This window comes from Flavobacterium sp. (assembly GCF_025352425.1).
Lineage (GTDB): Bacteria > Bacteroidota > Bacteroidia > Flavobacteriales > Flavobacteriaceae > Flavobacterium.
Genome location: NZ_JANXTI010000039.1, coordinates 57672 through 103609 on the forward strand (window position 1 = coordinate 57672; position 45938 = coordinate 103609).

Genomic DNA, 45938 nt, shown 5'->3' on the forward strand with positions numbered 1-45938 from the left:
CCGACATCAAAATCAACTCGCAACACCCCAAAACAAATCTGCATTCCGGTAGCAGCCGGAACAATCAACGGTAACAAATCATTTGTGATGGTAGCAGAAAAAGTAGGTTCAGAAACCTTGCTTTCCCACTAAAATATATTTTCACAAGAAACTCGGGAGTTACAGCCCATTATGATAATGATATGGGTATCGGGTTTGGTGTAAATCTGAATTATTAAAGAATACGTGAGAATTATGTAACCATTAGTAAGAATAACGTAATAGTGTATGGAACTAGTTAAGTCACCTTTATCACGAAATAATTTATAAAATAATTTGGGTAACAGCAATCTGAAGAGCGAGAAACAGCGCAACTGAATAAAATTAAATCTAATATTATGAAAAATACAAAAATGATTGCGAGAATGTTTTCTGTAATGCTACTCATAGCACTATCACTTACAGCAAGTAACACTAACGCACAAACTAAAACAAAAAAAGCAATGATGAAAGATTGTTGCATGATGAAAGACGGTAAAATGATGTGCATGAAAGATGGTAAAACGATGCCTATGACCAAAGACATGAAAATGAAAAACGGTACTACCTGCATGACTAATGGAGAATGCGTAATGAAAGACGGTAAAAAAATGACAATGAAAGAAGGACATTGCATAGACATGAATGGTAAAATGGATAAATGCTCAATGATGATGAAAACCAAAAAAATGAAAACCAAAAAACACACTATGGCTATGACTTACACGTGCCCGATGCACCCCGAAGTAACTAGTGACAAACTTGGAAAATGCCCCAAATGTGGAATGGATTTAGTGGTCAAAAAATAAAACTTTTAAGGTTGATTTTGAGAATGCTTGTTGTAAAAGACAAGCATTCTCATTTTAATCGTATGATGAATATTCCAACACTTCTGCGCGAATCCTTCGTATGGCAAAAGTATGCTATTTCTCTGCCACCTGAAGCTTAATACTAAATTTTCCTTTATAGGGCTGCTCTGCCATTAAGGAATGACTAATTATCAAAGTGTGTTTGCCTGTTTGTTTAAGTTCCAGCGTTATATCTCTCCCAAATGGACCATCAGAAGTTTTATCGGGAAATAGGATTTGATCAAAACGGATGTTTCCTTCACCCCCGAGTGGCGTGATTACAGCATACAAATTTCCGGTAAACTCATTTTTAAACCTCACATAGATTCGGGGGTGTGTCGAGTCAATTATTCCTATAGCACTGTAGGTTCCTTTTTCATCTTGCTCCAACATCTTAATAGTGTCTCGCAGTTGGGTATTGATATTCTTATCCTCCACTATAGGTTTTGCCCTTTCAATAATGTCAATACTATTACCAGAAGCCATTTTGAAGTTCTCTCTTGGACTACAGGAGGATGCGACAATCATAAATAATATGGGGGTTAAAGTTCTCATTTTCCCGAAGATGGCATTTTTATAGTAGGCTGAATGATGCTCACCTTATTTCCTTCGGTGTCATAAAACGATAAATGCAATCCGTGACCTTTAATTTCTGCCGGTTCGCCAAGCAGGGTGCCTCCTGCGGCCATGATGTTGTCCATCGCCTCACGAATATTCTCAACACCAATTACCAATGAAGGGTATTGATCAGGCGTTTCCTCATTCTTTGGAAAGAAGCCACCATTGATGCTACCGGGATTTTTAATCATTCCATCATCGTCTGTTTCTGTAGTGGTCACTACTACATAATTGCCCATATCTTCCCCAAGCATCTGCGTTTTCCAGCCAAATGCATTGGCATAGAAAACTGACATTCGGTTTCTGTCTAATGCTGGCATTTCAAAATGCACTACGGGATTTATCTTTTCCATAGCTTTATTTTTTAGGGTTTTATGACGTCAGGGTTTCCGCTATAGGCTTGCACTAACTTCGCAATGTCGAGCTTCTTCATTTTCATCATCGCCTGCATTACGTTGTTAACCTTTTTGGTATCGTTGTCGGCTACCATGTCTCCCCATGTCGCAGGAACTACCTGCCATGATAGACCAAACTTATCTTTAAGCCAGCCACAAACGCTTGCTTCACCGCCATCTTCTGTCAGTTTGTTCCAATAGTAATCAATCTCGTCCTGGGTATCGCAGTTTATCATAAACGAAACAGCTTCGTTGAATTTAAATTGAGGCCCCGCGTTGAGCGCGAGAAACTCCTGTCCTTCAATCTGAAACTGAATTGTCAATACACTGCCCTGAGGCATGGGCATATCTGGTCCGTAATAGGAGATTTTTCCTTTCTCAACATTATTGAAAATAGTAGTGTAGAAGGTTACTGCTTCCCAAGCATTTGAATCAAACCAAAGGCAGGGGGTTAATTTTTGGTGGATGTTGACTATTGGCATAATGAAAGAATTAAAAGGGGTCTTACTCCAAATTTAATTCAACCAAAGAAAAATGTGTTATATAATAGGGTGCTCGTTATTATATAATTAAAGGTTTTTAGACTTGATATGTTAAAACTGTCAAGGGTAAAATAGTAAAATATAAGCACTTGTAGTGTATGAAAGTTTAAGAAACTAGAATGGAATCTACCTTAGTTCATCGAGTCCCAACAATAGCAATTGCGCAGTCGCTTCATTGGTAGCCAAAGGCACATTGTGAACATCACAAATCCGAATCAGCATATTAATGTCGGGTTCGTGGGCGTGGCTGGAATTTGGGTCTTTAAAGAAGAGTACCATTTTGGTTTTCCCTTCAGCGACACGCGCCGCAATTTGGGCATCACCTCCCTCTGGACCGGAAAGCATTTTCTTTACCTTAATACCGACGGCTTCTACCTTACTTCCGGTAGTTCCGGTAGCAATAAGGTTGATATGCTCTTTTTCTAAAAGATGTTTGTTTTTATTAATGAACTGAACCATGTCAGCTTTTTTCGCATCGTGCGCAATTATGGCAATTTCCATGAGTGATGTTTTTGCAAATGTAAAGTAAAAGCACAAAGTTTGACACTTCGAGGTTAACTCATGATGCATTTCATTGGAACTCTCGCATTTACGTATTTGGGTTCGTCAATGCTGATTTACTTAGTAAGATCTGCAAGAGGAAACTAGAAGTGGCTGCTTAGTAAAACCGTCGTTAGCTTGCTATCGAATTTGTAAGCTCGGCTGCATCCATTATGGCTATAGGCCTGGTGTTTTGAAGCTCATCCTTGATAACCGCGATTACCTGGTTGTATTGATCGCTTAGTGCTACTACAAAATCGCCTTTTTCAGCAATAGAGAGTGCGTATTTTGCCGCTTCAACTTCATCTGGGACCAGGTCGATTTTTGCGTTGGGATTAATTTTTTGAATGCCTTTTACTATAAGTTCATTTATCTCATCGATTGTTCTGCCACGAAGGCTGTGTTCCTGGCGTACAATGATATGGTCAAATATTCCCGCAGCTATTTCGGCAAACTCAATAATGTCTTGATCACGTCGATCACCTACGCCAGCAATAATTCCAATTTTCCGTACCGCCTGAATAGTATCGAGATATCCTTTGAGCGCGGTCAAGCCGTGTGGATTATGGGCATAATCAACGAGTACCCGATAACCATCCATTTCAAAGAGGTTCATTCTTCCGGGTGTCTGCTCATAACTTGGAATAAAAGTCTGCAACGCCTGACGAATACATTCCAATTCAATTCCGCCAGTATATGCTCCTAAAGACGATGCCAATACGTTTTCAACCATAAAAGAACACAGTCCATCAGCCGCCAATGGAATATCCGCGAGGTTTGCCAGAAAGGTTTTTTGGTGGCCTTCGAGAATAAAAATCTCGTTTCCGTCTAGCACTGCTGCTGTTCCTCCTCTATTTATATGTGCCTGAATGGCGTTGGTAGTTTCATCCAATGCAAAAAGCGCCACATTACAACTTAATTCGGCTGCAATATCAAGACAATGCTTATCTGTGCCATTTAATACAGCCCATCCTGAATCTCTTACACTGCGTGCTACTATCGCTTTAACTTTCGCGAGATCTTGGAGGGTATGAATATCATTCAATCCAAGATGATCTTCCCTTATATTTGTGATAATTCCAACGTCACATGTTTCAAACGCAAGTCCGCTGCGGAGTAGACCGCCACGCGCCGTTTCCAGAACCGCACAGTCAACAGTGGGATCCGATAGGATGGTAGCAGCACTCAAAGGCCCCGTAGTATCTCCGTCGCATATTTTATAGTTTCCTATATAGATCCCATCCGTAGTTGTAAAACCTGTAGTAAACCCAGCGTTTTTGGTTATATGTGCGAGTAAGCGCGTGGTTGTCGTTTTGCCGTTTGTACCTGTGATAGCATAGATGGGTATACGGCTTGGTGCACCGTCCGGGTAAAACATATCTACCACCGCTGTGGCTACGTTACGGGATTTTCCCTCCGATGGGGAAAGATGCATCCTGAATCCAGGGGCAGCGTTAACCTCGAGCACCGCCCCTCCCGTTTCACGCAATGGGCGGCAAATAGCAGTTGCCATCACATCCATCCCGCAGATATCTAAGCCAACTAGGGCCGCAACCCTTTCAGCTATAAAACGGTTTTCAGGACATACCTCATCAGTTACATCAATAGCAGTTCCACCGGTACTTAAGTTTGCTGTGGATTTCAGGTAAAAAGTGATGCCTTCTTGCAGTACACTTTCAATTGTATAGCCCGATCTTTCTAATTGCCTAAACGTATCGTTATCGGGTATTATCTTCGTAAGGTCAGATTCATGGGCATCTCCTCTTCGAGGGTCGCTATTTGTAATTTCTATCAATTCCCTTATCGTGGAAATACCGTCGCCTACAACACAAGCCGGAATACGTCTTGAGGCAGCACAAAATTTACCGTCAATAACCAGTAAGCGGTAATCATCGCCTTCTATATATTTTTCAACCACAACATATTTCCCATAGGTTAATGCGTGTTCAAAAGCGGCTATTGCACTTTGGTCACTGTTAATGTTTATTGAAGCTCCCTTACCTTGGTTTCCGTCAAGGGGCTTAATTACAATAGGGTAACCAATATTATCTATTATTTCCATCAGGCCTTCCACACCCGTACAAATATCACCCTCCGGAACAGGGATATGAGCGGCAGAAAGCAGTCGTTTGGTATCGTCTTTGTTGCCAGCAGTATTAATTGCTGATGCTGATGTCTTTGCGGTAATGGTTGCCTGAAAACGAACCTGGTTTTTGCCGTACCCTAACTGAATGCGAGAATTATTACTAAGCCGTTTCCATGGAATACCGCGTTTTTCCGCCTCCATTACAATACTTTTAGTACTTGGGCCTAAACCGTATTTTCTTTTGATTTGCTTCAGTTCTTCAATATCCGCTGTTGGGTCATAAGGGAGGTTTCTGCTTAATGCTTCCACAAGCTTGAAAGATGCTTCTGCGGCGTAAAGTCCTGCCATTTCGATTTCATAGGCGAAAACTATATTGTATACTCCTTTTTCCTGAGCGCCTCTTGTTCTTCCATATCCTACTTCCATTCCAGCCATCGTCTGAAGCTCGAGTGCCACATGTTCGATTACGTGACCCAACCATGTACCTCTTTCCAGACGAATAAAGAAACCACCATGAACACCTTCCGAGCATTCATGTTCTATCAGTCCGGGTAGTAATTCTTTAATTTTTTCGGTAAACTGAGGCATTTTATCCGTAGGATAATCTTCCAGTCCTTCAAGGTCGACTTTTACTTGTATTAAATTCTTTCTGTAGTTGCTCCATACATTCGGTCCTGATAGAACCTGTAGTTTTAGGACTTTCATTTTGTATCTAATTTGTTATGGCAAATTTCAATAAGTAGTAACGGTAAAGATTTACACGATTTTCAATAATTATTACATAACCTCATGTTAAATCGGATTCGGCAGTAAGGTTCTGTCAGATATAAAAAGGTCTGCTATTCAGCAGACCTTTTTATGGATTCCCTCCTCAGCGGAGAATGAAAAATAAAGCTATTTATTTAAAACGTGATAGGCAATCAAACCGTCGATGGGTCTTCGGAGGACGTTGCCTATTTTAATGCCGTATTTGTTTAATACTTCTGTCAGTTCATCTACCAGATAAAATGCGATGGAACCTACAAAATGTACCGGAACTTCTTTATAATTTTCAAATTGCATAATGTAGTTTTCCACAAAATCCTCCAATTCGGAATAGATATATTGCCGGCAAAATTCAGTGTCTTTGTGCTTAATCAAAAACTTTGCAAAAGTTGCCAAATAGGCATTCGGATTCGGCTCCTTGTATAAATTATTCTTAATATAATCCGGATCGAGATTGTATTCTTCCTCAAACTCTTGGGCTAATTCCTTTGGCATTTTGTTAAAGGAATATCCGCGTATCAGATGTCTTCCAAAGCGGTTTCCAGAACAATCATCCATGGCAATGTAACCTAACGATTGCACTTTCTGATGCAATACTTTTCCATCAAAATAACTGCAGTTTGAGCCTGTTCCCAGGATGCAAACTATCGCCTCTTCGCCTTTTGGAGTGGTTGCATACACGGCAGCATAGGTATCTTCAAAAACGGAAACGACCGCTTTCTTGAAATATTCCTGAAACACCTTTGTCAGAAAGTTTTTCATTCGGTCTGTTCCGCAGCCTGCGCCATAAAAGTAAAGATGGGTGGCTTTGTCCCTATTGTGCGAAATATCAAACTTGTCGTCGAGACGATTGATAATTTCTGCTTTCTCCAGCACCTCGGGATTTAAACCCAGTGTCTGCGTAGTGAAAAGTACTTTTCCGTTATTATCAATGGCAATCCAATCGGCTTTGGTGGATCCACTGTCAACTAATAATTTCATAATGTTTAAGGTATTGAAAAGTTAGACGAATAGATGACAGACTCTTCATAGAATCATTTTGTCTCTCATCTCTTCATCTTTTTTCTATTATAAATTCGCGATATGAACAGATAAGTCAATCAGTTTACTTGAATAACCATACTCGTTATCGTACCATGAAACTAACTTGAAGAATGTGGAGTTTAAACCAATTCCGGCTTTGGCATCGATAATCGAAGTTCTTGTGTCAGAAACGAAATCCTGAGAAACTACATCGTCTTCAGTGTAACCAAGAATGCCTTTTAGTTCGTTTTCTGAAGCCTTTTTTAACACTGCCATGATTTCTTCATAGGACGTTTCTTTTGCCACTTTCACAGTCAAGTCTACCACTGAAACATCAACTGTAGGAACACGGAAAGACATCCCTGTCAGTTTTCCGTTCAATTCAGGAATAACTTTCCCTACCGCTTTTGCAGCACCTGTTGATGATGGAATAATGTTTACGCTCGCAGCCCGCCCGCCTCTCCAGTCTTTTTTGGATGGCCCGTCAGCGGTTAGTTGCGTAGCTGTTGTAGCGTGAACAGTTGTCATCAAACCTTCTACAATTCCGAAGTTGTCATTGATTACTTTTGCCAATGGCGCTAAACAGTTTGTGGTGCAGGAAGCATTTGAAACAATGGTGTCCGCTGCTGTTGCTTTTGTATGGTTAACTCCCATTACAAACATTGGTGCATCGGGAGATGGCGCAGAAATAACCACTTTTTTGGCACCACCGGTAATATGCGCCTGAGCTGTTTCCAGCGTGGTAAAAATTCCGGTACATTCGGCAACGACATCTACTCCAACTTCATTCCATTTCAATGCTTTTGGATCTTTTTCAGCGGTAACCCTGATGTGCTTATCGTTTACAAATAACTTTCCGTCTTTCACTTCAACCTTCCCTGCAAAGCGTCCGTGTACTGAATCATATTTTAATAAATAGGCCAAATGATCTACATCCAATAAATCGTTTATGGCTACAACTTCTACATTATCACGGTTGTAGGTTTCCCTGAATACTATTCTTCCAATTCGGCCGAAACCGTTTATTCCTAATTTTACTTTTGACATTCTATTATTGTTTATTTGTTAATGTGGTTATGCGGTTATTTGTGTGTTATCGAATCAACGAATAACCAAATAACCGAATCCCCTTTATGTTGACATAATATCAGAAACCCTCAGCAATTCCCTGTCGATTTCTGAATGGCCTTTGATGGCATTCTCTAATGGTGTTAATGCGACTTTATCATTTAAGATTCCAACCATGAAATTGGATTTTCCTTCCAATAATGACTCAACCGCTTTCACGCCAAGGCGCGATGCCAAAACCCTGTCGTAACAAGACGGCGCCCCACCACGTTGCATATGCCCCAAAACCGAGACACGGATGTCGTATTCGGGCATATTCTCTTCGATATAATCTTTAAGTTCGAATACACTTTTCCCAATTTTATCACCTTCGGCAATAACCACAATACTTGATGATTTTCCAGAAGCTTTGCTTTTGCGTAACGATTCTAAAAGACGTTCCAATCCTAAATCCTGTTCAGGAATCAGGATTTCTTCAGCACCGGCACCGATTCCGGCATTCAGCGCAATGTGACCGGCATCCCTTCCCATAACTTCAACTAAGAACAGACGGTTATGCGAACTGGCAGTATCCCTAATTTTATCGATGCATTCAACAACTGTATTCAGCGCAGTATCAAAACCTAATGTGTGGCTTGTTCCAAAAATATCATTGTCAATTGTACCCGGAATTCCCATCACGGGATAACCAAATTCATTATTAAAGACTTCGGCACCCGTAAAAGAACCATCACCGCCAATAACCACTAAAGCATCGATATTGGAGTTGATTAAATTCTGATGTGCTTTCTGCCTGCCTTCAACGGTCATGAATTCTTTTGACCTTGCAGACTTTAGGATAGTTCCTCCTTTGTTTACAATGTTGTTGACGCTTCGTGGCCCCATTTCCTTAAAATCTCCTTCAATCATTCCCTGATAACCTCTGTATATACCAATACATTCAATGTGATGATAAGCACAGGTTCTAACCACTGAACGGATGGCTGCATTCATTCCGGGAGAGTCTCCTCCTGAAGTCAGCACGCCTATTTTTTTTATGGTTTTTGACATTTTTTTAGTATTAAAATGTAAAATTAGCAAACAAGAACCATTGTTTGACCCATATTATTGTTATATTAATAAATTGGGTGAAATTCAATCGTTTTCGTTGATAAGTTTATTAGTTATGAATGTCCTGAATGAATTTGAACGTTAATCCTCGGTTGGGATTGCGTCTTGATTTGGCTTAGTGTCGTCCTTTTTCTTGTCTTTTTTATCCTTAATTTGTATACCATCCGGTGACAAACTTGAATCGTGTACTTCGTTGACATTTTTGGAATCTACCTTTTCCAGTTTGGCATTTTTAAATATTTTGTTTACCAATTCCTTAAAAGTATCAAAGTCAACTTCATAAGACATACCAATTCCTTGCGTATAGCCAATTCCTTGTCCGATATAAGTGATGTCGTTTTCTTTATTGAATACCCTCAGGTTAAGCGTACCGTCCCTGTTTACACGGTATTGCACTTCAAGATCGCCAACTATGGCTGTTTCTGTAATACCTCCAACAGGAACACCAACTTTTCCGTTAACGGTAATCCGATCGTTTATCCTTGAGGAAACGGTAACTCCAATCCGTCCATCCGTTTGTTGACCGGGTGTTCTATCGGCAACAATATATTCGGGTGCAATAGAAATCTTATCATTATCGCCTGAAAATATATCGCTGAAAAGGCTACTGGCTTTCTCAAATAGATTATTGGATAACTGACTTTGTGTCACTCCTTCCGGGCTCAAAAAACTACCTGTAGAAAGCAGGTATAACGCTTGGGTTTGTCTCGTATCCTTATCATCGAGTTTGTATTGAATCTCTGATTTTAGTGAGCTCCCTATTGTTGGGAAGTTGATATTAAAATCCGGTTCAGGGTTGGTCAAATCTCCCTTAATCCCAATGATAACTTCCACATCTACTTTCTTATTAAACGATGGATTATCAATCAGAACCGCAGGATTTGCCGTGGTTTTATAAACTGCTTCCAGATTTAAAACAGCAGCCATTGGATCTCCTGTCCAGGTTATGGAACCGCCTTTTCTTACGTCAAATTTTTTGTCTATTAATCCTCCATATTTAAAATTATACGAGCCCGATACTACTGAGAAATCACCAAACATTTCGAATTTCCCTAAGGTATTAATCCTAAAGAGCAACGTTCCGTTTCCTTTCCCCTTCATTCCGTGACCATTTTCCCTATTTAGGATTACTTCCACATTGGCAATCTCCGTAATCTCAAAATTAAATTCCAGCTCGAGCCCATTGTAATTTTTGGACTGAGCTACCTGTTCGCCTTTCTTTTTCTTCTTTTCTTCGAGAGTTCTGAAACGTATGTATTTGCTATCTTCCACAGCTTCGGCATCGTTTATCGGAATTTTAATATCAGTTCCCTTAGCAGATTCAGCATCAACCTTTATCATTAAATTGCCCGTTGGTCCTTTTATGCTGGCGGAACCATTCATAAAAGCTTTTCCATAATAAGCCGCATCTTCCTGATCGACGGTATTCAGAGCTAAAAGTCGTTTGGTGTAAATAGACAAATCCAATTGCCAGTCGCCAAATTGTTTGTGCTTAATAAATCCGCTTATACTTCCTTTGGTATTAAATTTTGTATCAGTAATATTGGTTTCCCTGATTATAAATTTGTTTTCGGTAACATCTACAGCCGAATTATTATCAAACACATAATCGGTGTTCAGATACGGAATAGTTAGTCCCGCTTCGTTTATAAACAACCTTCCGTTATAATCAAGATTATTGATATCGCCATCAATTCGGGCACTTCCTGAAGCAAATCCCCGAATGTTCGTAATAACATCGCCGCCTATTTTTCCTAAAACCCCAAGGTTGAATTTGTCGAAATTCAGGTCAATGTCCAATAAGGTTTTATTATCACTAATCTGAATATTTCCGTTGGCGCTAAAAGCTTCCACATTTTGATTTTCCAGATTTGAATTCAAGTGAAATTTACGCAGCGTTTCGTCTCCTTTAATGTCCAGATTCATTTTGCCAAGTGCAATGTCATTGACTTTTAAACTATCAATCTGCAATGTTGAAGTAGGCTGAAAAACGGTATTGTTTTGTTTGAAATTAATAACACCGTTAAGGTTTCCGTCAAATTTAAATTTCTCCACATCGGGCGTGACCTTATTCAGATTTACATTGTCAAAGGTAAGTTGAAAATCCTTCTCCTTTTTACCATTCCAGACGCCAACAAGATTGATGTTTTGATTTCCGTGAGAGATAATCAAATCCTTAAACGAAAAGTTGCTGAGCTTTTTATCGAAGACAATTTTGCTCTTTTCTCCATCTTCTTTTTCGTTTAAAAACCATAGATAATCTTTGAACTGAAGTTCCGATTTATTAAATCCAATTACGTTATTATTCTCTTTATTTATGGTATGGTAAAAATTCAGATTGTAGAAATCATTCCCTCTTTTTCCGCCTTTAAACTCGGTTCTGAAGTGCAATGTATCCTTTGAAAATGTATTAATCATGCTAAAATCGCGGATTTTATAATGCTTTGTTTTTATCGAATCTAATTGAACATAAGCATTATACAACGGGTTTCTGTTGTCAACCTGAACCATTATATTATCAAACGTATTGTCATAGGCTACTACTTGCGGAGAACTAAAATCGAGTTTGAAATTCTTGCTTTCCGAGCTGATGTTCCCTTTTAATTTGGTGTTTTTGGCAAGGGAAATATCGGGATTAAATATCTCTATAATTTTACTGTGCAGATCAAAATCAAATTTCAGATATTGTCCCGGCAGTACTTTATTGGGTTTAAAATTGGAGTAAAAAGTACCCAGAGAATTCTCTACCATTTTCTGCAACTGGTTGAATTTATATTTCCCAACCACCGAACCTTCAATGGCGTCAGGCGAATCAATGGTAATAGCCCTTTCTCCACTGGCATCAAAACTCGAATTTACATTCATGGAATCCACAAAATATAAATCTTTTTTATTTTGGTAAGATGCATTTGTAAGCAACAGGTTTCCTTGCAAGTTATCAATAGAATTTCCGGTTGCTTTTACCAAAACATCTCCTTTAAAAACAGAAATAGAATCTTTGATAAGATGTAGCTTTTCTAAATTGGCATAATCAATTTTAGAGTGAAAATCATAAATATTTTCTTTTTTGGATAAATCGAGAACTCCGCTGAAATCCATAAATAAATTTGGATCGTTTATATAAAAATCTCCTTTAAATATTGGTTGTTTAAAGCTTCCGTCTACAATAATCTTGGTATAGTTATAGCCATTATATTTCACTTGGAAAACATCTCCGGAAAACGATGTATTGATGTATTTTTGTGTAAATCCTTTTCCGTCAACATCAACGTTCATACTTACTTTTCCAATATCTTTATCATTCATGATGGCACCAACATTAAATCCATCTAAAATGATATTTCCGTGGTATTTTGCGTTATCAATATTGTCCAGGTCGGAAATATGCAAATCTGATTCGATAATACCTAACGCTGTATTCATAACAAAGTCAGAGTTGATGTATTGCTGCGTGACTTCAACATCGCCGGTAAAGTTAAATTGTCCAAGTTTTTGTAGCGATGATGGCAATTTTTTACCAAGTATATTTGGTAACAACTTGATTAAATCGACATAATTGGAAGAAATTCTTTTAAAGTTTCCTTTCATGTAAAACTTCCCGGGGCTTCTTGGAAAGAGGTTTTTTAAGTTAACATTGCCCTTAATGGTTGAAAATTTATAATCCTTCAGATCAACATTGGTAGCGTAAAAATTATTAAGTGTTCCTTTTATTTTTGATTTCAGGGAAAATTTTTGATTTTTATCCAATTCCTTATAAAAATAGCGAATGTCATTGGTTGCCAATGTTGCGCTGTCAATAGTTATATCAAATTTTACGCGGTTGTTAAAATCACTGAAATCGTGATTTTCTTTGTTGTATTTGAGAATAACATTCCCTTTCAGAAAGGATTCTTTTGTAGTCACTTCCAATTTGCCAAGCGTAATATTGCTTTTCGTATATTTAAAATCAGACGTTAAATTGGCAACATCAATGCCACGATGGTCGTGAAAACCCATCGTTTGTATCAGAGTCATTACATTTGGTCCCTGAATTTTAAATTCCTTTAAATGTGCATTCAGCTTAGTAAACTCAACATCTTTTGGATTGGGTCTGTTTAAATCAACCATTACAAAACGGCTGTTTTTGAGATAAATGTTTTTGGACGTCATCAAAAACTTTCCGGTACTTTTTTTCCCATCTTCAAAAGCGGCAATGAACTTATCCAGATTGGTGTCTTTGTCGCCTTTATAATTTTTGATCTGAAGGTAAAAATCGTTAAGATACAAGTCGCCAAAAAGCAACTGCCCGTCAACCAGTTGTTTGAAATCCAAAACACTGGTCCTGATTCGGTCCGAAAAAATTAAAGTGTCTTTATGATTGTCTAAAACAAGTACTTTTTTGAGTTTAACACCTCCAAAAAAAGTTATGGCAACTTCATCAATATTTATGTCCGTGCCGTATTTAGTGTTGAGTTTATCTGTAGCGTAATGTGCTATTTTGGTTTGCACAACAGGCAGTGAAAGCGCTATAGTGAGTAGTAACAATAGTAAAATCAGCGCAATAATAGTGCGGAAAAATATCTTTCGAAATTTTTTAAAACCGTTATTTGCTTTAATTTTTTCCAATTATTCTTTTGACTTGGGAAAGAAAATTACCTTTGTAAAATCTTTACAATTGATTTTCTTGAATCGACTGTCAAATATAATTCAAAAATTGCGCGTTTTATGCATCCTGAAGAAGTTTTTATACTGGCTATTGAAAGTTCATGTGACGATACTGCTGCTGCGGTTTTAAGAAATGATGTTGTACTTTCAAATATAGTAGCGAGGCAAAGCATTCATGAGGAATATGGCGGCGTAGTTCCCGAACTGGCTTCAAGAGCGCACCAACAGAATATTGTTCCCGTAATTGACGTAGCACTGAAGAAAGCCAATATCACTAAAAATCAATTGTCCGCTATTGCATTTACGCAAGGCCCGGGATTGATGGGTTCGCTGCTAGTAGGTTCTTCTTTTGCTAAATCGTTGGCAATGGCTTTGGGCATTCCGCTGATTGCAGTGAATCATATGCATGCTCATATTTTGGCACACTTTATTGAGGAAGACGGGTATGATAAACCTCAATTTCCTTTTTTGGCGTTGACCATTTCCGGCGGACATACGCAAATTGTAAAAGTAAATAGCTTCTTCAATATGGAAATCATTGGTGAAACTACTGATGATGCCGTCGGTGAAGCTTTTGACAAAACCGCAAAAATATTAGGCTTTCCCTATCCTGGCGGTCCGTTGATTGACCAATTTGCCAAAGAAGGAAATCCAAAAAAATATTCCTTTACCAAACCCAAAATGCCGGGATTGGACTTTAGTTTCTCTGGGTTGAAAACCCAAATTCTATATTTTATCCAGAAAAATGTATTGGAAAATCCAAACTTCATAGAAGAAAACAAAACTGACATCTGTGCTTCCGTGCAGCACACTATCATTGAAATCCTGATGGATAAATTGAAATTGGCTGTGGCCGAAACGGGCATTAATCAGATTGCGATTGGTGGTGGCGTTTCAGCCAATTCGGGTATTCGGCAAACATTAAAAGATGCCGAAAGTAAATATGGCTGGAAAACATTTGTGCCTAAATTTGAATACACTACTGATAATGCTGCGATGATTGGAATTGTGGGTTATCAAAAATTTTTACACGATAAATTTTCGGATGCCAATGTAATTTCCAAAGCGCGAATAGAATTTTAAAAATATGCAACTATTCTACAATCCAACCATTAATGAAACCCAAACCTCCTTTGTTTTCGATAAGGAAGAAAGCAAACACATCATTAAAGTATTGCGTAAAAAAGAAAGTGATATTTTGCATGTTACAAATGGTTTAGGTTTTTTATTTGAAACTGAAATTACAATCGCTTCAGATAATAAGTGTACGGTAAAAATTATTTCATTTGAACAGCAGGATGCTCCAAATTTCCGTTTGCATTTAGCTGTTGCTCCTACCAAAATGAACGAGCGTTACGAATGGTTTTTAGAAAAAGCAACCGAAATAGGCATACAGGAAATAACTCCAGTCATTTGTGAACACTCAGAAAGAAAAGTTATCAAAATGGATAGATTTCAAAAGATTCTGGAAAGTGCCATGAAACAATCCTTAAATTGTTATTTGCCAAAATTAAACGAACCTGTCAGCTTTAATGAGTTTGTAAAAACATTAAAATCCGGACAATTGTTTATTGCGCATTGCGAAGAATCGAATAAAAAATCATTGAAAAATGAACTTAAAACCGGTGAAGCTATAACGATTTTAATTGGTCCCGAGGGCGATTTTTCTGTTAAAGAAATCCAACAGGCTATTGCTGCTAATTTTATTCCCGTATCTTTGGGAGCAACACGATTACGTACTGAAACTGCAGCTATTATTGCCTGTCACAGCGTAGTTTTTAAGAATGAAGTATAACGATAATGCATTTATGAAAAAACTGTTTTTTCTTTTTTTATTGATTTCTACGGTAAGCTTTTCTCAGGAAATTGCTTTGCTGAAATACAGTGGTGGTGGCGATTGGTATGCGAACCCAACGTCATTACCAAATCTGATAAAATATGCAAATCAAACAATCAACACCTATATCAAATCAAAGCCTGCAACAGTTGAACCCGGAAGTTCTGAGATTTTCTCCTATCCTTTTGTGCATATGACAGGGCATGGTAATGTGGTTTTTAGCGATGCTGAAATAATCAATTTAAGGAACTATTTACTTTCCGGCGGATTTCTTCATGCTGATGATAATTATGGACTGGACCAATACATTCGCAGAGAAATAAAACGTATTTTCCCGAACAATGATTTGGTCGAGATACCCGCGAACCATCCTATTTTTCAGAAACCCAATCTTTTTGCTAATGGATTACCCAAAATCCATGAACATGATGGCAAACGTCCGCAGGCATTTGGGGTTTTTGTGGATAACAGACTTGTATTACTTTACACGTACGAGTGTGATTTGGGTGACGGTTGGGAAGATCCGGAAGTGCATAACGATCCCAAAGAGGTTCGCGAAAAAGCATTAAAAATGGGTGCCAATATTCTGAGCTATATTTTTAATAATTAGAACGTTATAGTTTATTTCTTTCTTTTATACGGCAACTACTAAAGGAATCACAAAATAAGATGTTATTCATCGATTTGTTCACAAGTAAATTTAGTTTTTTAAAAAACATACTAAAATAATTCATAAAATTGTGGTAATTAATAAATAAAATCCAAATAAAGATGAAAAAAATATGTTTATCCTTAGCCATCCTACTGGCTTTGTTTTCTTGTCAAAAAGAAGACGATGTACAAGCCATCCCTAAGGCTTCAAGAAGAATCTGTGCTTCTCAGGAAGTACTTGAAAGACAATTAAAGGAAAATCCTGAATTAGCGGCAAAGATGAGCCAAATCGAAGCGTTTACGGAAAATGCAATGCTTAACCAAAGCGAAAATCGTTTGGTAAATGGAAAAATCCAAATTCCAGTTGTTGTAAATGTATTATACAGAACAGCAGCAGAGAATATTTCTGCAACTCAAATTCAATCTCAGATTGATGTTTTAAACAAGGATTTTAATGCCCAAAATTCTGATTACAATCAAGTGCCTGCATTGTTTGCCGGTGTCAAAGCTAATGTTGGAATTTCCTTTGTTTTAGACCAAGTAATCAGAAAATCGACCACAAAATCATCTTGGGGAACAAGAGATGCTATCAAGAAAACAAAACAAGGTGGATTGGATCCAACCAGCCCAACAACAAAATTAAACCTTTGGGTTGGAACTATTGGTGGCGGAATTTTGGGTTATGCGCAATTTCCAGGCGGTTCTTCTGCTACAGATGGCGTTGTAATTGACCCATTGTATTTTGGAGTTACAAGTGATGCAAGTGTTAGTTATCCATATAATTTAGGAAGAACTGCAACACATGAAGTGGGACATTGGTTAAATCTACGACACATATGGGGTGACGCTAATTGTGGAAATGATTTAGTTTCAGATACACCTCAACATGATTCAGCAAATTTTGGCGTTCCAACTTATCCTCATTACAGTACATGTTCGGGAACCCCTGTTGAAATGACTATGAACTATATGGATTATACTGATGACAGAGGAATGTATATGTTTTCATTAGGTCAAAAATCCCGAATGGATGCTATTTTCCTATCAGGCGGACCAAGAATTTCTTTCGCACAGCCATAATACATAATAATTGTTTATATAATTTGATAAAAACTCGTCATTGCTGGCGAGTTTTTTTTATTTTTAATGAAATTTATTGCGCATGGATATATCCATTTTATCTGAAGAAATTCAAACTTTTATTACAGAAAATATCGATGCAACCGTAACTGTTTTAGCGTTGCAAAAAAATAAATTCCCTGCTACAGATTGGACAACAATCCTTAATCAGATTGCCGCTAAACAGAAAGCCAAAAGCAAAATTCCAACCTGGTTTAACTCTTCAAATATTTACTATCCGGGCAAAATTTCCGTTGAGCAAACTTCCTCTGAAAAAACTGCTCAATACAAATCACAATTGGTTTCTGGTGACAAACTTATTGATTTGACAGGTGGATTTGGAGTGGATGATTTTTATTTTTCCAAAAAAGTAAAGCATCTTATCCATTGTGAAATTAACACGGAATTGTCTGCGATTGTAAAACATAATTTTGAACAACTTAAGTCCATAAATATTGATTGTCTCGCTGGCGATAGTTTTGATATACTAAAAACTTTAAATCAAAAGTTTGACTGGATTTATATTGATCCATCGAGGCGACATGATGCAAAAGGCAAGGTGTTTATGCTCAAGGATTGCTTGCCAAATGTTCCCAAATTGCTTGATTTTTATTTTGGCTTTACCGATAACATTATGATAAAAACGGCACCAATTCTTGATATTTCTGCCGGATTATCTGAATTAAAAAACGTAAAAGAAATTCACATTCTTGCAGTAGAAAATGAAGTTAAGGAATTGCTTTGGATTTTAGAAAAAAATTATTCCAAAACCATTCAGGTTACTACATGTAATTTGACAAAAGCTATAGCAGAAGAATTCATTTTTAAATATGAAAATCAAGCAACCTCACTTTACAGTTTATCACTAAAATATTTGTTTGAACCTAATGCAGCGATTATGAAATCAGGGGGATTTGATGAAGTTGCCACGCAATTTGGCGTAAGAAAATTGCATCAACATTCGCATCTTTACACTTACGATACCTTGATTGATTTTCCGGGTAGGGCTTTTGAAATTGAAAATTATTTTGAATACAATAAGCAAAACATGAAATACTTTTTAGAAAACAAAAAAGCCAATATTACAACGCGAAATTTTCCTGAAACGGTAGAAAACATTCGCAAAAAGTGGAAAATTAAAGATGGTGGAAATCTTTATTGTTTTTTTACAACTGACATAAATAATAATAAAATAGTTTTACTTTGCAGCAAATTAAAATAACTAATGAAATCGAAGATTCACGAATACAAAAATCAATTTTAAAGTCATGAGTAAAAAGATATTTTTAGCGCTGTTCCTTTTTGCTAACTTAACTGCATTTGCTCAAAAACCTTGCGAAATTGACACCAATTTTACCGATAGTTTAGGCACTTATAAATTGACCAAACAATTCATCATTTTTGAGCGAAGTTTTGCGGGAAATTCAACCGACATTTTTTTCGCTTTGTCTAGTAACAATGGTGTTTTAGGTATAGAAATGCAAATTTTAAGAAGAAGTTCCGGCTTTATAAAAGCCAATTGTTTTGACGCTAATTCAAGGATTTATCTGCAATTAAACAATGGTAAAATTGTGACTTTGCTATATGTTGGAAATGAAACCTGTGGCACGTTAATTAGCCATGAGAATAATTCAAACAGTAGGATTATGAGTGGTTCGTTTGTGTTTTCCAAAGATAATTATGAAGAGTTGAAAGTGTCGCCTGTTACTTTTATGAGGGTGAAATTTGCCGGAGAAACGGTAGACTATCCTTTTAAAACGGGATTTACCGCCGAGTTAGACAAAAAGATATACCAACCTGAAAACTACTTTATCAATTATTTAAAGTGTGTTGAAAATTAATCGGCACAATTCCATTTTTGATTAGAAACTTTATCTTTATTGCTTCCGTTTAAGTTATAATGCCACCATTCTGAATCGAACGATTTGAAATTGTGTTGTAGCATAATTTCTTTTAAAAACTTTCTGTTGTCCAAAATTTCCTGTGAAAGATTTTGATAATTATGGCTTGCCTCTTCTCCGAAGAAATCAAATTTGGTTCCCATATTCACTTCCACGCCAAGCGAATCCACTAAAGAAATATCAACTGCGCCACCACGATTGTGAATGGAACCTTTCTTTGGGTTGGCCACAAAATTAGCATCGGGAACGATTTTCCACATTTTCTTCTGAATTGATTTTGGGCGATAACAATCGTAAAGTTTTATTCTGAAACCTTTTGTCAAAAACGATTTGTTGGCTTCCAATAATGCCTTCACGGTTTTTACCCGAAGGAAACATTCGTCGCATGGATATACTTTTTCTTTTAGGAAATTATCAGCTGTGGCGTATTTCATATCATACACAAAATCATTGCTGTAATTTCTAATATTGACAAAAGTATTACTGTCAATTTCCTTTGTTATGTCTAATAAAATGGGTGATTTTTTTGCGCTAAGATGGCTTGATTTGCACGATACGAGCGTAAGGGAACTGGAGAAACATATCAGAAAGCTGAGGAACAATATGTAAATTATTCTTTTCATTTTAAATCTCATCACTAGTAAACGTCGTGAAACTTTTCTTTTTAAATGGTCTGATGATTAATCGACCTTCTCGGTCAAAACGGATGTAATTGTAAACCCAATTTAGGAAAACTACCGCTTTGTTTTTAAAACCAATTAACGAAAACAAATGCACAAACATCCATACAAACCAAGCAAAAATACCACTGAAATGATAGTGCGGTAAATCAACTACCGCCAGGTTTCTCCCAATGGTTGCCATTGAACCTTTGTCGTTGTATTCAAAAGCGGTCATGTCTTTTTTATGCATTAAGTTGATCAAATTTTCGCCTAATAATTTCCCTTGCTGGATTGCCGGCTGCGCCATCATAGGATGACCTTGCGGATATTTCTCTGTTTCCATTGAACAAATATCGCCAATGGCAAATATATTTTCGTAACCCACCACTTGATTAAAACGGTTTACCCGAATCCTATCCGCTTTTTCAATAAAAGATTTAGCGTCTAATCCCACTATTTTAGCACCTTGAACTCCGGCAGTCCAAATCACTGTGGCAGAGTCAAAAGTTAAATCGGTGTTCGTGGTAATCGTTCTTCCATCGTAATTGGTGACGCGAACATTTTTCCAAATTTTTACTCCTAAATCCACCAGAAATTTTTCAGCAGCTTTTGAAGACTTCTCACTCATGGTATTCAGGATTCTATCACCGCTTTGAATAAGGTTTATTTGCATTTTATCAATATCCAAATCAGGATAATCCTTTTGCAGAATTGCCTTTTTCATTTCTGCCAAGGCTCCGGCAAGCTCTACACCAGTTGGTCCGGCACCAACCAAGACAAAATTGATTAAGGTATTTCTATCTGCCTGATCTTTTGTCAAGACAGCTTGTTCAAAATTCTCCAAAATTAAACTACGGATATTCAAGGATTGTGGAATCGTTTTCATTGACATCGAATTCCGCTCAATTTCCTTATTGCCAAAATAATTGGTTTTGGAACCCATGGCAATAACCAAATAGTCATAATGTAACTCCCCTATTTCGGTGATTATCTTTTGATATTTGGTATCAATCTCTTTAACGGAGGTCAATCGGAAATAGAAATCATTATACTCCTGAATAACTTTCCTGATTGGGTAGGCAATTGAACCGGCTTCTAATCCGCCAGTAGCCACTTGATATAATAAAGGCTGAAAAGTGTGGTAATTGTGTTTGTCAATCAGGACTACCTGAACATCCTTATTTCTGAGTTTCTTGGATAGTGCAATTCCGCCAAAACCACCACCAACAATTACAACACGAGGATTTTTTGAAATTGGAATGTTCATTTGTCTCTATTAATTTTCCTCGCGAAAAGCGACATTACCTTTCCATTTAGTAAAACCGCCTTCAAGATTGTATGTTGTTTTAAAACCCATTTGATCCATAATGGCACAGGCTTGGGCACTTCTTCCTCCGGATTTACAATAAACATAATAATTCTTGGACTTGTCCAATTCATCTAATTTAGATAGAAATCCCTGCCCTTTATAAATATCATTCAAAACAGCATTAGGAATAATCCCTTCATTCCATTCATCTTCTGTTCTAACATCCAGGATTATGGCATCCGCATCGTTTTCTAATTTTGTTTTCCAGTCTTCTTGTGGTAAATTCATTGTTCATTATTTGAATAACAAATATACTTCATTGCAGACTCAAATCCCATTGATAAAAAGGTAAACTTCTGAGAGATTAAAAAATTAACAAAAAAATAACATGACATTTGTATATACAACTAATTAACTATTTATATTTGTACCTACAAATGTTGTACTAGTAATATGAAAATCGAAGAAGTAATAAAATCCACAGTAATTATGGATGATGCCAAAAAAGTCATCTTGAATATTATGTTTACCCAAAACGTCATCAATGATAAGTTTGCTGAAATAATGAAGCCTTATGATTTGTCCGGAGAACAATATAATGTTCTCAGAATACTTCGTGGTCAAAAAGGTTCTCCTGCTAATATGTGTATCATTCAGGAACGGATGTTGGCTAAAAACAGTAACACTACCCGACTTATTGACAAACTACTTCTTAAAGACTTTGTTACCAGAGAAGTTTGCCCGGACAATCGCAGAAAAATCGAAGTCTTGATTACCCAAAAAGGATTAAATGTTTTAAATGAATTAGATCCTTTTGTACTGGAACACGAAAAACTTTTTGCGAAAAACCTAACTCTAGCTGAGTTGGAACAATTGAATACCTTATTGGAAAAATACAGAACTATTAATTAATAATTAACTATGAGTAATTTTATCACAAACGCAAATTGGCGTTACGCAACAAAGAAATTTGATACTACCAAAAAAGTATCCAAAGAAGATTTAGAAACTTTAAAAGAAGCTATTCGTTTAAGTGCGTCTTCTTATGGCCTACAACCATACAAAGTTTTTATCATTGAAAATACGGAATTAAGAACTCAATTGCAACCTGCAGCATGGGGACAATCTCAAATTGTAGATGCTTCCCAACTAATTGTTTTTGCTAATATTACCAACTTTGGTGAGGCAGAAATTGATGCTTATTTTCAAAATTTAATAGAAACCAGAAAAATTCCAATGGAAGCAGTTCAAGGTTATGCTGATTTTATGAAATCAAAAATAACAACCTTGCCTGAAGGTGTTAGAAACACTTGGACCGCTAAACAAACTTATATTGCTTTAAGCAATTTATTAAATGCTGCCGCTGGATTACATATTGATGTAACTCCAATGGAAGGCTTTGAACCAGAAAAATTCAATGAAATTCTGGGTTTTGACAAACTAGGTTTAAACGCTTCAGTAATTGCAACAATTGGATATCGTCATGAAGAAGATACAACCCAACACTATGTTAAAGTACGCAAATCAAACGAAGAATTATTTATAAATTTATAATCAAATACTTAATATTAAACACAATGAAAAACTTAAAAACAATTGCAATTGCATTATTAGTAGCTTTCGGAACAGTAGCTACAGCTCAGACTAAAAAAGTTAATGTTGAAAAAAGCACAATCACCTGGAATGCAAAAAAAGTAACCGGAGAACATAGCGGAACAGTTAATTTGAAAGAAGGAAATCTGATTTTCAAAAGCGGAAAATTAGCTGGTGGAAATTTCACAGTGGATATGACTTCGTTAGTAACAACCGATTTATCTGGTGATTGGAAAGGAAAATTAGAAGGACATTTGAAATCGGATGATTTCTTCGGAACTGCAAAATTCCCAACATCTACGTTAGTATTCAAAACAATCACTACTAAACCAAACGGTGTTTATACTGTAACTTCCGATTTGACTATCAAAGGAATTACAAATCCGGTAACTTTTGATATTACTGTAAAAGGCGATACTGCAACAACTGTAGTAACAATTGACAGAACAAAATACGGTATCAAATACAATTCGAAAAACTTCTTTGACAGCATTGGTGACAAAGCTATCTATGATGATTTTACTTTAACTGTTAACCTACAGTTCTAATTAGGGAATTATTGCTATGCAAAATGAAACCTCGGAAAGAAATTTTCGAGGTTTTTTTATTTTTTGTTTGGAAATTAAAAACACATCACTACATTTGTTTGAATCAATTACAACAATGAAGAACATTTTAAATAATAACTGGTGGTGGAATAGTTTACGTCAAACGTCGTGAAATAGTCCATTATTGGTATCATTTATCCAAATAATATAAAAGACTTGTCATTCACGACAGGTCTTTTTTCATTTTAATAACTTTCATTATGCAACAATTTCAATTAAATACACACTACAAACAAATTCTCGCAGACACTATTACGCCAGTGAGTATATATCTTAAGATTCGGGATAAATATCCCAATAGCATTTTGCTCGAAAGTAGCGATTATCACACGGCAGATAACAGTTTTTCCTATATCTGCTGCAATCCTATCGCTTCGATAAAAATTGAAAACAATAACATTATAAGTGCATTTCCTGATGGAACTTCTGAAAAAATTGCCATTTCCACTGCTGTAAATGTTCCAAAAGTGATTGAAGAATTTGCCTCAAAATTCAAACCCAAAAATAACGATTTCAAATTTATTAATAACGGCTTGTTTGGATATATAAGCTATGATGCGGTGCAATATTTCGAAAAAATAAGCATTCAAAAAAGAACCGATGACTTAGCCATTCCCGATTTGTACTATGCGGTTTACCAAAATATAATTGCTATTAATCATTTTAAAAACGAAGCGTATATCTTTTGCCATAGCATTGACAATACCAATAATATTAAAGAAATTGAGCAATTATTGCAAACCAAAACTTTTGCAACTTATAGTTTTACCAAAGAAGGAAATTCGGTTTCCAATCTTACCGATGCAGAATTTAAATCGAATGTGGCTTTAGCAAAAAAACACTGTCATCGTGGCGATGTATTTCAATTGGTTTTGTCCCGAAGGTTTTCTCAAGCTTTTAAAGGCGATGAATTCAATGTCTATAGAGCTTTGCGAAACATCAACCCTTCACCCTATCTGTTCTTTTTTGATTATGGAAATTTTAAAATTTTTGGGTCTTCGCCCGAAGCGCAACTCGTAATTTCAAATAAGCATGCAGAAATTCATCCCATAGCCGGAACCTTCAAACGAACAGGAAATGACGAGCAAGATGCCGAATTAGCAAAAAAATTAGCTGAAGATACCAAAGAGAACAGCGAACACGTGATGCTGGTCGACTTAGCCCGAAATGATTTAAGCCGCAACTGTACTAACGTGAAAGTCGAAAAATATAAAGAAGTGCAGTTTTTTTCGCATGTAATTCATTTGGTTTCCAAAGTCACCGGAAAATTAAACGGAAGCTCAATGAATTTGGTCGCGAATACTTTTCCCGCCGGAACCTTGAGCGGAGCACCAAAACACAAAGCCATGCAGCTCATTGAAGAAATCGAAAATACCAATAGAACATTTTACGGCGGAGCTATTGGTTTTATGGACTTTGAAGGCAATTTTAATCACGCCATAATGATTCGGACTTTCCTTTCCAAAAACCATCAATTGCATTATCAGGCTGGAGCCGGAATCGTAGAAAGCTCTTCGGAAGAAAGCGAAATGCAAGAGGTTTATAATAAATTAGGAGCTTTGAACAAGGCATTAGAATTAGCAGAAACTATTTAGTATTCAATTATACAATTTGTCACCCTGAGCGCAGTCGAAGGGCTTATAATAATAAAACATCATCATGAAGAAAATAGCAGTAATAGATAACTACGACAGTTTCACCTACAACTTGGTTCATTATCTTGAAGATTTGAACGCCAAAGTAACCGTATTCAGAAACGACGAATTTGAATTGGAAGAATTACAAACGTTCGATAAAATTCTGCTTTCGCCAGGTCCGGGAATTCCGGATGAAGCGGGTCTGCTTAAAGTAGTGATTTCAAAGTATGCCGAAAACAAAAGCATTCTTGGTGTTTGCCTTGGTCAACAAGCCATCGGAGAAGTCTTCGGCGGAAGCCTGATTAATCTGGAAAAAGTCTATCATGGTGTTGCTACAAAAGTGTCTCAATCTGTCACAGATGAAACACTATTTAATGGTTTGCCAAACGATTTTGAAGTCGGGCGTTATCATTCCTGGGTTGTTGCCAATGCTAATTTTCCAGCTGTTTTAGAAATTACTTCAACAGATGAAAACGGACAAATTATGTCGCTTCGTCACAGAACATTAGACGTAAAAGGCGTGCAATTCCATCCTGAAAGCGTTCTAACGCCTTTTGGCAAACAAATTTTAGAAAACTGGGTAAACTCATGAAAACAATTTTAAACCGATTAATAAATCACGAAACGCTATCCAAAGCGGAAGCCAAAGAAGTTTTGGTCAATATTTCCTCAGGGCAATATAATCATGCACAGATTGCTTCGTTTTTGACAGTGTATATGATGCGAAATATCACCATCGAAGAACTTTCGGGTTTTCGTGAAGCGCTTTTAGAACTTTGTATTCCGGTAGATTTTTCTGCTTACAATACCATCGATTTATGTGGAACTGGTGGTGACGGAAAAGACACTTTCAACATTTCAACACTAGCATCATTTGTAGTTGCCGGAACCGGAATACATGTTGCAAAGCACGGTAACTATGGAGTCTCTTCCATTTCTGGCTCGAGCAATGTAATGGAAACACTTGGCGTGAAATTCAGCAATGAAAAAGATTTTTTAGCCAAATGTATGGACGAAGCCAACATTGCCATACTTCACGCACCGCTCTTCCATCCTGCTATGAAAAATGTTGGTCCAATCAGGAAAGAATTAGGCGTTAAAACCTTCTTTAATATGCTTGGCCCTATGGTAAATCCATCTTTCCCAAAAAATCAATTGGTTGGTGTTTTTAGTTTGGAATTGGCGCGTATGTATGCCTATCTCTATCAAAACACGAATGTGAATTATACGATTCTCCACGCTTTAGATGGTTATGATGAAATTTCACTGACTGCAGATGCCAAAATGATTACCAAAAACTCCGAAAGTATTGTCAATGCTGATGATTACAAATTATCAAGATTATATTTCGAAGACATTAAAGGTGGAGAAACCATAGAAGAATCAGCTCAGATTTTCATGAATATCATTTCAGGAAAAGGAACCGAAGCGCAGCAAAATGTGGTTTGTGCCAATGCTGCACTAGCAATTTCAACTGTCGAAAATCTTAGTGTGATAGATGCTTTTGCCAAAGCCAAAGAAAGTTTACAATCGGGACTCGCCTTAGAAAAATTACAAAAACTGCAACAAATCAGCCAAAGCTCATGAATATTTTAGATCAGATAATCGCCAGTAAAAAGAAAGAAGTTGCTTTGAAGAAGAGCGTGGTCTCGGTTGCGCAGTTGGAAAACTCGGATTTATTCAATACAAAAACGAACTCTTTAAGCAAGTCAATACTCAATTCTCCATTCGGAATTATTGCTGAACACAAACGTCGTTCGCCTTCGAAAGCCACAATTAATAATAGTTTTTCGGTAGAAGAAGTTGTTAAAGGTTATGAAAACGCTGGCGCTTCAGGGATTTCGGTTTTAACCGATATGCAGTATTTTGGAGGTTCATTGGAAGATTTGCTTTTGGCAAGAGCTTCAGTTCAGATTCCGTTATTGCGAAAGGAATTTATTGTTGACGAATATCAATTATTGGAAGCCAAAGCCTTTGGTGCCGATGCTATTCTCTTAATTGCTGCAGTTTTATCGAAAGAAGAAATCAAACAATTTTCCGAATTTGCGCAATCGTTGGCTTTAGAAGTTTTGCTTGAAGTCCACAACCAAGAAGAATTAAAAAAAAGTATCATGCCAAGCCTTGATTTGATTGGCGTGAATAATCGAAACCTGAAAACATTTGAAGTAAATTTACAGAATAGTATCGAATTGACAAATAATATTCCGAATGATTTTGTAAAAATTTCCGAAAGCGGATTAACCTCAACAGATGATATAAATCTATTGAGAAGCCATGGTTTTCAAGGATTTTTAATTGGAGAGAATTTTATGAAAACCGATAATCCCGGAAAAAGCTTAGAGCAATTTATCAAACAATTAAAGGCATAATGGGAATAAAAATCAAAATATGTGGTATGAAGTTTTCAGATAATATCAATGAAATAGCTTCATTGAAGCCTGATTATTTAGGGTTTATTTTCTACGGAAAGTCACCGCGTAATATTGAAGCCGATATTCCAAATTTACCTCAATCAATTCAGAAAGTTGGTGTTTTTGTGAATGCTTCTTTGGAAATGATATTGGAAAAAGTGAATGCCTATCAATTAGATTTCGTGCAGTTACATGGAGATGAAAGTCCGGAGTTTTGTCATTTATTACAGCTAAATAAATTTAAAGTCATTAAAGCATTCAGTATTGATAACCAATTTAATTTTAATGCTTTAAAAAATTATAATAAATATTGCAACTACTTCCTTTTTGACACAAAAGGAACTAATTACGGTGGCAACGGAATAACTTTCGATTGGTCGATTTTAGAAAACTATACTCTTAACAAACCCTATTTTTTAAGTGGCGGTATTGGATTAGAAAATATAGAAGAAGTAAAATCATTTCTGGCGAAAGAGTATTCCAAAAACTGCATTGCCATTGATTGCAACAGCAAACTGGAAATTTCACCGGGACTAAAGTCAACAGAAAAAACAAAACAGCTTATAAACGCTTTTAAAGAATAAACTATGCAAACGAGTTACAATGTAGACGAAAACGGATTTTATGGCGAATTTGGCGGCGCATTCATTCCAGAAATGCTATATCCGAATGTAGAGGAATTGCGCCAGCAGTATTTATCGATAACTGCTGAGCCTTCTTTTCAGGAAGAATTTCATTCGCTTTTGAAAGAATACGTGGGCAGACCAACGCCTTTGTATTTCGCCAAGCGTTTGTCGGAACAATTCAAAACCAAAATTTATTTAAAACGAGAAGATTTGTGTCATACCGGCGCGCACAAAATCAACAATACCATTGGGCAAATTTTACTAGCCAAAAGATTAACTAAAACCAGAATCATAGCCGAAACCGGCGCAGGACAACATGGCGTGGCAACAGCCACTGTTTGTGCGCTTATGGGTTTGCAATGCATAGTGTATATGGGTGAAATCGATATTGAACGTCAGGCTCCCAACGTTGCGCGAATGAAGATGCTTGGTGCAGAAGTTCGTCCGGCAACCTCAGGTTCAAAAACTCTTAAGGATGCTACAAATGAAGCGATTCGCGATTGGATCAACAATCCTGTCGATACATTTTATATCATCGGTTCAGTAGTCGGACCTCATCCCTATCCTGATATGGTAGCTCGGTTTCAAAGCGTAATTTCAGAGGAAATTCAGAAACAGCTTTTTGAACACGAGGGCAGAGAAAACCCTGACTATGTAATTGCTTGTGTTGGAGGCGGAAGCAATGCTGCCGGTGCTTTTTATCATTTTTTAGATAATTCAACCGTAAAACTTATTGCAGTTGAAGCAGCCGGAAAAGGTGTAGATTCAGGAGAAAGTGCTGCCACTTCTATTCTCGGAAAGATTGGAGTGATCCATGGAAGCAAGACGCTGCTTATGCAGACCAAAGACGGACAAATCACAGAACCCTACTCTATTTCAGCAGGATTGGATTATCCAGGAGTTGGCCCAATGCATTCTCATTTATTTCAAACCAAAAGAGCCGAATTCATTGCTATTACAGATGATGACGCTATGAAAGCCGGAATTGCATTAGCCAAAACCGAAGGAATCATTCCGGCTATTGAAAGTGCTCATGCCTTGGCGGTTTTGCAACAGAGGAAATTCAAGCCGGAAGATATTGTTGTAATCAATTTATCAGGTCGCGGTGATAAAGATTTGAATACCTATATTAATTATTTCAACTTATAAAATGAATAGAATCCAAAACAAATTAAAAGAAGATAAAAAAATTCTATCTATTTATTTTTCAGCAGGTTTTCCTAATTTAAACGATACTAAAAGTTTAATTGAAAGCCTAGAAAAAAACAATGTCGATATCATTGAAATCGGTCTGCCATTTAGTGATCCGTTAGCAGATGGACCAACAATTCAGGCGAGTTCTACAGAAGCTTTGAAAAACGGAATGACAACTGAAATTTTGTTCAACCAAATCAAAGACATTAGAGAAACAGTTACTATACCATTAATCATAATGGGATATTTCAATCCGATTATGCAATTTGGCGTAGAAAACTTTTTGAAAAAATGCCAGGAAACAGGTATTGACGGCTTGATTGTTCCGGATTTACCATTAGAAATTTATCTTTCAGAATACAAACAACTCTTTGAAAGTTACAGTGTTGCGATGATTTTTTTAATTACTCCACAAACTTCAGTAGAACGAATTCGGCTGATTGACCACAATTCTAACACATTTATTTACATGGTTAGTAGTTCTAGTGTAACAGGGAGTAGGGATAGTTTCGATAAGGATCAATTAGAGTATTTCGAAAGAATTGCGGCAATGAATTTGAGAAACCCGCAAATAATTGGTTTCGGAATTAGCAACAAAATAACTTTTCAGCAAGCAACAAAACATCAAAAAGGTACCATTATTGGCAGTAGTTTTATCCAATTCATTGCAAACAATCCAATTTCCAATATTGATTCATTTATCCAAAATTTACTTTAAGTATTTTTTTATACAGTATTGATAATTAATTTTATATATATTGTATATAGAATTTATCTATGATAATTATTTTGTTAATTTCATGTTAAAATTAAATTAAACAAACGTTTAATTTAAACACTTGTTTAATTTTGTCTCCGATTAAAACAGAAACAAATCATGACTGAATTTAATGAAAAACAATTAGAGATTCTTCAGGTAGCCGAACAGCTATTTGCAGAAGAAGGTTTTGACGGGACTTCGGTTAGGGATATTGCTAAAAAAGCGAATGTCAACATCGCCATGATATCTTATTATTTTGGTTCGAAAGAAAAAATGTTGGAAGCTTTAGTACTAAATAGGATTTCTGATATGCGTCTCCAATTAGAGAACCTTTATCACGAAAACATTCCTCCTTTCGCCAAAGTTGATAAAATGGTTGAGCTATATATCAGCCGTATCAATAAAAATCGTTGCATTTACCAGATTATCCACTTCGAATTCTCAACCAAGAAAAGGGAACTGAACTTTGATAGTTTCACCGAAATGAAGCAAAACAATCTGGAGACTTTCAAAAATATTATCAAGGAAGGACAAGATACAGGCGAATTCCAACAAGACATTAATGTAGCACTACTTCCCCCTATTATCATGGGGACTTATTTCCAATTTCACATGAACAAGCCCTTATACATGAGAATCTTTGATTTAAAAACGGAAGAAGAATACGAAAATTATGTCGCTACCACGCTAATGCAACACATTCAAAAAACCATAAAAGCCTTACTAGTTTATGCAAATTAATAAAACACTTCTCCTCGCCTTACTGCTGTTGGCATTTACCAAAAACCAAGCGCAGGAAAAAAAACTCCTTACTTTGAAAGAAGCTGTAGAAATGGCTGTCACCAATAGCAACGCTGCTTCATTAGCAAAAACTAGAGTTGAAACTTCAAAACTGGAATTGGATAATACCAAAAACAACCGCTATCCTAGTGTGAAAGCTTCGGCACAATACTTACGCTTGTCAAGTGCAAATGTTGATTCGAACATTCAGTCAAACAATAATCCATCTAATCCACCAGCTGCTCCGCTAAAAGTAGATCAATTGATGTTAGGACAGATAAATGTCAACATGCCTCTTTTTAATGGATTCAAACTAAAAAACACCATTGCCGCGTCTGAAGATATGTATAAAGCGGAAACTTTCTCTGAAAAGCATTCTAAAGAGCAAATCGGACTTCAGGTTGTCAACTTGTTTTCATCGCTTTACAAAGCACAGCAAATGGTAGATTTAATAGAGGACAATTTAAAAACTGCCGAACAGCGTGTAAAGGATTTTACCGCCATGGAAGAAAACGGTTTGGTTGCCCGAAATGATTTGCTTAAAACGCAATTACAACAATCTAATGTGCAATTGTCATTGGACAACGCCAAGAAAAACAACGCTATTGCCAATCATCAATTGGTAACACTATTAAAATTACCCGAAAACACTCAGGTTGAAATCGATATTGAAGCTGTTAAAAGAGATATGAAAAGTAATCAAGGGAATGCAAGTCAAGGCGAAAGAAACGATTTAAAATCGCTAGAACTTAAAAAACAAGCTGCCGAAAGCGGAATCAAAATCGCGAAAGGGAATTATTATCCATCATTATCATTAACCGGAGGTTACATCGCTTTTGATTTGAATAATGTAATAACAGTAACGAATGCCATGAATTTTGGAGTTGGGTTTTCTTATGATTTATCGAGTATTTTCAAAAATAGCAAACAAGTTAAACTGGCACAAAGCCGCGCTAAAGAAACGGAGATTGCGGTTTCACAGCTTACCGACGAAATTAACGAAGAAACATTTCAGGCGCAGGAAAATTATACCCTTTCAGTAAAACAAAGCCTTGTGTATGACAAAGCTGTTGAGCAGGCCACAGAAAATTACCGAATTGTAAAAGACAAATACGACAACAGCCTTTCTGACACTAATGATTTATTGGAAGCCGATTTTCAGCAATTACAATCCAAAATCAATCAGGCACTTTCTAAAGCCGATGTGGCTCAAAAATATTACGAATTACAATTTGCTTCAGGAAAATTGACCTCATCATTAAACATCAATCAAAAATAAAATTTCAAAACCATGGAAAATAAAACAGCTACAAATAAAAAATTTCGTTTGATATTCATTGCCCTTACGGTTTTAGGAATAGTGTACGGCGGTTACAAATACATTCATTCCCTGTCGCACGAAACAACTGATGATGCTCAGGTGGCAAAAAAAATGAACCCAATAATCCCAAGGGTTGCCGGGTATGTTACCAGGGTTTTGGTAAAAGATAATGATTTGGTTAAAAAAGGAGATACGCTTTTCGTAATTGACAAAAGCGATTATGTTGTAAAAGTGGAAGAAGCTAAGGCTAATCTGGCTGCAGCCGAAAATACTTTCGAAGTGGCTAAAGCAGATATAGGAACATCACAAGCCGGAGTTTCAGTTTCCGATGCTAATGTACAATCTGCCAATGGCTCGATTGAAACAGCCAGGATCAGATTGCGTAGAGCTTCAGCCGACTTTGAACGTTACAGCAATTTGTATAAAAACCATTCTATTACCAAACAGCAATTTGAACAAGCCGAAGCTGCTAAACAGGAAGCACAAAGCCAGTTGCAAATTTTACAAGACCAACAAAAGGCTTCTTCTTTCCAAAGAAATGTCGCTTCTGCACGAACTAACGTAAGTAGTAAACAAGTGCAGGTGGCTGCTGCCAATATCAAAAAAGCTCAGGCAAGTTTAGACGCAGCGAATTTAAATTTGGGCTACACCGTTGTTACCGCTTCTATTGACGGACAGGTTTCTACAGTTGACATCCAACCCGGACAATTAGTACAAGCCGGACAATCGTTGTTTTATATCGTTAACAACAATGAAACATGGGTTATTGCCAACTTTAAGGAAACGCAATTAGATAAAATGCGAACCGGTCAGAAAGTAAAACTAAAAATAGACGCGTTTCCGGATGCGGAATTTGAAGGCGAAATAACTTCATTTTCTCCGGCTACCGGTTCTAAATTCTCCCTTTTGCCTCCGGATAATGCCAGTGGAAACTTTGTAAAAACCGTGCAAAGGCTTCCTGTTAGAATCAACTTTACAGAAAACAATCCAAAAGACAAACTGCAATTATTGCGTTCCGGAATGAATGCTGATGTTGATGTAATCTTAAAATAAAATTCACAATTCACAATTAAAATGGCTAAAGCACCAGTAGTTCACGACGATTTAGTAGAATACGGATTCCGACGTACCGTTATTACTATTACAGCTGTGCTTTGTGCCCTACTCGAAATCGTTGACACCACCATTGTAAATGTGGCATTAAACAATATGCGCGGCAGTCTGGGTGCTTCCTTAACGGATGTTGCTTGGGTAATTACTGCTTATGCAATCGCTAATGTTATTGTAATTCCAATGACGAGTTGGCTGTCACAGCAATTTGGCCGTAGAAATTACTTTGCGGCTTCCATCATCATTTTTACCGTTGCCTCTTTCATGTGTGGAAATGCCTCTACTATATGGGAACTGGTAGCTTTCCGCTTTATCCAGGGTTTGGGTGGCGGAGCTTTATTGGTTACCGCGCAAACCATTATCACCGAGAGTTATCCAATGGAGAAAAGGGGAATGGCGCAAGCTATTTATGGAATGGGAGTTATCGTTGGCCCAACACTTGGTCCGCCTCTTGGTGGTTATATTGTCGATCACTTTTCCTGGCCTTATATTTTTTATATCAATTTGCCTATTGGAATTGTCGCAACGCTTCTAACATTATCCTTTGTAAGAAGCCCAAAATATGGTGAAAAGCTAAAAGCTAATCAGGTAGATTGGATTGGAATCGGATTATTAGCTGCCTTTATTGGTTCGTTACAATATATCCTCGAACACGGACAGCAGGACGATTGGTTTAACAATAGTAGAATTTGCACCTTAGCCGTAATCAGTTTCTTGGGACTATTCTTTTTCATCTGGCGTGAACTGAACTACAAATATCCAATCGTAAACCTGGGAGTACTTAAAGACAGTAACCTTCGTGTTGGTGTTGTGATGAGTTTTATCATGGGATTTGGCTTGTATGGTACTACCTTTATTGTTCCAATTTACACACAGTCTATTCTAGGGTGGACTGCGACAGATGCAGGCTTGCTTTTAGTACCAAGTTCAATAACTGTTGCTTTTATGATGCCAATGATTGGTAAATTAATACAGCGCGGCGTACCACAAACTTATTTAGTAGCACTGGGATTTTTATCCTTTTTCATTTTTACCTATTGGATGCACGACATAATGACTCCGGATACTGGCTCAGAACATATGTTTTGGCCACTGATTGTCCGTGGATTAGGTTTGGGATTATTATTTGTACCAATTACTACCTTATCGCTTTCCGGGTTAAAAGGAAAAAGCATTGGAGAAGGTGCCGCATTCACGGGAATGATGCGTCAGCTTGGAGGTTCTTTCGGAATTGCCATTATTACCACATTCATTGCCCGTTTTGGGCAGGAACACCGGGTAAATCTGATTGCACATTTAGATCAAACAAGAGTTGCGGTTCAGGACAGGTTGCATACCCTGCAAGGCGGATTTATATCGAAAGGATTTAGTCCTGAGATTGCTTTGCGTAAAGCATATAAGGTGATGGATTTTGGCATTACTAAACAAAGTACTGTGTTATCATACATGGATATTTTCCTTTACCTGGGCTTGTTATTTCTTTTCTGCATTCCGTTTATTCTACTGGTTAAAAAGGGCAAAAAGAAAGTCGCTATGAATGAAGCCATGCATTAATTAACTAATTTGCAAGTTATTAACAATTTGCAAATATTTAAGAAACAATTTCCTAAATTTGATTACAGGTTATGCAAAATTAACTTTTAAATCAGGCATTATGGGACTTTTTGGTAAGAATCAAATGAAAATCATTGAAGACCTTCATAAGAAAAGCAACGATCATTGCAAAGAAATCAGCAAAGAAATCGATGAGTTATTAGATGATTTGAGAACTGAGTACGATGAGAATCGTGAAGTAGTAAGAGAGTTCTCTTCCTTCGTAGATGAATTAAAAACAAAACTCAGTCCCGAAGATGCCAATAAGTTAGTGGACTTTTCATCAAGACTATCGAAAATAAAACGCTGTGCTAAAAAAGGTGTTGAAGCAATGAGAGAACTCGCACGTGATTAGCGCAAAGTAACCAGGGAAACCAGCATGGAATATGAAGAATATTTTTACATCAAATAAAAAAAGCTCCTGACGGGAGCTTTTTTTATCTTGTAAAAACCAATGTATTTCCCTTACTCAAATTCGCATCAAAACCATATCCTTCATAATTAAAGCCTTTCAGGTCGTCAATTGTTTCGGCATTGGTGTCAATGATATAGCGAACCATTAGGCCTCGCGCCTTTTTGGCAAAAAAACTAATCATCTTTAAGTTACCATCTTTGAAGTCTTTAAATTCTGGCGTGATAACCGGAACTTTCAACCCTTTGGCATCAACCGCGCTAAAATATTCGTTACTTGCGAGGTTGATAAATAAATCACCTTTCTTCAATTCGCTGTTTAGTTCTTTGGTAATAGTTTTTTTCCAAAACTCATATAGGTTTTTGTTTTTTCCAATTGGCAATGAAGTACCCATTTCTAATCGATATGCCTGCATTAAATCCAACGGTTTCAGCAAACCATATAATCCTGAAAGTATTCGGAGTTTATCCTGCAAATCGTCTAATTTATCAACCGGCAAACTGTAAACATCCAAACCGTGGTATACATCACCATCAAAAGCATAAACGGCTGGGCGTGCATTGTCTTTTGTAAATGGGACTTCCCAAGCCTGATTGCGCTGCCAATTTAGCGTAGCGAGCTTATCTGAAATATTCATAAGTTGCGATAAAGCCTTTGGTTTTTTCTTCTTTAAAGTTCTCTGAATGGTCGCTGCCTGTTTTAAAAACTGTGGTTCAGAAAAAATGCCAGTTGGTAATTCTTTATCAAAATTCAACGATTTGGCAGGAGAAATTACGATTATCATTTTATGTATATTAGTCTTCCAAAAATACAAATTCAATATTTAAAAATGTATGCGAGTAAATTAATTATTGTGATTTAATCTGCATTCAACATAATGTAACGAATAATCGAAGTTTTATAACCAGTTACTTTTATTCTTTTATAATTTTGCAGAATTGCGGTGCCTTTTTTTATATTAGTTCAAAATCCTATGAAAAGAATTATTTCATTTTGCTACGTCTTATTTTTGGTTTGCTTCGTCAGTTCGATTACGCTTGTGTCGTGCAAAAGCAAAAAGTCTATCGCTGAAAAGCCAACAACTAAAACCTTCGAAAAAGCAATAAAACTGGTAAAACCAGAAGAAGTTGAAGAAGTAAAAAAAGATCGAGCTTACGATATTGGCAAACGCTTACTTGAATCCTGCAATACTTCACGCTTCAAAACTTTTAACAATACTGAAGCGACTGATAAAGTGAGGCAAAATGCTACACGCGAGAAAATTTCAGCCATCTGTAAAAAAATAAATCAGCGTAACGGAAGATTCTTGAACATAAATCTTATTGATATTTCATTTAATAAAAAAACAAAAGAACATATTTTCCGTTATAGTATTGGATACGAAAAAAAGCTTTACAAACGAGAATTATTTGTTACTATAAATACCTTAAATCAGGTTTCTGCCATTTCCACAAAAGAAGTTTCGTCTAAACCATTGTAAAAACAATCTAGTTAAGCTCCAATATTTCATACAAACGAATTGATGTTGAAGGTTGACGCAGTAACGATTTGTTTAATTCAGTTTAGGAAATTTTTTTATTCCAAACAAATTTCTATTTTAGTGGCTTAATAGAGAAGCAAATGAAACTACTTGGAATTGGCTCCAGAATAAATCACGCCGAATATGGCAAAGGCGTTGTAACTAATGTATCTTCAAAAGAATATTGGGTAACTTTTATCGACGGTGGATTAGAAACCATAGATTTTGATAGCGAATTTGAGGTAATCGAGGCTGCTGAAAACGAAGTGGATACAATCAGTTTTTATGATGTAGAACAAGGATTACTTTCTATACTTAAAAAATGGAATGGTTTGGGAGAACCCGTAGCCATTGGCGATAAATGGAAAGGTGGTAACATGAAGTTGGAACCCGGACAAGCTGGCTTAGCGCACAAAGATGTGCCTATAGATGTGTTCTTCCACAAAATTGTAATGCTTCGTGACCGATTAAGGGTAATGGAACAAAAAATCAATGCAAGCAATATTGAAGAAATAGAAAAAGTGGAGCTCCAACAATACATCACGCGAATTTATGGCAGTTTGACTACTTTCAACATATTGTTCAAATCTCAGAATGATTATTTCGTTGGCGAAAAAACTAAATAAACATTTACCTTTCAAAACTTTACAACGTTCATTAATTGCTTACTTTTATAGTAATTTAAAAAACATGCTCGATGAAAAAAATATTTATTTTAATAGCCGGCTTTGGACTATTGATTTTTAGTTGTAAAAGTTCAAGTACGGGTGGCGACTCCAAAAAAATCAATATTCAATTTGAATCAAAAAGTGGCAGTAAAGTGCAGGGAAATGCTGTTTTCACTGAAAGAGATGGCATCGTATTCTTAGAAGCCAAATTAACAGGATTAACACCCGGAGTTCACGCCATCCACATTCATGAAAAAGCGGATTGCTCTGCAGCGGATGCAGCTTCTGCTGGCGGACATTGGAATCCAACGTTCAAAAAACATGGTAAATGGACTGATGCCGAACATCATAAAGGAGATATTGGCAATTTCAATGCAAATGCAGATGGGACTGCGACCGTACTATTCAAAACAGATGAATGGTGCATTGGTTGTGGAGATACTACCAAGGACATCTTAGGCAAAGGACTTATTGTTCATGACAAGCCCGACGATTTTACTACACAACCTTCAGGAAATGCCGGAGCAAGAGTTGCCTGTTCCGCGATTATACAATAGTTTGGAAGAAAAAGAACTTTTATACTTCAAAAATGCCCAGGAATGGCGAGAATGGCTGCACAATAATCATCATTCGTCAAAAGGTGTCTATCTTGTTTTTTATAGAGTTGCCAGCGCAAAGGAAAGCATGCGTTGGGAAGAAGCCGTTCAGGTTGCTATTTGCTATGGATGGATTGATTCTACAGTAAAAAAATTGGATGACGAACGCAGACGCCAAATGTTCACGCCGCGTAAAGATAAAAGCGTTTGGAGCAAACTCAATAAAACCTATATCGAAAAACTTATTACTAATAATCTGATGCATGAAAGTGGTCTAAAGAAGATTGAAATTGCTAAACAAAATGGTTCCTGGACAACACTCGATGGCGTAGAAAACCTAGAAATGCCTAAAGACTTAAAAACGGCCTTTTCCAAAAACAAAACCGCATTGGAAAACTATAATAACTTTAGTCCTTCCTATAGAAAAAGCTATTTATATTGGCTGAACCAAGCCAAACGTGAGGAAACACGATCAGCACGTGTTTCAGAAATCGTAACCCTTTGTGAACAAAACATCAAATCGAGGGGAACATTCTAAATTTGATTTCTTCATTCATAAAAAAGATTTAGTTTTACAGCCTAAACGTATCCCAAATGATTAACCCTTCAGCAAACGGTTGGATTGACAAGTTCTTTATTGAACAAAAAACTTCAGGGCAGCCTATCATTGATTCAGAAGAAGCGTTATACATCCGAACACGAGCTACAGGATTTATTTTTGGACACATCGTGAGTTTTGATACCGTAAAGCCAATCCCAATAACAGAACGGCTTCCTCAAGAAATATCAAAAATTGGAATGCTTATTACGCTATATCAAATGTATTGCCTGACCAAAAAAGATACAGACAAAGACCACTTTATTTCCGAAGCCGTTGCATTCTATAATCTTCTGACTCCAAAAGGGTTTAATCCTTTGCAGAAAATGCTTCCCACTAGTTCTGACTCGAGTAAACTGGAGAAAATAATTCACGACAGAGCGCAGACTAACGAAGATTTGTTTAGCAAAAACTTCTCTCATGTAATTACTAATGCGCTCCTTTTTGTAGATGTTTTGGCATTCAAGAAATATCTTGAGAAAGGTTCGCTTCCAGAGAAATATTTCAATAAGATTGAAGATATTGTCATTAGCATTATTTCGCTTTCGCTAAAGTCTAAAACCGGAATTTCGATTCATGATGATTTGTTGGCGAAACTGTTTGAATCGTCTGTTCGTTACAATAAGTTTTCAAACGCCAAAATTAAAACCATTGATGACTTGGATTTAAGTTATCTCAGCAATAATTTAGAAAAATTCTACATGATAGACTTGGCGGGAATCAGTTTGTGGAGCGATGAAAAAGTGGAAAACGAAGAGCGCTATTTTCTATTCAAGTTGGGAGAAAAGTTAAGTATTGCCGAAGCTTTCGCTATCGAAAGTATCAACTTTATCAATAATTTTATTGTAAAATATAAACATGAGATTCCGTATTTCAACAACTCAAATCCGGTAAAGAATTTTTATGACCATACTACCGAAAGTGTACAAATCCTGATCAACAGAAACAAAAAAAGATTGGTTAAGGAACTTTCCCAAAGTAAGGAACTCATGCATCTTTTGGCGAAATCAACACACAAAGAACTGGACAAGGAAGAAAAGAAAAAAATGAAGATACAAATGCTTGATATCTGCAAAACTGTACCTTCATTGACTATTTTTCTTTTGCCTGGCGGAAGCCTACTGCTGCCAATTTTAATAAAGTTTATTCCACAGCTGTTGCCGTCGGCCTTTAACGAAAATGACGAAAGAGAACCAAATCCATAGGTAAAAGTTGGAGCAAAGCGGAATAAAAAATCGCCCGAAAGCGATTTTTGCTTTTCTAAAACTTCAGTTGATATACTTCATCTAAGTCTTTATTGGAACTAATATTGACTTTTAAATCGGTTACGAATCCAGAATTCAAACCATATACCCAGCCATGTAAAGTAAGATCTTGACCCGCTCTCCATGCTCCCTGAACAATTGAAGTTTTTGCTAAATCAAACACTTGTTCTTTTACGTTAATTTCAACAAAAGCATTGAAACGGTCATCTTCATTGACTATCGAATTAAGATAAGTATCATGTAAACGGTAAACATCTTTAATATGACGAATCCAATTGTCAATAATTCCGATTGAATCATTACCCATCGCAGCTTTCACTCCACCACAGCCATAATGACCACAAACTATTACGTGTTTTACCTTCAAAACATTTACTGCATAATCCAGCACACTAAGCATATTCATATCGGAATGGACGACCATATTGGCAATGTTTCTGTGCACAAAAACTTCACCTGGCTTCGCTCCTATAATCTCATTTGCCGGTACGCGACTGTCGGAACATCCGATCCATAGTAATGGTGGTGTTTGCCCTTTGGCTAAATCTTTGAAATAATTTGGATCTTTTTCCAATGTTCTTTCAACCCATTCTTTATTGTTTTCTAATATCTTTTTATAAAAATCGCTACTCATTGTTTTTATTATTTTTTAAATTGTAAAACAGGTTATAAAAGTAAGTATTTACACTTTAAGTATACTGATTTATTTAGGCACAATCTATAACTTAAATTTATTGTTTTTATATATTTGCATCAAATTTTACTATAAAATGACTATTACACAACTAAAATATGTTCTGGCTGTTGCCGAACACAAGAACTTTACACTTGCAGCGGAAAAATGTTTCGTTACCCAGCCTACGCTGAGCATGCAGATTCAGAAGATTGAAGAAGAGTTAGGTATTCAGATTTTTGATCGAACCAAGAAACCTATTCAGTTAACCGAGATTGGGCAACAGATTGTTAATCAGGCCAAAAATATTGTTAATGAAGCGGGTAGGATTCAGGATATTGTTGACCAACAAAAAGGATTTATTGGCGGCGAATTCAGGTTGGGAATTATTCCAACGATAATGCCGACATTATTACCTATGTTTCTCAATAATTTTATCAAAAAATATCCTAAAGTGAAACTAATCATCGAAGAGTTAAATACCGATGAAATTATAGTAAAACTCAACAATGGTCATTTAGATGCCGCTATTGCAGCAACACCATTGGAAGAAGAAAAGATAAAGGAAGTCGTTTTATATTTTGAACCCTTCGTGGCTTATATTCCCGAAGGCCATAGTTCTTTTCAAAAACAAGAAATTGAAATCGATGATTTAAATATAGATGAAATTCTGCTACTCCAGGACGGGCACTGTTTTAGGCAAGGAATTTTAAATTTGTGCAAAAATGTAGCTGCTAACGAAAAAGCGCATTTCCAAATTGAAAGCGGAAGTTTTGAAACCCTAATAAAACTTGCAGATGAAGGTCTGGGAACAACGCTGCTTCCCTATTTGCACACTTTGGATTTAAAAGAAAAAGACCAGCTTAAATTACGGCATTTTAAAGAACCAAAGCCGGCGCGCGAGGTGAGTTTGATTTTTCCGAAAAACGAACTGAAAATTCAAATTATCGATGCTTTAAGAAGCACTATTGCGGGAGTTGTAAAAGGTGCAATTGTCTTTCAGAATGTACAAATCATAAGTCCAATACAAAAAAAATAAGGAGCTTTGCACAAACTCCTTATTTTCTTTCTGTTAACTAACTACAGATAAACATTGTCTTAATTCGGGATGCTCATTCGTAAAGAACTGCAGCCATTTTTTTAATTGTTCAACTTCGTAAGGCAATAAATTTTTAATCGCTTTTTTTAATTCTTTTGCGAAAAGAGCCGGATCGAAGCTTACTCTTTCGAGTACCGATTTGGTATAATCATAGATCATTCTAGGCATGTTAATTTAAGATTTGGGGTTATCTTATTGTAAGAACGTTTCGTAAAAGTATATTAAAAAATGTTTACGAACAACAAGATACTTAAAAAAAAATCGTTAAAACACTGTTTTAATCGTTAAAGTGCAATTATTTAATTTTTTTTTAGCTTTTAACTTACTAAAACATTTCGATCTAGTAAATCCCAAAACCATTTTTGTGTCTCCGGTTTATCAGCAGTAAAATAAAATAACCAATTGATAAGGTTTTCCTTTTCGTAAGGTAAGAGCGTTTTAGATGCTCTTATTAATTCTTTCACAAAAAGGTCTTTGTTTTTACTAACTTTTACAATCGCAGATTTTGTGTAATCATACATTAACTGTCCCATAACTGTAAAATTTTAAAGTATACTTAAAGTTACGAAAAAATCAACCTAGCGGTTTCAAACATATGTTAAATAAAAAAGGAACCATTTAAGTTCCTTTAGTTCTATTTATTGTCAATAAGCAACATACAATGTTGCAGTTCTGGTTTTTCCTTGATAAATTTTAAAAGCCATGAAGCTAATTCTTCTAATTCAAAAGGCAACAAGACCTTACAAGCTTTTTCAAGTTCTTTGCAGAAAAGAGAAACGTCAAAACTTACTCTTTTCAACACATTTTTAGTGTGGTCTAACATCGATTTAGACATAAACAACTATTTGATTTAAATTAATATAAAAAGGTAAGAACGGTTTGGTATATCAAATATAAAAAATATTAGTGCGCACTTATTAAAAACGATGCTAAATTTGGCTACTCAATAATGTTAAAGTTTTAAAATGCTTTAGTGGCGCGCAACATCTCTCTTTTGCCTGGAGCACCAGGTAATTTTTCTACAGAAAAACCTGCTGATAACATAGCATTCTTTATGGAACTGCGACACGCATAGGTTACCAAAACGCCGTTGGGCTTCAACGCTTTAAACATGTTTTCGAATATTGTTTCAGACCAAAGTTCGGGCTGCACCCTAAATCCAAAGGCATCAAAATAAATCAGGTCGAAAGCGAGTTCGTCATTGATATCCTGAAAAAACTGTTTGCGTTTGGTTAAAGTAAAATGATCTGAAAGTGCGTGCTTTTGTTCCCAACTGCATTCGTGCATTATTGTGAAAATTGCGGCATCACTTCCACTAATTTCTTTTGGATAGTTCATTTGCATGGCTTCTTCCGTAATAACCGGATAAGCTTCTACTCCAACGTAATCGATGTGCTGATTATTTTTTTTGGACTCAAAATAAGTTATAAAACAATTCAGGCCGGTTCCGAAACCTATTTCTAAGACACTAACAGGCTTGGATTTGAAAAGTGAGAGCCCATTTTTTATAAATACGTGATACGCTTCCTGAATGGCGCCGTGCTTAGAATGGTAACTTTCATTCCATTCTGGTAAATGAATGGTTGTGGAACCATCACGGGTTTGGACAATCTCGCGTTTCAAAATTACTTTATATACAATTTTTTGATTCTCGGAATTGGTCCGCCGCATTTACTTTCGTGACATTTAAGGCAGGCATCAACACCTGCATTGAAATGAGCTGTCAGATTTTCCGGATCGCTATAAAGTAATCTTTGTGCAGCTATATAGTCTTTGGCTTTTTGTTTAAAGAACAAATCGTTTTCGGTTTCATCGGTAAATTTTGCCGTATAAATTTTTAGAAAATGCTCCGGAAATTGTCCAATTGTATCACCTTTCTGAATACGTTCCTTTACCCGTTTATTGTCAACGTACATTTGTTCCATCAAAGCGGCCATTTCTGACATTTGATACATTTCCAATTTCTTTTCTTTGCCGGACGGACATTTCTTTTCTTCTCCTTTGACTTCTTTCTTTTGGCAGGAGCACAAAACACAAACTAAAACAAGCGTTACTATTCTTTTCATGCTAAGTCTACTACTTTATTTTTTGATGTAAACGCCATCCGCTAAGAACGAATAGGTTACTTCTGGTTTGGTGATTTTTGCAATTTCGGCAGCCGATTTTCCACCATCTTTTGCATAATGTTTTAAGGATTCAACAGATTCAACATCAACAAACGCTTTTCCATTTACAATGGCTTCGCTGTTACCGGCATTTAATGGAACAAAAAAACCGTAATCCTTAAATTTCACAAAGGACTCATCATCGCCTGCTAATTGCATTTTCATCCAACAACCTTTCTTTTTGCAAACTGCTTTGATATTGGATTTAAACTGCACAGTAACTGTATCACCTTTTTTAAGCGTTTTATACTTTTTCAACATTTGGTCTTTAGTATAAATTTTAGTCACTTTGAAATTGTCGCCAAACAAAGCGTATTCTTTACTATTAAAGGCCTTTGCTTTCTTTTGTGCCATTACTGCTGTTCCAAAACATACGAACAGCATTACGAGGATAAGATTTATTTTCTTCATGAGAGAGTTTTTAAAAGTGTTGCGAATATACAAAAACCAATAATATGGTGACAATTATTTTTAAATTTTCACAGTGAAATCAAAGCCTAAAATAGCTTGAAACGCGTGGCGTATAAAAAAGTTTTCAATTTTTTTTCACTATGCAAAATGCATTCATATTTTCATTAGTTTTACAAAAACTAACAACACAACTATAATTTTCGGAAAAAGAACTATAATGTATTAGTTATCAATAGTTTGAACTTTTTTCTGAATTAAATCTATTATTAAATGATGTTAAAAACTACTCACGAAATCGATATAGTCAGAGCAAATTCTTCTAAAATTGACGAAATCGATTTTGAAAACCTTGCCTTTGGAAATGTATTTACAGACCATATGTTGATTTGTGATTTTAAGGAAGGTAAATGGCAAAGACCAGTCATCAAACCCTACGAACCTTTCTTAATTGATCCTTCGGCAAAAGTTTTTCACTATGCACAGGCTATTTTTGAAGGAATGAAAGCCTATAAAGACGACAATGATGATGTTTGGCTTTTCAGGCCTGACCAAAACCTTGATCGTTTTAATAAATCAGCAGTAAGAATGGCGATGCCTGAAATTCCCGAGGAAATCTTTATTGGCGGTTTAAAAACCATAGTTGAAATGGAAAAAGACTGGGTTAAAAAAGGTTTGGGTAACACCTTATACATCCGGCCGTTTATGATTGCGATTGGTTCGGGCGTTATTGCCCAGCCCTCAACACAATATAGATTCATGATTATTCTTTCACCCGCCCGTGCCTATTATTCAGGGGAAGTAAAAGTGATTATTGCCGAGCATTACAGTCGTGCCGCCAATGGTGGTATTGGAGCTGCTAAAGCGGCAGGAAATTATTCGGCACAATTCTATCCTCAGAAACTGGCACAGGAAAAAGGATTTCAACAAATCATCTGGACGGATGATGCTACACATACAAAACTGGAAGAAGCGGGAACAATGAATGTTTTCTTCAGGTTTAATGATACTATTTGTACCGCGCCAACAAGTGAGAGAATTTTGGATGGTGTTACCCGTAAAAGCATTATTGATATCGCGAAACGCGACGGTATTAAGGTGGAAGAGCGTTCAGTGTTGGTTTCGGAATTGATAGAAGGTGCCAAAAACGGAAGCTTAAAGGAAATATTTGGAGCAGGAACTGCTGCAGTCGTTAGTCCGATTGTGGGCTTTCAATATCAGGAGCACTACTATGAGTTGCCTAAAATAGAAAACGCTATTGCACTACAATTAAAAGATACTTTGACTAAGATTCAGTATAAAATGGCTGAGGATACTTTTGGGTGGACGGTTAAGGTTTAGTGTTACCTTATTACATACTAAATAACAAAACACAAAAAGAAAATCTGAAAGCGCGGAATTGCATTTCGTGCTTTTATTAATTTTAAGCAATTTCCATCATAATGAAAAAGATAATTTTAATCCTTTTGTCTATTATAACTTTTGTAAATTTAGTTTTGCTCATTATTGCACTTACGCAACCCGCTTCATCATTGTATCCTTATCGGTTGGTAATTGGTATTTTACTTATCGGTTTTGGGGGCTACCTCAGACAGCATATCGTGTTGTATAATAAATCTAAGAAACTAACCCGTTGGGTGTAATTAAATAATTTGATTTTTAATATTGTTTATTGGTCTATCAAATATGAATTTATTGATATATTGAACCAAAGTTAATGCTGTTATTTTAGCTAAAATTCTTGTTTTAAATCCTTCAAAAGATTT

The 45938-nt window shown here is 36.4% G+C and carries 50 protein-coding genes and 1 pseudogene (1 of these 51 only partly in view); 29 read left to right on the forward strand and 22 right to left on the reverse strand.

What is annotated here, in order from left to right; translation table 11 throughout:
- Positions 1–77, reverse strand: the 5' portion of a protein-coding gene (locus Q0Q99_RS05820) for a hypothetical protein (protein ID WP_293892814.1). 205 nt of this gene lie to the left of the window's left edge; 77 of the gene's 282 nt are visible here — the first part of the coding sequence; it begins with the start codon at positions 75–77; its stop codon lies beyond the left edge, outside the window.
- A 300-nt stretch (positions 78–377) separates the two neighbouring features.
- On the opposite strand from Q0Q99_RS05820, the gene Q0Q99_RS05825 reads away from it, so the two are divergent.
- The gene (locus Q0Q99_RS05825; RefSeq protein ID WP_293892817.1) at positions 378–827 is read left to right on the forward strand and encodes a DUF6799 domain-containing protein; all 450 of its coding nucleotides are present in this window, start codon (positions 378–380) and stop codon (positions 825–827) included.
- A 114-nt stretch (positions 828–941) separates the two neighbouring features.
- Here the strand turns inward: Q0Q99_RS05825 and Q0Q99_RS05830 are convergent, their stop codons facing one another.
- From Q0Q99_RS05830 to Q0Q99_RS05870, 9 genes are all read right to left on the reverse strand, one after another.
- Positions 942–1421, reverse strand: a complete 480-nt coding sequence (locus Q0Q99_RS05830; protein ID WP_293892820.1) for a hypothetical protein — start codon at positions 1419–1421, stop codon at positions 942–944.
- The gene (locus Q0Q99_RS05835) at positions 1418–1837 is read right to left on the reverse strand and encodes a VOC family protein (RefSeq protein ID WP_293892823.1); all 420 of its coding nucleotides are present in this window, start codon (positions 1835–1837) and stop codon (positions 1418–1420) included. The genes Q0Q99_RS05830 and Q0Q99_RS05835 overlap by 4 nt, the downstream gene beginning before the upstream one ends.
- A gap of 11 nt (positions 1838–1848) precedes the next feature.
- Positions 1849–2361 carry a VOC family protein gene (locus Q0Q99_RS05840; RefSeq protein ID WP_293892826.1) on the reverse strand — a complete coding sequence of 171 codons (513 nt, stop codon included), beginning with the start codon at positions 2359–2361 and terminating at the stop codon, positions 1849–1851.
- Positions 2362–2547: 186 nt separating this feature from the next.
- Positions 2548–2922: a methylglyoxal synthase gene (locus tag Q0Q99_RS05845; RefSeq protein WP_293892829.1), complete on the reverse strand. Its 375-nt coding sequence runs from the start codon at positions 2920–2922 to the stop codon at positions 2548–2550.
- Between the two features lie 172 nt (positions 2923–3094).
- Positions 3095–5752 (reverse strand): cyanophycin synthetase, encoded by a 2658-nt coding sequence (gene cphA / locus Q0Q99_RS05850; protein ID WP_293892832.1) that lies wholly within the window; start codon positions 5750–5752, stop codon positions 3095–3097.
- 189 nt (positions 5753–5941) lie between these two features.
- Positions 5942–6793 carry an N-acetylglucosamine kinase gene (locus Q0Q99_RS05855; RefSeq protein WP_293892835.1) on the reverse strand — a complete coding sequence of 284 codons (852 nt, stop codon included), beginning with the start codon at positions 6791–6793 and terminating at the stop codon, positions 5942–5944.
- A gap of 87 nt (positions 6794–6880) precedes the next feature.
- The gene (gene gap, locus Q0Q99_RS05860; protein ID WP_293892838.1) at positions 6881–7882 is read right to left on the reverse strand and encodes a type I glyceraldehyde-3-phosphate dehydrogenase; all 1002 of its coding nucleotides are present in this window, start codon (positions 7880–7882) and stop codon (positions 6881–6883) included.
- A gap of 84 nt (positions 7883–7966) precedes the next feature.
- A complete protein-coding gene (gene pfkA / locus Q0Q99_RS05865) occupies positions 7967–8953 on the reverse strand; it encodes a 6-phosphofructokinase (protein WP_293892841.1) in 987 nt (328 codons plus the stop codon).
- A 141-nt stretch (positions 8954–9094) separates the two neighbouring features.
- On the reverse strand, positions 9095–13618 hold the full coding sequence (locus tag Q0Q99_RS05870) for a translocation/assembly module TamB domain-containing protein (protein WP_293892844.1): 4524 nt from the start codon (positions 13616–13618) through the stop codon (positions 9095–9097).
- Between the two features lie 99 nt (positions 13619–13717).
- Between Q0Q99_RS05870 and tsaD the strand changes: the two genes are divergently transcribed.
- The 6 genes from tsaD to Q0Q99_RS05900 all read left to right on the forward strand — a co-directional run bounded on the left by tsaD (position 13718) and on the right by Q0Q99_RS05900 (position 19105).
- Entirely contained in the window at positions 13718–14740 is a 1023-nt protein-coding gene (gene tsaD / locus Q0Q99_RS05875) for a tRNA (adenosine(37)-N6)-threonylcarbamoyltransferase complex transferase subunit TsaD (protein WP_293892847.1), read from the forward strand.
- A gap of 4 nt (positions 14741–14744) precedes the next feature.
- Positions 14745–15452 carry a 16S rRNA (uracil(1498)-N(3))-methyltransferase gene (locus Q0Q99_RS05880; protein ID WP_293892850.1) on the forward strand — a complete coding sequence of 236 codons (708 nt, stop codon included), beginning with the start codon at positions 14745–14747 and terminating at the stop codon, positions 15450–15452.
- A 13-nt stretch (positions 15453–15465) separates the two neighbouring features.
- The gene (locus Q0Q99_RS05885) at positions 15466–16104 is read left to right on the forward strand and encodes a DUF4159 domain-containing protein (RefSeq protein ID WP_293892853.1); all 639 of its coding nucleotides are present in this window, start codon (positions 15466–15468) and stop codon (positions 16102–16104) included.
- A 161-nt stretch (positions 16105–16265) separates the two neighbouring features.
- Entirely contained in the window at positions 16266–17225 is a 960-nt protein-coding gene (locus Q0Q99_RS05890; protein ID WP_293892856.1) for a zinc metalloprotease, read from the forward strand.
- A gap of 82 nt (positions 17226–17307) precedes the next feature.
- Complete coding sequence (locus tag Q0Q99_RS05895; protein WP_293892859.1) at positions 17308–18486, forward strand: class I SAM-dependent methyltransferase; 1179 nt, start codon at positions 17308–17310, stop codon at positions 18484–18486.
- A 46-nt stretch (positions 18487–18532) separates the two neighbouring features.
- A complete protein-coding gene (locus tag Q0Q99_RS05900) occupies positions 18533–19105 on the forward strand; it encodes a hypothetical protein (protein ID WP_293892862.1) in 573 nt (190 codons plus the stop codon).
- On the opposite strand, the gene Q0Q99_RS05905 is transcribed toward Q0Q99_RS05900, so the two are convergent.
- From Q0Q99_RS05905 to Q0Q99_RS05915, 3 genes are read right to left on the reverse strand one after another with little or no spacing between them, the layout of a single operon-like run.
- Positions 19102–19788: a M15 family metallopeptidase gene (locus Q0Q99_RS05905; RefSeq protein WP_293892865.1), complete on the reverse strand. Its 687-nt coding sequence runs from the start codon at positions 19786–19788 to the stop codon at positions 19102–19104. The genes Q0Q99_RS05900 and Q0Q99_RS05905 overlap by 4 nt on opposite strands.
- A gap of 1 nt (position 19789) precedes the next feature.
- Entirely contained in the window at positions 19790–21094 is a 1305-nt protein-coding gene (locus Q0Q99_RS05910) for an NAD(P)/FAD-dependent oxidoreductase (protein WP_293892868.1), read from the reverse strand.
- A gap of 9 nt (positions 21095–21103) precedes the next feature.
- The gene (locus tag Q0Q99_RS05915; RefSeq protein ID WP_293892871.1) at positions 21104–21424 is read right to left on the reverse strand and encodes a rhodanese-like domain-containing protein; all 321 of its coding nucleotides are present in this window, start codon (positions 21422–21424) and stop codon (positions 21104–21106) included.
- Positions 21425–21589: 165 nt separating this feature from the next.
- On the opposite strand from Q0Q99_RS05915, the gene Q0Q99_RS05920 reads away from it, so the two are divergent.
- The 15 genes from Q0Q99_RS05920 (at position 21590) to Q0Q99_RS05990 (ending at position 35124) form a co-directional block, all read left to right on the forward strand.
- Positions 21590–22048, forward strand: a complete 459-nt coding sequence (locus Q0Q99_RS05920) for a MarR family transcriptional regulator (RefSeq protein WP_293892874.1) — start codon at positions 21590–21592, stop codon at positions 22046–22048.
- Positions 22049–22057: 9 nt separating this feature from the next.
- A complete protein-coding gene (locus Q0Q99_RS05925; RefSeq protein WP_293892877.1) occupies positions 22058–22690 on the forward strand; it encodes an NAD(P)H-dependent oxidoreductase in 633 nt (210 codons plus the stop codon).
- 23 nt (positions 22691–22713) lie between these two features.
- Positions 22714–23277, forward strand: a complete 564-nt coding sequence (locus Q0Q99_RS05930; RefSeq protein ID WP_293892880.1) for a YceI family protein — start codon at positions 22714–22716, stop codon at positions 23275–23277.
- Between the two features lie 260 nt (positions 23278–23537).
- The gene (locus Q0Q99_RS05935) at positions 23538–24932 is read left to right on the forward strand and encodes an anthranilate synthase component I family protein (protein ID WP_293892883.1); all 1395 of its coding nucleotides are present in this window, start codon (positions 23538–23540) and stop codon (positions 24930–24932) included.
- A gap of 64 nt (positions 24933–24996) precedes the next feature.
- The gene (locus Q0Q99_RS05940) at positions 24997–25566 is read left to right on the forward strand and encodes an aminodeoxychorismate/anthranilate synthase component II (RefSeq protein ID WP_293892886.1); all 570 of its coding nucleotides are present in this window, start codon (positions 24997–24999) and stop codon (positions 25564–25566) included.
- On the forward strand, positions 25563–26561 hold the full coding sequence (trpD, locus tag Q0Q99_RS05945) for an anthranilate phosphoribosyltransferase (RefSeq protein ID WP_293892889.1): 999 nt from the start codon (positions 25563–25565) through the stop codon (positions 26559–26561). Before Q0Q99_RS05940 ends, trpD begins: the two co-directional genes overlap by 4 nt.
- Complete coding sequence (gene trpC, locus Q0Q99_RS05950; RefSeq protein WP_293892892.1) at positions 26558–27343, forward strand: indole-3-glycerol phosphate synthase TrpC; 786 nt, start codon at positions 26558–26560, stop codon at positions 27341–27343. The genes trpD and trpC overlap by 4 nt, the downstream gene beginning before the upstream one ends.
- A 26-nt stretch (positions 27344–27369) precedes the next feature.
- Positions 27370–27969 carry a phosphoribosylanthranilate isomerase gene (locus tag Q0Q99_RS05955; protein ID WP_293892895.1) on the forward strand — a complete coding sequence of 200 codons (600 nt, stop codon included), beginning with the start codon at positions 27370–27372 and terminating at the stop codon, positions 27967–27969.
- 3 nt (positions 27970–27972) lie between these two features.
- On the forward strand, positions 27973–29160 hold the full coding sequence (gene trpB / locus Q0Q99_RS05960; protein ID WP_293892898.1) for a tryptophan synthase subunit beta: 1188 nt from the start codon (positions 27973–27975) through the stop codon (positions 29158–29160).
- Between the two features lies 1 nt (position 29161).
- Positions 29162–29923 carry a tryptophan synthase subunit alpha gene (gene trpA, locus Q0Q99_RS05965; protein ID WP_293892901.1) on the forward strand — a complete coding sequence of 254 codons (762 nt, stop codon included), beginning with the start codon at positions 29162–29164 and terminating at the stop codon, positions 29921–29923.
- Positions 29924–30082: 159 nt separating this feature from the next.
- Positions 30083–30706 (forward strand): TetR/AcrR family transcriptional regulator, encoded by a 624-nt coding sequence (locus Q0Q99_RS05970; protein WP_293892904.1) that lies wholly within the window; start codon positions 30083–30085, stop codon positions 30704–30706.
- Positions 30696–32024: a TolC family protein gene (locus Q0Q99_RS05975; RefSeq protein ID WP_293892906.1), complete on the forward strand. Its 1329-nt coding sequence runs from the start codon at positions 30696–30698 to the stop codon at positions 32022–32024. The genes Q0Q99_RS05970 and Q0Q99_RS05975 overlap by 11 nt, the downstream gene beginning before the upstream one ends.
- Before the next feature lie 12 nt (positions 32025–32036).
- Positions 32037–33119, forward strand: coding sequence for an HlyD family secretion protein (locus Q0Q99_RS05980; protein ID WP_293892908.1), 1083 nt, complete (start codon positions 32037–32039; stop codon positions 33117–33119).
- Between the two features lie 21 nt (positions 33120–33140).
- Complete coding sequence (locus Q0Q99_RS05985; protein WP_293892910.1) at positions 33141–34730, forward strand: MDR family MFS transporter; 1590 nt, start codon at positions 33141–33143, stop codon at positions 34728–34730.
- A 58-nt stretch (positions 34731–34788) separates the two neighbouring features.
- Positions 34789–35124 carry a hypothetical protein gene (locus Q0Q99_RS05990; RefSeq protein WP_293892913.1) on the forward strand — a complete coding sequence of 112 codons (336 nt, stop codon included), beginning with the start codon at positions 34789–34791 and terminating at the stop codon, positions 35122–35124.
- Positions 35125–35206: 82 nt separating this feature from the next.
- On the opposite strand, the gene yaaA is transcribed toward Q0Q99_RS05990, so the two are convergent.
- The gene (gene yaaA, locus Q0Q99_RS05995; RefSeq protein WP_293892916.1) at positions 35207–35965 is read right to left on the reverse strand and encodes a peroxide stress protein YaaA; all 759 of its coding nucleotides are present in this window, start codon (positions 35963–35965) and stop codon (positions 35207–35209) included.
- Between the two features lie 189 nt (positions 35966–36154).
- Here yaaA and Q0Q99_RS06000 point away from each other — a divergent pair, with 189 nt between their 5' ends.
- From Q0Q99_RS06000 to Q0Q99_RS06020, 5 genes are all read left to right on the forward strand, one after another.
- On the forward strand, positions 36155–36661 hold the full coding sequence (locus tag Q0Q99_RS06000; protein ID WP_293892919.1) for a hypothetical protein: 507 nt from the start codon (positions 36155–36157) through the stop codon (positions 36659–36661).
- A gap of 140 nt (positions 36662–36801) precedes the next feature.
- Positions 36802–37326, forward strand: a complete 525-nt coding sequence (locus tag Q0Q99_RS06005) for a hypothetical protein (protein ID WP_293892922.1) — start codon at positions 36802–36804, stop codon at positions 37324–37326.
- Between the two features lie 71 nt (positions 37327–37397).
- Positions 37398–37925, forward strand: coding sequence for a superoxide dismutase family protein (locus tag Q0Q99_RS06010; protein WP_293892925.1), 528 nt, complete (start codon positions 37398–37400; stop codon positions 37923–37925).
- The gene (locus Q0Q99_RS06015; protein ID WP_293892928.1) at positions 37885–38502 is read left to right on the forward strand and encodes a YdeI family protein; all 618 of its coding nucleotides are present in this window, start codon (positions 37885–37887) and stop codon (positions 38500–38502) included. Before Q0Q99_RS06010 ends, Q0Q99_RS06015 begins: the two co-directional genes overlap by 41 nt.
- A gap of 56 nt (positions 38503–38558) precedes the next feature.
- On the forward strand, positions 38559–39767 hold the full coding sequence (locus Q0Q99_RS06020; protein WP_293892931.1) for an LETM1-related biofilm-associated protein: 1209 nt from the start codon (positions 38559–38561) through the stop codon (positions 39765–39767).
- A 55-nt stretch (positions 39768–39822) separates the two neighbouring features.
- On the opposite strand, the gene can is transcribed toward Q0Q99_RS06020, so the two are convergent.
- The gene (can, locus tag Q0Q99_RS06025) at positions 39823–40461 is read right to left on the reverse strand and encodes a carbonate dehydratase (protein ID WP_293892934.1); all 639 of its coding nucleotides are present in this window, start codon (positions 40459–40461) and stop codon (positions 39823–39825) included.
- Positions 40462–40597: 136 nt separating this feature from the next.
- Between can and Q0Q99_RS06030 the strand changes: the two genes are divergently transcribed.
- Positions 40598–41539 (forward strand): LysR substrate-binding domain-containing protein, encoded by a 942-nt coding sequence (locus tag Q0Q99_RS06030; protein WP_293892937.1) that lies wholly within the window; start codon positions 40598–40600, stop codon positions 41537–41539.
- A gap of 33 nt (positions 41540–41572) precedes the next feature.
- On the opposite strand, the gene Q0Q99_RS06035 is transcribed toward Q0Q99_RS06030, so the two are convergent.
- The 6 genes from Q0Q99_RS06035 to Q0Q99_RS06060 all read right to left on the reverse strand — a co-directional run bounded on the left by Q0Q99_RS06035 (position 41573) and on the right by Q0Q99_RS06060 (position 44175).
- The gene (locus tag Q0Q99_RS06035; RefSeq protein ID WP_293892940.1) at positions 41573–41767 is read right to left on the reverse strand and encodes a hypothetical protein; all 195 of its coding nucleotides are present in this window, start codon (positions 41765–41767) and stop codon (positions 41573–41575) included.
- Between the two features lie 149 nt (positions 41768–41916).
- Positions 41917–42132: a hypothetical protein gene (locus tag Q0Q99_RS06040; protein WP_293892943.1), complete on the reverse strand. Its 216-nt coding sequence runs from the start codon at positions 42130–42132 to the stop codon at positions 41917–41919.
- A 101-nt stretch (positions 42133–42233) separates the two neighbouring features.
- A complete protein-coding gene (locus tag Q0Q99_RS06045) occupies positions 42234–42434 on the reverse strand; it encodes a hypothetical protein (protein ID WP_293892946.1) in 201 nt (66 codons plus the stop codon).
- A 125-nt stretch (positions 42435–42559) separates the two neighbouring features.
- The gene (mnmD, locus tag Q0Q99_RS06050) at positions 42560–43222 is read right to left on the reverse strand and encodes a tRNA (5-methylaminomethyl-2-thiouridine)(34)-methyltransferase MnmD (protein WP_293892949.1); all 663 of its coding nucleotides are present in this window, start codon (positions 43220–43222) and stop codon (positions 42560–42562) included.
- Positions 43223–43224: 2 nt separating this feature from the next.
- Positions 43225–43665: a hypothetical protein gene (locus Q0Q99_RS06055; RefSeq protein WP_293892952.1), complete on the reverse strand. Its 441-nt coding sequence runs from the start codon at positions 43663–43665 to the stop codon at positions 43225–43227.
- A 15-nt stretch (positions 43666–43680) separates the two neighbouring features.
- Positions 43681–44175: a DUF4920 domain-containing protein gene (locus Q0Q99_RS06060; RefSeq protein WP_293892955.1), complete on the reverse strand. Its 495-nt coding sequence runs from the start codon at positions 44173–44175 to the stop codon at positions 43681–43683.
- A gap of 270 nt (positions 44176–44445) precedes the next feature.
- Here Q0Q99_RS06060 and Q0Q99_RS06065 point away from each other — a divergent pair, with 270 nt between their 5' ends.
- Complete coding sequence (locus tag Q0Q99_RS06065) at positions 44446–45513, forward strand: branched-chain amino acid aminotransferase (RefSeq protein ID WP_293892958.1); 1068 nt, start codon at positions 44446–44448, stop codon at positions 45511–45513.
- Positions 45514–45815: 302 nt separating this feature from the next.
- Here Q0Q99_RS06065 and Q0Q99_RS06070 read toward each other — a convergent pair.
- Positions 45816–45938: pseudogene (locus tag Q0Q99_RS06070) on the reverse strand (IS982 family transposase); the annotation flags it as partial.

Coding starts and splice junctions, on each gene's coding strand:
- gap (WP_293892838.1), bottom strand. CDS start 7,882: ATGTCAAAAGTAAAATTAGGAATAAACGGTTTCGGCCGAATTGGAAGA.
- Q0Q99_RS05845 (WP_293892829.1), bottom strand. CDS start 2,922: ATGGAAATTGCCATAATTGCGCACGATGCGAAAAAAGCTGACATGGTT.
- Q0Q99_RS05885 (WP_293892853.1), top strand. CDS start 15,466: ATGAAAAAACTGTTTTTTCTTTTTTTATTGATTTCTACGGTAAGCTTT.
- Q0Q99_RS05880 (WP_293892850.1), top strand. CDS start 14,745: ATGCAACTATTCTACAATCCAACCATTAATGAAACCCAAACCTCCTTT.
- Q0Q99_RS05940 (WP_293892886.1), top strand. CDS start 24,997: ATGAAGAAAATAGCAGTAATAGATAACTACGACAGTTTCACCTACAAC.
- Q0Q99_RS05825 (WP_293892817.1), top strand. CDS start 378: ATGAAAAATACAAAAATGATTGCGAGAATGTTTTCTGTAATGCTACTC.
- Q0Q99_RS05830 (WP_293892820.1), bottom strand. CDS start 1,421: ATGAGAACTTTAACCCCCATATTATTTATGATTGTCGCATCCTCCTGT.
- Q0Q99_RS06040 (WP_293892943.1), bottom strand. CDS start 42,132: ATGGGACAGTTAATGTATGATTACACAAAATCTGCGATTGTAAAAGTT.
- Q0Q99_RS06015 (WP_293892928.1), top strand. CDS start 37,885: ATGCCGGAGCAAGAGTTGCCTGTTCCGCGATTATACAATAGTTTGGAA.
- Q0Q99_RS05970 (WP_293892904.1), top strand. CDS start 30,083: ATGACTGAATTTAATGAAAAACAATTAGAGATTCTTCAGGTAGCCGAA.
- Q0Q99_RS06010 (WP_293892925.1), top strand. CDS start 37,398: ATGAAAAAAATATTTATTTTAATAGCCGGCTTTGGACTATTGATTTTT.
- Q0Q99_RS06035 (WP_293892940.1), bottom strand. CDS start 41,767: ATGCCTAGAATGATCTATGATTATACCAAATCGGTACTCGAAAGAGTA.
- trpA (WP_293892901.1), top strand. CDS start 29,162: ATGAATAGAATCCAAAACAAATTAAAAGAAGATAAAAAAATTCTATCT.
- Q0Q99_RS06030 (WP_293892937.1), top strand. CDS start 40,598: ATGACTATTACACAACTAAAATATGTTCTGGCTGTTGCCGAACACAAG.
- cphA (WP_293892832.1), bottom strand. CDS start 5,752: ATGAAAGTCCTAAAACTACAGGTTCTATCAGGACCGAATGTATGGAGC.
- can (WP_293892934.1), bottom strand. CDS start 40,461: ATGAGTAGCGATTTTTATAAAAAGATATTAGAAAACAATAAAGAATGG.
- trpC (WP_293892892.1), top strand. CDS start 26,558: ATGAATATTTTAGATCAGATAATCGCCAGTAAAAAGAAAGAAGTTGCT.
- Q0Q99_RS05905 (WP_293892865.1), bottom strand. CDS start 19,788: ATGAAAAGAATAATTTACATATTGTTCCTCAGCTTTCTGATATGTTTC.
- Q0Q99_RS05890 (WP_293892856.1), top strand. CDS start 16,266: ATGAAAAAAATATGTTTATCCTTAGCCATCCTACTGGCTTTGTTTTCT.
- Q0Q99_RS05935 (WP_293892883.1), top strand. CDS start 23,538: ATGCAACAATTTCAATTAAATACACACTACAAACAAATTCTCGCAGAC.
- Q0Q99_RS05955 (WP_293892895.1), top strand. CDS start 27,370: ATGAAGTTTTCAGATAATATCAATGAAATAGCTTCATTGAAGCCTGAT.
- Q0Q99_RS05915 (WP_293892871.1), bottom strand. CDS start 21,424: ATGAATTTACCACAAGAAGACTGGAAAACAAAATTAGAAAACGATGCG.
- trpB (WP_293892898.1), top strand. CDS start 27,973: ATGCAAACGAGTTACAATGTAGACGAAAACGGATTTTATGGCGAATTT.
- Q0Q99_RS06000 (WP_293892919.1), top strand. CDS start 36,155: ATGAAAAGAATTATTTCATTTTGCTACGTCTTATTTTTGGTTTGCTTC.
- Q0Q99_RS06055 (WP_293892952.1), bottom strand. CDS start 43,665: ATGAAAAGAATAGTAACGCTTGTTTTAGTTTGTGTTTTGTGCTCCTGC.
- Q0Q99_RS06005 (WP_293892922.1), top strand. CDS start 36,802: ATGAAACTACTTGGAATTGGCTCCAGAATAAATCACGCCGAATATGGC.
- Q0Q99_RS06065 (WP_293892958.1), top strand. CDS start 44,446: ATGATGTTAAAAACTACTCACGAAATCGATATAGTCAGAGCAAATTCT.
- Q0Q99_RS06060 (WP_293892955.1), bottom strand. CDS start 44,175: ATGAAGAAAATAAATCTTATCCTCGTAATGCTGTTCGTATGTTTTGGA.
- trpD (WP_293892889.1), top strand. CDS start 25,563: ATGAAAACAATTTTAAACCGATTAATAAATCACGAAACGCTATCCAAA.
- Q0Q99_RS05985 (WP_293892910.1), top strand. CDS start 33,141: ATGGCTAAAGCACCAGTAGTTCACGACGATTTAGTAGAATACGGATTC.
- Q0Q99_RS05925 (WP_293892877.1), top strand. CDS start 22,058: ATGAGTAATTTTATCACAAACGCAAATTGGCGTTACGCAACAAAGAAA.
- yaaA (WP_293892916.1), bottom strand. CDS start 35,965: ATGATAATCGTAATTTCTCCTGCCAAATCGTTGAATTTTGATAAAGAA.
- Q0Q99_RS05900 (WP_293892862.1), top strand. CDS start 18,533: ATGAGTAAAAAGATATTTTTAGCGCTGTTCCTTTTTGCTAACTTAACT.
- Q0Q99_RS05910 (WP_293892868.1), bottom strand. CDS start 21,094: ATGAACATTCCAATTTCAAAAAATCCTCGTGTTGTAATTGTTGGTGGT.
- pfkA (WP_293892841.1), bottom strand. CDS start 8,953: ATGTCAAAAACCATAAAAAAAATAGGCGTGCTGACTTCAGGAGGAGAC.
- Q0Q99_RS05975 (WP_293892906.1), top strand. CDS start 30,696: ATGCAAATTAATAAAACACTTCTCCTCGCCTTACTGCTGTTGGCATTT.
- Q0Q99_RS05895 (WP_293892859.1), top strand. CDS start 17,308: ATGGATATATCCATTTTATCTGAAGAAATTCAAACTTTTATTACAGAA.
- Q0Q99_RS05920 (WP_293892874.1), top strand. CDS start 21,590: ATGAAAATCGAAGAAGTAATAAAATCCACAGTAATTATGGATGATGCC.
- tsaD (WP_293892847.1), top strand. CDS start 13,718: ATGCATCCTGAAGAAGTTTTTATACTGGCTATTGAAAGTTCATGTGAC.
- Q0Q99_RS06045 (WP_293892946.1), bottom strand. CDS start 42,434: ATGTCTAAATCGATGTTAGACCACACTAAAAATGTGTTGAAAAGAGTA.
- Q0Q99_RS06020 (WP_293892931.1), top strand. CDS start 38,559: ATGATTAACCCTTCAGCAAACGGTTGGATTGACAAGTTCTTTATTGAA.
- Q0Q99_RS05840 (WP_293892826.1), bottom strand. CDS start 2,361: ATGCCAATAGTCAACATCCACCAAAAATTAACCCCCTGCCTTTGGTTT.
- Q0Q99_RS05980 (WP_293892908.1), top strand. CDS start 32,037: ATGGAAAATAAAACAGCTACAAATAAAAAATTTCGTTTGATATTCATT.
- Q0Q99_RS05855 (WP_293892835.1), bottom strand. CDS start 6,793: ATGAAATTATTAGTTGACAGTGGATCCACCAAAGCCGATTGGATTGCC.
- Q0Q99_RS05835 (WP_293892823.1), bottom strand. CDS start 1,837: ATGGAAAAGATAAATCCCGTAGTGCATTTTGAAATGCCAGCATTAGAC.
- Q0Q99_RS05930 (WP_293892880.1), top strand. CDS start 22,714: ATGAAAAACTTAAAAACAATTGCAATTGCATTATTAGTAGCTTTCGGA.